This window comes from Streptomyces sichuanensis (assembly GCF_020328095.1).
Lineage (GTDB): Bacteria > Actinomycetota > Actinomycetes > Streptomycetales > Streptomycetaceae > Streptomyces > Streptomyces cinnamoneus.
In genome coordinates, this window is record NZ_JAIXMK010000069.1 from 1 (window position 1) to 57,671 (window position 57,671).

50 protein-coding genes (1 of these 50 running past the window's edge) are annotated in these 57,671 nt (G+C 72.4%); 24 read left to right on the forward strand and 26 right to left on the reverse strand.

The genetic code is table 11. The annotated features are described in order from the left end of the window. Nucleotides 1-261: 261 nt before the first annotated feature. Complete coding sequence (glgB, locus tag LE181_RS19995; protein ID WP_225662725.1) at nt 262-2,460, forward strand: 1,4-alpha-glucan branching enzyme; 2,199 nt, start codon at nt 262-264, stop codon at nt 2,458-2,460. Between the two features lie 52 nt (nt 2,461-2,512). On the opposite strand, the gene LE181_RS20000 is transcribed toward glgB, so the two are convergent. The 7 genes from LE181_RS20000 to LE181_RS20030 form a co-directional block, all read right to left on the reverse strand. Next, nucleotides 2,513-4,483, reverse strand: a complete 1,971-nt coding sequence (locus tag LE181_RS20000) for a hypothetical protein (protein WP_225662681.1) — start codon at nt 4,481-4,483, stop codon at nt 2,513-2,515. A gap of 6 nt (nt 4,484-4,489) precedes the next feature. Then, complete coding sequence (locus LE181_RS20005; protein ID WP_225662682.1) at nt 4,490-5,596, reverse strand: hypothetical protein; 1,107 nt, start codon at nt 5,594-5,596, stop codon at nt 4,490-4,492. After that, complete coding sequence (locus tag LE181_RS20010) at nt 5,593-6,678, reverse strand: protein kinase family protein (protein ID WP_225662683.1); 1,086 nt, start codon at nt 6,676-6,678, stop codon at nt 5,593-5,595. Before LE181_RS20010 ends, LE181_RS20005 begins: the two co-directional genes overlap by 4 nt. 58 nt (nt 6,679-6,736) lie before the next feature. Then, nucleotides 6,737-9,190, reverse strand: a complete 2,454-nt coding sequence (locus LE181_RS20015) for a hypothetical protein (protein WP_225662684.1) — start codon at nt 9,188-9,190, stop codon at nt 6,737-6,739. Next, nucleotides 9,187-12,687 carry a tubulin-like doman-containing protein gene (locus tag LE181_RS20020; protein ID WP_225662685.1) on the reverse strand — a complete coding sequence of 1,167 codons (3,501 nt, stop codon included), beginning with the start codon at nt 12,685-12,687 and terminating at the stop codon, nt 9,187-9,189. Before LE181_RS20020 ends, LE181_RS20015 begins: the two co-directional genes overlap by 4 nt. A 108-nt stretch (nt 12,688-12,795) precedes the next feature. Next, nucleotides 12,796-15,093, reverse strand: a complete 2,298-nt coding sequence (locus LE181_RS20025; protein ID WP_225662686.1) for a vWA domain-containing protein — start codon at nt 15,091-15,093, stop codon at nt 12,796-12,798. Between the two features lie 484 nt (nt 15,094-15,577). After that, nucleotides 15,578-16,960, reverse strand: a complete 1,383-nt coding sequence (locus tag LE181_RS20030) for a cation:dicarboxylate symporter family transporter (RefSeq protein WP_225662687.1) — start codon at nt 16,958-16,960, stop codon at nt 15,578-15,580. A gap of 165 nt (nt 16,961-17,125) precedes the next feature. Between LE181_RS20030 and LE181_RS20035 the strand changes: the two genes are divergently transcribed. From LE181_RS20035 to LE181_RS20050, 4 genes are all read left to right on the forward strand, one after another. Beyond that, nucleotides 17,126-18,802, forward strand: coding sequence for a sensor histidine kinase (locus LE181_RS20035; protein WP_225662688.1), 1,677 nt, complete (start codon nt 17,126-17,128; stop codon nt 18,800-18,802). Then, nucleotides 18,799-19,521, forward strand: a complete 723-nt coding sequence (locus LE181_RS20040; protein WP_225662689.1) for a response regulator — start codon at nt 18,799-18,801, stop codon at nt 19,519-19,521. Before LE181_RS20035 ends, LE181_RS20040 begins: the two co-directional genes overlap by 4 nt. A gap of 86 nt (nt 19,522-19,607) precedes the next feature. Further along, entirely contained in the window at nt 19,608-20,993 is a 1,386-nt protein-coding gene (locus LE181_RS20045) for an extracellular solute-binding protein (protein WP_225662690.1), read from the forward strand. Then, complete coding sequence (locus LE181_RS20050) at nt 20,990-21,943, forward strand: carbohydrate ABC transporter permease (protein WP_263869202.1); 954 nt, start codon at nt 20,990-20,992, stop codon at nt 21,941-21,943. Before LE181_RS20045 ends, LE181_RS20050 begins: the two co-directional genes overlap by 4 nt. 13 nt (nt 21,944-21,956) lie before the next feature. Here the strand turns inward: LE181_RS20050 and LE181_RS20055 are convergent, their stop codons facing one another. Next, on the reverse strand, nt 21,957-22,421 hold the full coding sequence (locus tag LE181_RS20055; protein ID WP_225662692.1) for an ATP-binding protein: 465 nt from the start codon (nt 22,419-22,421) through the stop codon (nt 21,957-21,959). 259 nt (nt 22,422-22,680) lie between these two features. Between LE181_RS20055 and LE181_RS20060 the strand changes: the two genes are divergently transcribed. Both LE181_RS20060 and LE181_RS20065 read left to right on the forward strand, forming a co-directional pair. Beyond that, nucleotides 22,681-23,532 (forward strand): helix-turn-helix domain-containing protein, encoded by an 852-nt coding sequence (locus tag LE181_RS20060; RefSeq protein WP_225662693.1) that lies wholly within the window; start codon nt 22,681-22,683, stop codon nt 23,530-23,532. A gap of 9 nt (nt 23,533-23,541) precedes the next feature. Then, the gene (locus tag LE181_RS20065; RefSeq protein ID WP_225662694.1) at nt 23,542-23,718 is read left to right on the forward strand and encodes a DUF397 domain-containing protein; all 177 of its coding nucleotides are present in this window, start codon (nt 23,542-23,544) and stop codon (nt 23,716-23,718) included. 30 nt (nt 23,719-23,748) lie between these two features. Here LE181_RS20065 and LE181_RS20070 read toward each other — a convergent pair whose 3' ends face one another. After that, complete coding sequence (locus tag LE181_RS20070) at nt 23,749-24,555, reverse strand: VOC family protein (protein WP_225662695.1); 807 nt, start codon at nt 24,553-24,555, stop codon at nt 23,749-23,751. Nucleotides 24,556-24,758: 203 nt separating this feature from the next. Between LE181_RS20070 and LE181_RS20075 the strand changes: the two genes are divergently transcribed. The 4 genes from LE181_RS20075 (at nt 24,759) to LE181_RS20090 (ending at nt 27,347) form a co-directional block, all read left to right on the forward strand. Next, a complete protein-coding gene (locus LE181_RS20075) occupies nt 24,759-25,178 on the forward strand; it encodes a CBS domain-containing protein (RefSeq protein ID WP_225662696.1) in 420 nt (139 codons plus the stop codon). 39 nt (nt 25,179-25,217) lie between these two features. Beyond that, complete coding sequence (locus LE181_RS20080) at nt 25,218-25,640, forward strand: CBS domain-containing protein (protein WP_225662697.1); 423 nt, start codon at nt 25,218-25,220, stop codon at nt 25,638-25,640. Nucleotides 25,641-25,853: 213 nt separating this feature from the next. Next, on the forward strand, nt 25,854-26,360 hold the full coding sequence (locus tag LE181_RS20085) for a hypothetical protein (protein ID WP_225662698.1): 507 nt from the start codon (nt 25,854-25,856) through the stop codon (nt 26,358-26,360). 150 nt (nt 26,361-26,510) lie between these two features. Next, the gene (locus LE181_RS20090) at nt 26,511-27,347 is read left to right on the forward strand and encodes a carbohydrate ABC transporter permease (RefSeq protein WP_225662699.1); all 837 of its coding nucleotides are present in this window, start codon (nt 26,511-26,513) and stop codon (nt 27,345-27,347) included. 9 nt (nt 27,348-27,356) lie between these two features. Here the strand turns inward: LE181_RS20090 and LE181_RS20095 are convergent, their stop codons facing one another. Further along, complete coding sequence (locus LE181_RS20095; RefSeq protein WP_225662700.1) at nt 27,357-27,755, reverse strand: PIN domain-containing protein; 399 nt, start codon at nt 27,753-27,755, stop codon at nt 27,357-27,359. Further along, nucleotides 27,752-28,054, reverse strand: a complete 303-nt coding sequence (locus tag LE181_RS20100; protein WP_225662701.1) for a hypothetical protein — start codon at nt 28,052-28,054, stop codon at nt 27,752-27,754. Before LE181_RS20100 ends, LE181_RS20095 begins: the two co-directional genes overlap by 4 nt. Before the next feature lie 264 nt (nt 28,055-28,318). On the opposite strand from LE181_RS20100, the gene LE181_RS20105 reads away from it, so the two are divergent. Both LE181_RS20105 and LE181_RS20110 read left to right on the forward strand, forming a co-directional pair. Next, nucleotides 28,319-29,101 carry an ABC transporter ATP-binding protein gene (locus tag LE181_RS20105; protein ID WP_225662726.1) on the forward strand — a complete coding sequence of 261 codons (783 nt, stop codon included), beginning with the start codon at nt 28,319-28,321 and terminating at the stop codon, nt 29,099-29,101. 39 nt (nt 29,102-29,140) lie between these two features. After that, nucleotides 29,141-31,684 (forward strand): ABC transporter permease, encoded by a 2,544-nt coding sequence (locus LE181_RS20110; protein ID WP_225662702.1) that lies wholly within the window; start codon nt 29,141-29,143, stop codon nt 31,682-31,684. Between the two features lie 101 nt (nt 31,685-31,785). Here the strand turns inward: LE181_RS20110 and LE181_RS20115 are convergent, their stop codons facing one another. Then, nucleotides 31,786-32,811: an ATP-dependent 6-phosphofructokinase gene (locus LE181_RS20115; protein ID WP_225662703.1), complete on the reverse strand. Its 1,026-nt coding sequence runs from the start codon at nt 32,809-32,811 to the stop codon at nt 31,786-31,788. A 221-nt stretch (nt 32,812-33,032) separates the two neighbouring features. Between LE181_RS20115 and pta the strand changes: the two genes are divergently transcribed. The 3 genes from pta (at nt 33,033) to pyk (ending at nt 38,000) form a co-directional block, all read left to right on the forward strand. Further along, nucleotides 33,033-35,129 (forward strand): phosphate acetyltransferase, encoded by a 2,097-nt coding sequence (gene pta / locus LE181_RS20120; RefSeq protein ID WP_225662704.1) that lies wholly within the window; start codon nt 33,033-33,035, stop codon nt 35,127-35,129. Between the two features lie 162 nt (nt 35,130-35,291). Then, nucleotides 35,292-36,503, forward strand: coding sequence for an acetate kinase (locus tag LE181_RS20125; protein WP_225662705.1), 1,212 nt, complete (start codon nt 35,292-35,294; stop codon nt 36,501-36,503). A 72-nt stretch (nt 36,504-36,575) separates the two neighbouring features. Continuing rightward, nucleotides 36,576-38,000, forward strand: coding sequence for a pyruvate kinase (gene pyk / locus LE181_RS20130; protein WP_225662706.1), 1,425 nt, complete (start codon nt 36,576-36,578; stop codon nt 37,998-38,000). A gap of 84 nt (nt 38,001-38,084) precedes the next feature. Here pyk and LE181_RS20135 read toward each other — a convergent pair whose 3' ends face one another. From LE181_RS20135 to LE181_RS20150, 4 genes are all read right to left on the reverse strand, one after another. After that, on the reverse strand, nt 38,085-39,449 hold the full coding sequence (locus tag LE181_RS20135; protein WP_225662707.1) for a hypothetical protein: 1,365 nt from the start codon (nt 39,447-39,449) through the stop codon (nt 38,085-38,087). Next, entirely contained in the window at nt 39,439-39,921 is a 483-nt protein-coding gene (locus LE181_RS20140) for a DUF6114 domain-containing protein (protein ID WP_225662708.1), read from the reverse strand. The genes LE181_RS20135 and LE181_RS20140 overlap by 11 nt, the downstream gene beginning before the upstream one ends. A 111-nt stretch (nt 39,922-40,032) precedes the next feature. Then, the gene (locus tag LE181_RS20145) at nt 40,033-40,653 is read right to left on the reverse strand and encodes a DUF6230 family protein (protein ID WP_225662709.1); all 621 of its coding nucleotides are present in this window, start codon (nt 40,651-40,653) and stop codon (nt 40,033-40,035) included. Nucleotides 40,654-41,225: 572 nt separating this feature from the next. Further along, a complete protein-coding gene (locus tag LE181_RS20150) occupies nt 41,226-42,191 on the reverse strand; it encodes a tetratricopeptide repeat protein (protein ID WP_225662710.1) in 966 nt (321 codons plus the stop codon). 196 nt (nt 42,192-42,387) lie between these two features. On the opposite strand from LE181_RS20150, the gene LE181_RS20155 reads away from it, so the two are divergent. Next, nucleotides 42,388-43,062 carry a TetR/AcrR family transcriptional regulator gene (locus LE181_RS20155; protein ID WP_225662711.1) on the forward strand — a complete coding sequence of 225 codons (675 nt, stop codon included), beginning with the start codon at nt 42,388-42,390 and terminating at the stop codon, nt 43,060-43,062. Here the strand turns inward: LE181_RS20155 and LE181_RS20160 are convergent. The 8 genes from LE181_RS20160 to LE181_RS20195 form a co-directional block, all read right to left on the reverse strand. After that, on the reverse strand, nt 43,044-43,229 hold the full coding sequence (locus tag LE181_RS20160; RefSeq protein ID WP_225662712.1) for a DUF397 domain-containing protein: 186 nt from the start codon (nt 43,227-43,229) through the stop codon (nt 43,044-43,046). The genes LE181_RS20155 and LE181_RS20160 overlap by 19 nt on opposite strands. Continuing rightward, complete coding sequence (locus tag LE181_RS20165) at nt 43,226-44,008, reverse strand: helix-turn-helix domain-containing protein (protein WP_225662727.1); 783 nt, start codon at nt 44,006-44,008, stop codon at nt 43,226-43,228. Before LE181_RS20165 ends, LE181_RS20160 begins: the two co-directional genes overlap by 4 nt. Nucleotides 44,009-44,269: 261 nt before the next feature. Continuing rightward, nucleotides 44,270-45,970, reverse strand: coding sequence for a coenzyme B12-dependent isobutyryl-CoA mutase large subunit (gene icmA / locus LE181_RS20170; protein WP_225662713.1), 1,701 nt, complete (start codon nt 45,968-45,970; stop codon nt 44,270-44,272). A gap of 131 nt (nt 45,971-46,101) precedes the next feature. Then, a complete protein-coding gene (locus LE181_RS20175) occupies nt 46,102-46,437 on the reverse strand; it encodes a DUF3817 domain-containing protein (protein ID WP_225662714.1) in 336 nt (111 codons plus the stop codon). Between the two features lie 55 nt (nt 46,438-46,492). Next, the gene (locus tag LE181_RS20180) at nt 46,493-47,014 is read right to left on the reverse strand and encodes a MarR family winged helix-turn-helix transcriptional regulator (RefSeq protein ID WP_225662715.1); all 522 of its coding nucleotides are present in this window, start codon (nt 47,012-47,014) and stop codon (nt 46,493-46,495) included. Nucleotides 47,015-47,090: 76 nt separating this feature from the next. Continuing rightward, nucleotides 47,091-47,441 (reverse strand): hypothetical protein, encoded by a 351-nt coding sequence (locus tag LE181_RS20185; RefSeq protein ID WP_225662716.1) that lies wholly within the window; start codon nt 47,439-47,441, stop codon nt 47,091-47,093. A gap of 151 nt (nt 47,442-47,592) precedes the next feature. Beyond that, the gene (locus LE181_RS20190) at nt 47,593-47,889 is read right to left on the reverse strand and encodes an MTH1187 family thiamine-binding protein (protein WP_190109839.1); all 297 of its coding nucleotides are present in this window, start codon (nt 47,887-47,889) and stop codon (nt 47,593-47,595) included. Beyond that, a complete protein-coding gene (locus LE181_RS20195; protein ID WP_225662717.1) occupies nt 47,886-48,230 on the reverse strand; it encodes a DUF3817 domain-containing protein in 345 nt (114 codons plus the stop codon). The genes LE181_RS20190 and LE181_RS20195 overlap by 4 nt, the downstream gene beginning before the upstream one ends. A 172-nt stretch (nt 48,231-48,402) precedes the next feature. On the opposite strand from LE181_RS20195, the gene LE181_RS20200 reads away from it, so the two are divergent. The 5 genes from LE181_RS20200 (at nt 48,403) to LE181_RS20220 (ending at nt 51,932) form a co-directional block, all read left to right on the forward strand. Further along, nucleotides 48,403-49,041, forward strand: a complete 639-nt coding sequence (locus LE181_RS20200) for an AIM24 family protein (protein WP_225662718.1) — start codon at nt 48,403-48,405, stop codon at nt 49,039-49,041. Further along, nucleotides 49,042-49,692 carry an AIM24 family protein gene (locus LE181_RS20205; RefSeq protein ID WP_225662719.1) on the forward strand — a complete coding sequence of 217 codons (651 nt, stop codon included), beginning with the start codon at nt 49,042-49,044 and terminating at the stop codon, nt 49,690-49,692. After that, nucleotides 49,689-50,456 carry an AIM24 family protein gene (locus tag LE181_RS20210; RefSeq protein WP_225662720.1) on the forward strand — a complete coding sequence of 256 codons (768 nt, stop codon included), beginning with the start codon at nt 49,689-49,691 and terminating at the stop codon, nt 50,454-50,456. Before LE181_RS20205 ends, LE181_RS20210 begins: the two co-directional genes overlap by 4 nt. Nucleotides 50,457-50,565: 109 nt before the next feature. Further along, a complete protein-coding gene (locus LE181_RS20215) occupies nt 50,566-51,042 on the forward strand; it encodes a MarR family winged helix-turn-helix transcriptional regulator (RefSeq protein ID WP_225662721.1) in 477 nt (158 codons plus the stop codon). Nucleotides 51,043-51,446: 404 nt separating this feature from the next. Continuing rightward, nucleotides 51,447-51,932, forward strand: a complete 486-nt coding sequence (locus LE181_RS20220) for an RICIN domain-containing protein (RefSeq protein WP_225662722.1) — start codon at nt 51,447-51,449, stop codon at nt 51,930-51,932. A gap of 51 nt (nt 51,933-51,983) precedes the next feature. Here the strand turns inward: LE181_RS20220 and meaB are convergent, their stop codons facing one another. Both meaB and LE181_RS20230 read right to left on the reverse strand, forming a co-directional pair. Beyond that, nucleotides 51,984-52,943, reverse strand: a complete 960-nt coding sequence (meaB, locus tag LE181_RS20225) for a methylmalonyl Co-A mutase-associated GTPase MeaB (protein ID WP_225662723.1) — start codon at nt 52,941-52,943, stop codon at nt 51,984-51,986. A gap of 52 nt (nt 52,944-52,995) precedes the next feature. After that, nucleotides 52,996-54,207, reverse strand: coding sequence for an acetyl-CoA C-acetyltransferase (locus tag LE181_RS20230; RefSeq protein WP_225662724.1), 1,212 nt, complete (start codon nt 54,205-54,207; stop codon nt 52,996-52,998). Between the two features lie 139 nt (nt 54,208-54,346). Between LE181_RS20230 and mce the strand changes: the two genes are divergently transcribed. Next, on the forward strand, nt 54,347-54,787 hold the full coding sequence (mce, locus tag LE181_RS20235; RefSeq protein ID WP_190109830.1) for a methylmalonyl-CoA epimerase: 441 nt from the start codon (nt 54,347-54,349) through the stop codon (nt 54,785-54,787). Between the two features lie 163 nt (nt 54,788-54,950). Next, on the forward strand, nt 54,951-57,671 hold part of the coding region annotated (scy, locus tag LE181_RS20240) for a polarized growth protein Scy (RefSeq protein WP_263869205.1) (this coding region is incomplete at its 3' end). The annotated region continues 1,131 nt past the right edge of the window; 2,721 of 3,852 annotated nt are visible.

The window sequence follows — 57,671 nt, forward strand, 5'->3', positions numbered from 1 at the left end:
CCGGCCGCAGCCGCCTGCACCACCCGCGGCCGCCGCCCCCGCACCGCCGCCCGGGCCGGCCCGGGCCGGCCCCGTGCCCACGCCGAACGGATCCACGCCGACCGGAACGACGCTCCCGGAGGACCACCCGTGACCGCACGACCGCCCTTCAGCCCGCCCCCGCCTCCCGAGCCACGAGGGATCCCGTCCACGTTCCTGCCCGCGCGGCCCGGCCGGCGGGCGGCCGCCCCCGCTCCCGCCCCCGCTCCGCCCGGCGCGGGCGTGCGGCGTGCGGAGCCCCTCGACGACGCCACGCGCGAGCGGCTGTTGCGGGGCGCGCACCACGACCCGCACGGCGTGCTGGGGGCGCACCCGGCGCCCGGCGGCGGCATCGTGCTGCGGGCCCTGCGCCCGTACGCCCGCTCGGTGGCGGTCACCGCCCCGGGCCTGCGCGCCGAGCTGTACGACGAGGGTGACGGGCTGTTCGCCGCGGTGCTGCCGCTGACCGGGGTCCCGGCCGGTTACCGGCTGGCGGTCGCCTACCCGGACGCCGAGCTGGAGATCGACGACCCCTACCGCTTCCTGCCCTCCCTCGGCGAGCTGGACCTGCACCTGATCGGCGAGGGCCGTCACGAGGAGCTGTGGCGCGCGCTGGGCGCCCGGCCGATGACGCACGCGGGCGTCACCGGCACCCGCTTCACGGTCTGGGCCCCGAACGCCCTGGGTGTGCGCGTGGTCGGCGACTTCAACTACTGGGACGGCACCGCCCATCCGCTGCGCTCGCTGGGCGGCTCGGGGGTGTGGGAACTGTTCCTGCCGGGCGTCGGCGAGGGAGCGCTGTACAAGTTCGAGATCACCCGCCCGGACGGCACGCACACGCTGCGGGCCGACCCGATGGCCCGCCGCACCGAGGTGCCCCCGGCCAACGCCTCGGTCGTGCACACCTCGCACCACCTGTGGCGCGACGGGGCGTGGATGGCGAAGCGGGGCGTACGGCCGGTGCACGAGGCGCCGTTCTCCGTCTACGAGCTGCACCTGCCGTCCTGGCGCCCGGGGCTGACCTACCGGCAGCTGGCCGAGCAGCTGCCCGCGTACGTCAAGGACCTGGGCTTCACGCACGTCGAGCTGATGCCGGTGGCCGAGCACCCCTTCGGGGGCTCGTGGGGCTACCAGGTCACGGGTTTCTACGCCCCCACGGCGCGGCTCGGCTCCCCGGACGACTTCAAGCACCTCGTGGACGCCCTGCACCGGGCCGGCATCGGGGTGCTCATGGACTGGGTGCCGGCGCACTTCCCGCGCGACGACTGGGCGCTGGCCGAGTTCGACGGCCGGCCGCTGTACGAGCACCAGGACCCGCTGCGGGCGGCGCACCCCGACTGGGGAACGCTGGAGTTCGACTACGGCCGCAAGGAGGTCCGCAACTTCCTCGTGGCGAACGCCGTGTACTGGTGCCAGGAGTTCCACATCGACGGGCTGCGCGTCGACGCCGTCGCCTCGATGCTCTACCTCGACTACTCCCGCGAGGCGGGCCAGTGGTCGCCGAACGAGCACGGTGGCCGGGAGAACCTCGATGCGGTGGCGTTCCTGCAGGAGATGAACGCCACGGTCTACCGCCGCTGCCCCGGCGTCGTGACGATCGCCGAGGAGTCCACCGCCTGGGACGGCGTCACCCGCGCCACCCACCACGTGGGCGCCTCGGGCTTCGGCGGTCTCGGCTTCGGCCTGAAGTGGAACATGGGCTGGATGCACGACTCGCTGGAGTACATGGTCAAGGAGCCGGTCCACCGCAAGTACCACCACGGCGACATGACCTTCGCGATGGTGTACGCGTACAGCGAGAACTACGTCCTGCCGATCTCGCACGACGAGGTCGTGCACGGCAAGCGGTCGCTGGTCTCCAAGATGCCCGGTGACTGGTGGCAGCAGCGCGCCAACCACCGGGCGTTCCTGGGCTTCATGTGGGCCCACCCGGGCAAGCAGTTGCTGTTCATGGGACAGGAGTTCGCCCAGGGCGCGGAGTGGGCGGAGGGGCACGGCCCCGACTGGTGGCTGCTGGACCCCTCGTACTCCGCCGAGGCCGACCACCGGGGCGTACGGGACCTGGTGCGCGACCTCAACGGGCGCTACCGCTCGGCTCCGGCCCTGTGGGAGCGCGACACCGTGCCGGGCGGCTTCGCGTGGGTGGCCGGCGACGCGGCGGAGGACAACGTCTTCGCGTTCCTGCGCTTCGCGGCGGACGACTCGCCCCTGCTGGCGGTCAGCAACTTCTCCCCCGTGGTCCGGCACGGCTACCGGCTGGGGGTGCCGGTGTGCGGGGAGGAGTGGGAGGAGGTCCTCAACACCGACGACCTGCGCTACGGCGGCAGCGGCGTCACCACCCCGGACCCCCTGAAGACGGAACCCACCCGCAGCCACGGCCACCCCCGCAGCCTGAACCTGACCCTCCCGCCCCTGGCCACGGTCTGGCTGCGGCCGGTGTGAGGCCCGGCGGGCACCGGTGACGGCCGGCCGGGCCGTCACCGGTGACGAGGGGTCAGTCCCGCGGGCTCCTTGCCGCAACGGCCCGGTCGTGCAGGCCCCTGATCACCGCCTGCCAGACCTCGCGGGGCAGTCCGGGCAGCCGGTCCGGCGGGCAGTCGACGAGCAGCTCGTTCAGCACCGCGCACTCCACGGTTCCTTCCGGAGCGGCCGCCAGTCCACGCAGCAACGCCCCCGCCTCGTCGGCGTGCCGCGCGGCGTACGGTTCCAGCAGCCAGCCCATGAGCCACGAGGCCACCTTGGCCTCCCTCCGCAGGTGTGCCTCCCGCCGCTCCCGGCCGGCCGGGGCCGGGGAGTGCAGCAGGAAGTTCCGTCGGTGCAGACCCACGGCCAGCTGGGCGGCCTCCTCCTCGGACCGGGGAATGTCGCGCAGCGTCTCCAGGACGATGTTCTGGGCCTCATAGGGCAGGTGCGCCGTGAGGATGTTCAGCAGATCGACGTCGCTCGCCCTGAGCAGGTCCTCCTGGGCCTGCTGCCGGTACTCGCCGATCGCCACGTCGTCGCGGACGATGTACTTCAGACGGTCGATCAGATGGTGGACCGCTCCGGCCGTCAGGCTCTGGCGGTGCGGCTTCCCCCATTTCCCGCGTTTCCTGTGCTGGGGGGACGGCGCACGGTCGAGGAAGGAGGGCAGCACCTGGCCCTGGTCGTACCACCCGGTGTCCGTGGGGGCGAACAGCGGGGGCCGGCCCGGCAGCGGGGGCACCTGCTCACGGACGTACGTCTCCCGCGAATCCCCCGCCCCCTCGGGGGCGTACGCTCCGGCAACCGGCTCCCGCTCGGGCTCGGGCTCGTACGTCCGCACGTGCACCGGCTCCGGTGGCCGCTCCGGTTCGCGCTCCGGCTCCGGCCCGGGCTCGGGGTCCGGCGGCAGCTCCGCTTCCGTGGGCCGCACGGCCGGCTCCGGTTCGGGCTCCGGTTCGGGCTCCGGTTCCGGTTGCGGCTCCGGTTGCGCAGGCGGGTCGTACGGCCACTCCGGCGGACGCCGGGCCGTCGTCGGCTCCGGCCGGCGGCCCTCCAGCGCGGCCGTGACCGCCTCGTACCGTGCCTCGTCGCCGAGGGCCCGCGGGTCGAGATCCCTGACCAGGTGCAGCGGATGGCGGTAGCTGCCGGAGCCGCCGGTGGCCGCGACGTGGGCCAGGTAGTGGCGTACGAGACGACGGGCGAGCCCGGCGGCGATGTCGGGGCCGGGGTCGGTGAGGTCGATGCGACGGAGCCGTACGTCCGACTCGTGCGAGAAGCGCCAGTGCGGGACGAAGACGACGCGGAGCCCGTGGGAGTCCACCGTGTCGTGCGTGGCGTAGGTCCAGCTGCCGCGCAGCCACCCGCCGAAGACGTCGCACAGGCCGAGCAGCACGGGCAGCGCCGCGTCCGGTGGCCCGGCGGACCCTGCCGGCACCGGCAGGGCGGGAAGTTCCGTCGTCCGTGCCGAGACGCGGTCGGCCGGGGTGCGCAGCAGCTGGGCCACCAGGCACTCCAGGGGACGGCCGACGAGCGCGACGGCCGGCGCCAGCCGCTGCTCCGCCGCGTCGGCCCAGGTGCCGAGCCGGCCGTACGGGATCGTGTCGAGGTCGCCCGTCACGCTGTCCGCCCAGCCGTCCTCGGCCCAGGGTGCTGCGCCGAGGGCGATGCAGAACTTGGGCTGCAGCAGCTTGGGCGGGGCGACCAGGGCGTGGCAGACGGTGCTGCCCCTGCCGTGGGCGTCCTCCCCCGGGGTCCGGCGCAGCAGCACCACCTTTCCGGCCCATCCCAGCCGGACGGTGCTGGGCCGCCGTTCCCCGCCCGTCACCCGCAGGATGACGCCGAGCCGGTCGGCCATCGCATGGGCTTGGTCCTCGTCGCAGGACTGGGCGACCGCCGCGATGCCCGCCCGCCCGGTACGGTTGCCCGCCCACCGGAAGACCACCTGGTCGACCCGCTCCCGAAGGGCCCGGTCCGGCGGTCGCGGTGGTCCGTGCGGCGACATCCGCGCTCACATCCCCACGGCGGCCGGGCCGTCGGTGCCACCGTCGCCGAGGACGCCGCACATGGCCAGCACCGACACCAGCGGTTCGAGCACCCGGCGCGGACTCGTCCCGTGCACGAACCTGCCGTGCCGGTCGTGGCTTCCCGTGGCCGACGCGAAGTGCAGGGTGCAGCGCAGCACGGTGTCGAACGGCCGGACCCACGCCGGTCCCGCGTGGTGGCGCAGGAAGGCGTACGCGTCGCGGCTCTCCTCGCGGAACCGGGCGGCGGAGACGCGGGCGGGCGGCGGTTCGGCGAGCCAGCGGTCGACGGGGGGCTCGAAGCGCAGCAGGTCGCACTTGTTGACGACGACGGACGCGGCGACGCCGTGGTACGGACCGGTGCGGGGCAACCTGTCGAGGACGGTCTGGAACGCCGGGTCGCCGCCCCGTGTGTGGCTGAGCTTGGTCTCGCCGCGCAGCGGGTCCAGGTGGGGCAGGGGCAGCGCGCGCAGCGGGTCCACGACGAAGATCAGCGCGTCGATACCGAGCAGGAAGCGCAACAGCTCGTCGGTGCGCCGCAGGTCCTCACCGCCGAGGTCGAAGAAGGCCACCGGGCGGGTGGCTCCGTCGGGGCCGGTGAGCAGCACGGCCTCGACGAAGGAGGCGAACGAGGTGGAGGCGGTGTGCTCCAGCATCTCCCCCGCCCGCAGTCGCTCCACCCGTTCCGTCATGAAGGCGCTGTGCTCCTGCGGATTGACGGACTGCCAGGTGATCCCGTACCGCTCCAGCCCGCTTTCCGCGATCTCGGCGATCATCTGGGTCAGCAGGTGCGTCTTGCCGGTGGCCGAGTCGCCGACCATGGCGACGGTCAGCGGGCTGCCGTGGGTCAGATAGGGCACGGGGATGAAGTGGGGCGGGACGCCGTCGGTGTTGCGGCAGCGCTGGTAGGCGGAGCGCAGGGTGTCGAAGCGGCGCAGGGCGCTGGTGTGACGGCTGAGGTCGACGGTCACGTACTGCTGCCGGTCGTCGCGGACGAACAGCTGCCGCTCGTCGAAGGAGATCGGCTCCAGGCAGAACGGGCAGAGCATCTCCTGCGGCTCGCCGGCACCGCCCGGCGGGGGAATCGTCGTCATCGGTGTCGGCCTCCTTCGGGGCCGGAGGTGCCGGACGGGCCGGCGCCGCCTCCGTAGAACCAGGTGCGGGGTCCCCTGCGCCGCGGGGGCTGTTCGAAGCCGGTCGCCGGCCCGCCGTCGGGGCCGTACGACGGCGGGGGCGGGGGCGCGGGCTCGCCCGGCGGCCGGGGCGGGCGGGGCAGGGAGGCGTGCTTGCGGCGCAGCGCCTCGTCGAACTCCCGGCGGTAGGGATCCAGGGGGTCCGGGACGCCCGTGGTGAGCAGGGCGGCGCCCGCGTCGGGCATGAGCCGGCCGAGGAGTTCGGCGGCCGTGGGGCGGTCGGCGGCCCGGGGGGCGAAGACCGGGGCGAGGGTGTGGGCGAGGGTGTGGTGCCGGGCGAGGTCGGGAGCCGGGCCGTCGGGGTTGCCCGGGCGGCCGGTGACCAGCTCGTGGAGCAGCTGCCCGACGCTCCACAGGGCGTCCCGGGGGTCGACGGCGCCCACCCCGGCCCGCTGTTCCGGCGGGGCGTACGGCGCCACTCCCCACGGGGTGCGGGGCCGGCCGGTCCTGGCCACGGAGCCGAGGTCCCACAGCTGCAGGCGGCGGCCGTCCCAGCGGACGGCGGGCGGCACGATGCCCCGGTGGACCAGCCCGGCGGCCGCCATGAGCCCCACCGCCAGCACCAGGTCGCGTTCGATGGCCCGCTGGTCGCTGGTGGACACGCCGTGGGTGAGCGTCGACAGCGGCCGGCCCCGGGGGGCGGCGTACAGGATGAACGGCTCGGCCGCGTTCATGTCGTGGCCGAGGGGCACCGGGAACAGGCCCCGGAAGCGGGTGCCCCCGTAGGCCCGGTGCAGGGCCAGCGCGGCCGACGTCTCCGCCTCCAGCAGGCCGTGGGCCACCCGGTTGCCCGCCTCGGCGGCGGGCAACCGGACCTGGAGGCCGCGCCGGTCGCCGTCGAGCCGGACCGGCCGGGCCACGGCGGGCGGGCGCACCAGGCGCAGCCTGTCCGGCCCGAGGCCGACGAGCAGCCGGCGCACGGTGCCCTGGGGGGAGACGAACGTCAGCTCGGTGTCGGCCTCCCCCGGTTCGTTCCGCTTCACTTCGTCCTCTCTCCCCGCCCCTGGTTCGTGCGCGGTCACGGGCCGGTCGTCCCAGCGGTCATGCACCATGCGGGCCCCCGCCGTCGTCGTCCGGATCGTCGTCGGCCCGGGTCCACACGGCCTCCACCGTCCCGGCGCGCAGCGGGGTGAGCCGCACGGCGCCGACGAAACGGCCCGAGGCCGTCCACACCACGCCGTCCGTCCCTTCGTGGAGGCCGCCGTCCGCCACGGGCGGGCGAACCGCCTCGGGGGCGAACCTGATCAGCCGCGTGGCGGCCGGATCCCGGCTGAGCAGTGCCAACTGCGCCGGGGAGCAGAGCGGTTGCAGCCGCCGGGCGAGCAGTTCGGGGGCCAGTGCCTCCCGCAGCCGCTGCGGCCCGACACCGAGCAGGGACACCGGATCGCCGCGCCGCCGCTCCCGGTGGGCGAACGGCGGCACCGACACCACGCCGTTGCGGCTCAGGTGCCGGTGGGCGGCGTCGACGGCCTGCCGTACGGCCTGCTCCGGCGTGGCCGCGTGGGCGTCGGCAGCGCCGGCGGGGCCGTGGGGTCCGTCCATGTCCCAGTGGCGGCGCAGCGCGTCCGCGGTCGCGTCCGCGAGATCGGCCACCAGCGTGTCCAGGAGCTCCGGGCCCCCTTCGCCGGTGCCCGGGTCGAGCCAGCCCGGGGCGGACTCCGCCGGGTACCCGCCGGTTTCGCCGGCCGGGCCCGGGGCGGGGGCGAAGGCGGGGGCGGACGTGGTCCAGCCGGTTTCGTCCAGCCAGTCGCCCTCTGCTTCGTCCCCGTCCCAGTCGTCCGTCTCCCACTGCCCGTCCTGGCCGTCGGGCCCTGCGGGGCTGCCGGCGGCCGTGCGCAGGGCGCCGGCGAGGGACCGGGCGCCGTCGGCGCACCGGGTGCGTTCCTCGGCGGCCCACCACTGCTGCCGGATCGCGTCGGCGAGCAGGGCGTCGATGCCGTCGAGCCCGGCGGCGATGCGGTCGGCACCGGTGGCGGCCCACCAGGCGTCCACCGCCCGCGCCCAGCGCCGGGAGAGCAGCACGAGCGTGCCGGGCACGCTGAGCAGCAGCCCGGCGAGCGCTGCCCAGGGCGGTACGTCCACCGCCCCGCCCAGTGCCAGGCCACCGGTGGCGCCGAGGACGGCGGCCGCCGTCTGGGCGGGCCAGGCCGACGACATCGGGCCGCCGGCCGCCCGGTTGGGGCGGGCGCGGGCGGCCAGCACATGGCCGGTCAGCAGCAGCGTGAGCGGAAGCAGGCACAGGAGGGTGCCGGGCCAGGGCCACAGGGCGGCGGCGAAGGCGAGGACGGCCACGGGCACGAGCGGGCCGGGCCCGGGGCCGGCGAACCGGAAGGCGTGGCCGGTGGACACCGAACGGGCCGGGCCGGGCGGGCAGCGCTCCGCCAGCTCCGGCAGCCTGCCGCCGGCCGGCAGCGGGGCGAGCCGTTCCGACAGTGCGGTCAGCCGCCCGGCGACGGTGTGCAGGTCGAGGCCCTCCTCCAGCATGCCCAGGGTGTACCGGCCGAGGTCGTCCTCGGCGGACCCCGGCCGCTCCCGGCCCTCGGGCGGGAGCGTGATCCCGGCTTCGGCCAGCACCTGCCCCGCCTGGCCGGCGGGGATGCCGAGCCCGCCGCTGTCCCGCAGCAGCCCGGCGACCAGGTCCCGGTAGTGCCCGAGCGCCCGGGCGGCCTCCTCGACGGCGCGGGCCAGCCGGCCCGCCGCCGGGCGCCCGTCGTACAGGCCGCTCGGCCGGGCCAGTTCGGAGCGGGCCCGGTCGGCGTCCCGCAGCGCCTGCCCGCAGGCGTCGTGCGCCGCGTCGGCCGCGCCGCCGGGCACGCGGAACCGGTCCGCCGTCGACCGGGGCCCGCCGTCGGCGAGTTCGGCGAGGCGCCCGGGAAGGTTCGCCGGCCGGGGGTCCGGGGCGTCGGCGGCGACCGCCTCCCCGGTGAACCTGGCCAGTGCGGCGTCCCAGGCGCGGGCGCGGGCCGCCGGGGACAGGTCGTGTTCCAGGACACGGACGGCCGGGGCGGCCGTCGAGGCCGGGCAGCGCCGCAGTCCCGCGAACACCTGGTCGAACACCTCGGGGGTGCGCAGCAGGTCGGTCAGGACGCGGAGGGCGGCGCCCTCGCGGCCGCCGCCGGGCGCCCCGCCCGTGCCGTCGCCGCCGCACGGGTCGGCGGCCCAGAGCACCCCGGCGCCGGCCGAGCGCAGCACCGAGGCGAGCCGCAGTCTGCGGTCCTCCCGGCCGTGCGGGAGGTCTCCGACGGCCAGGCACACCACGCGGACGGAGCCGAGGGTCGGGTAGCCCATGACGCGTTCGTACGCCGTGGCGTGGCCGGTCAGTCCGGCGGGCGTGTCGACGACGAGGAAGCGCAGGTGTTCCGGCTCCTCGTCCCGCTCCCGGCGCAGTTGGCCGGCGACCGTCTCGCGCAGCCGGGCGTGGTCGGCGGGCCGTTCGTCCGCCGAGCGGAAGTCGACCACCACGACGGCTCCCGCCTCGGGGTCCGGGTCGTTCACCGGGTCTCCTCCTCCCGGGTGCCACGGCTTCCGCCGTCCGCCGGCTTGCCGGCCCCGTCGTCGTCCCAGTCGGCCTCGCCGTCGCCGCCCGAGACCTCCCAGGGGACGGACGACTCCTCACCGGCCCACGCGCCGTCGTCCGGCGGCTCGTCCGTGAAGGCGGGGTACTGCAGGCGCCCGGCCCCCGGCGCCGGCGGAGCGGAGGCGGCCCGGCCGGCGGTCGGCCCGGCCGGATGCTCGGTGGCGCGGTCCGGCGCCGGTTCGGGGGCGCGCTCGCGCGAGGCGCCGTGCGGGGCTCCCGTGCCCTTCGGACCGGCGTGCGGGCCACCCGGAGCGGTGTCGCGGGTGACCCACTTCTCCAGCTCCCGCAGGTTCGGCCGCACGGCGCGCCGGCCGTCGGGGAAGGGCAGGTCGAGGGCGCGGGGGAGCGTGCCGGCCCAGAACTCGCGCAGGGGGCGCACCCATGCGGTGACGCTCTCGCCGAAGTAGCGCTCGCGCTCGGCCAGCAGGTCGACCTGCCGGGGAGCGATCTCGTTGACGAACCTGAGATACAGGGGCGAGGGCCGGCTGCCGGAGGACGCCAGCCCCTCCGGAAGCACCGTCATCAGCTCGCGGCTGTAGTCCTCGACGGTCCTGTCGCCCGCACCGGCCTCGTCGAGCAGGGCCCATCGTTCGTAGGCGCGCAGCAGACCGGCCCAGCTGGACACCTGGTCGCCGTCGCCGTCGTCGTCACCGCGGTCGTCCAGGCGCAGCACGATGGCGGGGGCGTCCAGGCCGGTCTCGTCGTGCAGCCGGACGCGGACCCTGACGGGGGAGGCGGGGTTGCCCTGGTAGTCGATCTGGCCGTTCCACATGGCGCACAGCAGCCGGTGCAGGACGTGCTCGCGGTCCTCCTCGGTGCTGGCCAGCCAGTCGTCGCGGTAGCCGAGCCGCTGCCGCCAGGGCAGCATGTCGTCCGGTCGTGGCCCGTCCTGGGCGCGGGCCCACTGGCGCAGCACGTTGCGGGCCTCGGGCACCTCGGCGACGCTCATCTCGCTGCGGAAGAGCACGACCGTGATGGAGTCGGTCTCCACGCCCCGGCACTCGATGGTGCGCCGGCCGTCGCGCGGCAGGTTGAGCGTCCGCTTCAGGTAGTCCTCGGCCGCTTCCCTGCCGGTCGTCAGGGGGTAGGTGATGAGCACCTTGAGGGGGCCGTTGCCTTCGGGGGTGAACGCGGCCGGGAGCAGCCCCACCAACTTGATCCGGAACTGCTCCAGGGCACTCTGGCTGACCTGTTCCGCCGCCTCCGCGTCCCCGGCGGCCGCCGCCAGCAGGGTGCCCAGACCGGGCATCAGCGGCCGGGAGCGGTGCAGCCGGCCGCCCTCCGCGAACAGCCGCTGCACCCTCGCTCCGAGCACGCCCTTGACCGTGGCGACCGCGGCGGCCGGCTTGCGGCGGCCACGGCCGAAGGCGGACTGCCAATGGTCGGCATCGAGGAGCCGCAGCAGCAGCGTGCCCTCGTCGTCACCGTCCCGCAGGCCCTCGCTCTCGACGAGCCGTTCCATCAGGTCCTCGTAGAACTCACCCAGGCTGGCCTGGGGCGGCAGCAGGTACGACACCCCGGTGCGCTCGTCGTACAACTCCTTGACCTGCGCGTTGTAGGAACCGCGCTCCTCGTCGAGGGAGCTGCGGAACGCCTCCACGAGCTGGCCGAAGTCGGCCCGCAGTTCGTTGGCGGCGGGCCGCCAGTGCTGCTCCTGGGCGTTCCAGGCGCGGTGCCAGACGGCCCGGACCCGCCAGTGGTACCAGCGGTTCTGCTGTTCCAGGACGGCCACCACGGCCTCGTCCCCCCAGCGGGGCCGGGACAGGCCGCCGAGCCGCCCGCGCACGCGCGGCACGGGCGGCGGCTGGACGGTCACGTCCGGCGGCCGGGCGGGCTCCTGGCGGCGGTTCTCCAGCACGCCGAGGAAGCCGAGCCGGGCCACCGGGTCGGGGTCGTCGGGTATGCCCCGGACGACCCCCTCCAGCTGGAACAGGTCGATCCGGCGCAGCATCCGTTCGGCGGCCGACCGGGGGGCGAAGCCGTCGGCGAGGACGGCCAGTCTCCTGGTGACCCGGCGTTCGAGGTCGTCGAGGAGGCGCAGCATGTCCTCGACGCGGTTGCGCAGGGCCTGCTCGATCTCCGGGCCGCCGCGGGGCACGGTGACGGGCTCCGGAACCATGATGGCCTCCCGGCGCCACAGCTCGCTCAGCCCGCACTCGTCGAACATGTCGCGCACCAGGGGGGCGGTCTCGGTGGTGCGGGGCCGGGTGCGGTCCAGCAGCCGGGGGACGGCCCGGGCGAGCACGCGGGCGGAGACCAGTTCGGCGAGTTCGTCGAGCGGGGCGGTCATGGAGGCGACGAGGCTGGTGGAGACGCCCCGGTGGCCGATGCCGGTGGCCGACCGGGTGCGCCGGGTGACGCCCCGGTTGATGAAGTTGGCCGCGAAGGTCTGGTAGTCGTCGTCGCCGTGGCCCGGGCCCTCGCCGAGCTCGGTGCCGACGAGCGACATCACCAGGGAGACGATGGAGCGGCGCAGGTCGTCGGGGCGGATGCCGGCGGTGCGGCTGAACAGGAAGGCGGTGGGCACCATGCCGGCGCCCAGCCGGATCGGGTACGTCTCGGGGTAGCGGATCCGCAGGGCGTCCGGGTGCTCCGTCTCGCCCAAGTCCGCCTCGGCGTCCGGCACGTTCTGCTCGTCGACGAGCCGGAAGAGGTCGACCACGGCACGGGCGGCGTTGAGCTCGGCCGCCCGCCCGCCGCCGCTCTCGGGGAGGAAGGCGGAGGGCATGACGACCAGCGGGTAGATGCGGGCGCCGGTGAGGTTCTTCTCCTTGAACGCCTGGCCGATCAGGTGCAGGTAGTCCAGGAAGATCCCGGCCCCGGTGCCGCCGGCCACGGAGAAGGCGACGAAGACGTCGCAGCCGTTCAACGGCCCGCCGCCGAGCTCCTCCAGTTCGCCGCCGGAGCGGCTGAGGGCGTCGATCGCCTGGCGCAGCGGCTCGACCACCGGCCCGGTCCCGTTGCGCAGGGTGCCGAACAGCGCGGCGCGGCCGACGGTGGGCAGCTGGCCGGCGCCGTGCCGCAGCGGGGTGACCTTGGGCTCGCCCTCCCGGGGCGGCAGCCAGCCGGCCGTCTCCCTGCGGAGCGACGAGCGCAGCATCCGGGTCACCTTCGGGGAGCTGTCGTACTCGGCGGGCAGCAGGTCGTGGGTGGCCCGGGCGGTGCGGGCGTACGCCTGGCGCAGGGTGCGGTCGGCGCTCAGGTGCGGCAGCCGGGCAAGTTCGTTCTCGCTGTAGTCGGCGTACACGAACTGCAGGCAGTCGGGCAGCTGGTGGCGCAGCCGGCGGCCGCCGGCGACGAGCCGGGTGCCGTCGGGGCCGCAGAGTTCGGCGCGCAGGCGGCGTTCGAGTTCGGCGCCGACCAGGCCGCCGGTGCCGCCCAGGCCGACGAAGAGCATCGGCTGGAAGAGTCTCATCGTTCTCGTCCCCCTTTGCCGGGGCGCCGTCCTGGGTGCCCCCGCCGTTCGTGGGTCTGTCGTCGAGTGGGTGGGCGCGCCGGGGCGCCCCGTGGCCCCGGCGTCCCGTCAGAGGTCGGGGTGGGGTTCGCCGGGAGCGGGCCCCGTCCCGGGGGGCCGGCCGGGACCTGCGTCCGTGCCGGGCGGCGGGGTCCGGCGGTGCCCGCCGAGGAGGCGGCCGAGGCCGCCCAGGGCCCCGCGGACGGAGTGGGCGCGGCCGGACGTGCCGCGTTCGATGCGCAGCAGGGCCCCGCTCTCCAGCAGTGGTACGGCCGAGCCGATGCGGACCGCCTCCTCGGCCCGGCCGGGTGCCCGCAGCAGCACGCCGCCGTCCCGGCGGCTGCGCCGGAGGTGGAAGCGCCCGGTGTCGGGCCGGGGTTCGAGCCGGGGATCGTCGCCGGTCTCGTCGGCCACGTCGAAGCGGTACGGCACGGTCCCGCCCGAGTTGACGGTCAGCGAGCCGCCCTCGCGGTGCCCCGAGCCCTCCGGCACCAGGACCCGGAGCACCAGGCCGGTCGGGTCGGCGCGGCGTTCGCGGTCGCGCAGGGCCCAGACCGCGTACGCCAGCAGGCAGGCGAGCACGATCACGCCGGGGACGATGGCTGCCCACCAGTCGTGCCAGATCCGCGCCGGAAGGCTCGGGACGGGCACCACCTTCACGGTGACGGGTTTCGCGTCCAGCACCCGGACGTCCCCGGTCGTGTCGGTCACCTGGACGCTCGCGGTGAGCGTGCGCGGTCGTGCGCCGCCACCGACGCGCAGCGTGCCGTGCTGTTCGACGGTCTGCTGCGGAGCGAGGGTGAGCCGTGGCATCGAGAGGGTCAGGTCGCCGGGGGCGGCGTCGGCGAGGTCCGGGACAAGGGTCCGGGTGGTGGCCGAGGTGTTGACGGCCGTGACCGTGACGGGGAGGGTCCCCCCGGGGTGCACGGTGGCGACGCCGTTCGGGAGCTCGACGTCGGCACGCACCTGCGCGACGGCCCCGCCGATCCAGGAGTGGAGGACCCGGTGGTCGGCGGTGAGGCCGACCGCGCTGAGCACGCCGACCAGGTGGAGCGCGCCGCGGGCCGTGGCGGGGAGGGTCACGCTGCCGGTGAACCGTCCGTCGCCCGCCTTGGCGTCGCCGTCCCGCCCGTTGTCGGCGAGGGTGACCGGCTGTGCGTCGAAGCCGTCCCCGGTCAGCCTGGCCGACACGCGCAGCTGTTCCAGGTCGCGCGGGTCGGTGATCGCCTCGTGGTCACGGGTCTGGAGCTGCAGTTGGGCGGTGGCGCGCTGACCGGGACGCGGCGCGGTGGGGCTCATGGTGATGAAGGAGCGCAGGGCGCCGCGCCACTGGACGCCGACGCTGGCCAGCTTGTCCCGGTGCCCCTCGGGCGCGGCCAGGTGCACCTTCCAGTCGCCCGGGCGGGGGTCGGTGATGCGCAGCGACTCCACTTCCTGCCCGCTGCCGGTGCGCTCGAAGACCGAACCGTCGCGCTTCTCGCCGGACGTGACCTCCTTGCCGAGCGGGTCGACGTAGGTGACGCCGACGGCGGGGTCCCCCTTGGAGACGACGATGCTGGCGAGCGTGGCGAGGGGGGAGATCCGTACGGTGAGATCGGCGGGCGGGGTGCCGTACTTCTCGTCGTCGGAGACGAGGCAGCGGGCGGCCGCGAAGTCCTTTCGCAGGGCGCCGGCCAGGGTGGTGGCGTCCGGTACGACCCTGGCCTGCGGGCGGGCCTGCGGCAGGTCGGTGCACGCTTCCTGGTAGCCGGCGGCGGCCATGGCCTTCAGCGCGGCCTCGTCGATCCGGCCGCCGAAGCCCAGCGGCCAGATCTGCACCTTGGCCGCCCGGGCCTTGGCCAGTACCTCGGTCAGCAGCCGCTCGCCGTTCTTCTGCCGGTGCTCCCTGGCCCCGTAGCTGTCGCTGTCGCCGACGTCGAGCTTGCCGTCGGTCAGCAGGAACAGGACCCTCGGCGTGCCGTCCGGCCCTTCGCTCAGCCGGTCGACGGCCTGCTGGACGACGGCCGGGAAGTCGGTGCCCGTGCCCTGGCCCGCCGTGCGCCGTGCGAGCTTGCGGACGCAGTCGCCGAGCCGGTTGCGGGCGACGGGGTCGAGCGTGGTGGTGGGGCAGACCTCGTCCACCGGGTGCTGGGTCGCGTCGTCGGCGCTGGCGAAGCCGAGGACGGTGACCCGGGAGCGGTCGGATATCTCGCCGGCGGCTATGCGCTGGGCGGCGTCCCGCTCCCGTTCCACGTCGGCGTCGCCGAGGCTGTTCGACTCGTCGACGGCGACCACCATCTCGATCGGCCTGACGTCGGCGGCCCCTTCGCCGGCTGCCCTGCCCGGGGCCGCCCCACCGGCCGCCGGCAGGGCTGCCACCAGCAGCATCGCGGCCAGCGCGGTTCCGGTGCCCCGCAGGGCTCCTCTCCTCCGCGCGGCCCCGCCGAATGATGACCGGCACATCGCCTCACGCCCCCGTTCGGTCTCGCCATGACCGTTCCGCCGGCGGGAGTCGACGCCGCCGGCTCCCCCTGCCGTTTCACGGATGCCCGCCAGCATCCCTGTTCTCGTCGCTCCTGCATGCGGTCGTGTGGGCATCGGGCCGGGAAAGCGGATGCACGACAAGGGGGTACGCGCTTCTTGTGTGCTGCGACGCGTGCTACCGCGCGCCCCGACCGACGTATTGACACCATGTGTCGAGGTCTCGACAAAGCGTCGTGGCGTGTACCCCCGGAAGTCAACACCGCCGCGGGCGGGGCACCCCCTCCGCCGTGACAGGAAGAAGCCCCCACGGCGGGGCCCGGCGGTGCCGTACCGGGCACGGGCCGTCGTGGGGGACGGCCCGCCGTGGGGGCGGTCTGTGAGGGGGACGTCAGGCCGTCGCGGCCTCCTTCTCCCCGTCCCGTGGGCCGGGCACCGGCCCGTGCCCGTCATCGGTCAGCGTGAGCTCGTCGAACGGCAGGCGCCCGCTCAGCACCTCCGTCACCCGCTCCCGGTCGATCTCCTTCGTCCACGTGCCCACCAGCACCGTGGCCACCGCGTTGCCGGCGAAGTTGGTGAGGGCCCGCGCCTCGCTCATGAAGCGGTCGATGCCCACGATCAGTCCGACGCCGTCGACCAGTTCGGGGCGGTGCGACTGCAGGCCGCCGGCCAGCGTGGCGAGCCCCGCGCCCGTCACCCCGGCCGCGCCCTTCGACGCCACGATCATGAACAGCAGCAGGGAGACCTGCTGGCCCAGCGACAGCGGCTGCCCCATGGCCTCCGCCACGAACAGCGAGGACATCGTGAGGTAGATGGCCGTGCCGTCGAGGTTGAAGGAGTAGCCCGTCGGCACCGTGATGCCCACGACGGGCTTGCTGACGCCCAGGTGCTCCATCTTGGCGATCAGGCGCGGCAGCGCCGACTCCGACGAGGACGTCGACAGGATCAGCAGGAACTCCCGGCCGAGGTACGACAGCAGCGCGAAGATGCTGACCCCGGCCACCAGGCGCAGCAGCGCACCGAGCACCACGATCACGAAGATCAGACAGGTGACGTAGAAGCCGATCATGATGACGGCCAGCGACTTCAGCGCGTCCGTGCCGGTGGCTCCGACCACGGCCGCGATCGCGCCGAACGCACCCACCGGCGCGGCCCACATGACCATGGCGAGGATCCGGAAGACCAGCTTCTGGATGTGTCCGATGCCGCGCAGGACCGGCTCGCCGGCCGCGCCCATCGCCTGCAGGGCGAAGCCCGCCAGGAGCGCCACCAGCAGGGTCTGCAGCACCTCGCCGCCGGTGAAGGCGGAGACCATGGTGGTGGGGATGATGCCGAGCACGAAGGCGGCCGTCGACTCGTGCGCCGCGCCCTTGGCCTGGGCCTCGCCCGCGTGCCGCAGGGAGTCGGTCAGGTGCAGCCCGCTGCCGGGTTCCAGAAGGTTGCCGACCACGAGCCCGATGGCGAGGGCCACGGTCGACATGACCAGGAAGTAGCCGAGTGCCAGGCCGCCGACGGCGCCCACCTTGGCGGCCTTCCGCACGGATCCGATGCCCAGCACGATCGTGCAGAAGATGACCGGCGAGATCATCATCTTGATCAGGTTCACGAAGCCCGTGCCCAGCGGCTTGAGCTCCACCGCGACACCCGGGGCGACGAACCCGACCGCGATGCCGGCGATCACCGCCGCGATCACCGCGAGGTAGAGGTAGTGCGTGCGGTCGCGCCCGCTCCCCGCCTGCCGCCGCTCCTGCGGCGGTGATGACTGCACTCCCACGGTTGTCTCCTCGTCGTCTCTCGACTCTCGCCCCGCTTTCGGACCCCGCCCTCGGACCCCGCCCAGACAACAGCGGGGACAGCGGAGACTATGCACTGCGCTGTGACGGCGGTCACGCTTACGTGCATTACGTTCACGAACGCGCCAGAAGGCACACTGTCGGCCATGCCCACACCCCGCATACGCCGTCCCCGCAGCCTGGCCGGCCAGCTCTTCGCGATGCAGATCGTGCTGGTCGCGCTCGTGGTGGCCGGCTGCGCGGTGTTCACGTACCTCACCGACCGCCGGCAGGCGGAGGAGGCCGCCCGCCGCCAGGTGACCACCGCGACCACCGCCGTCGCCGCGTCACCGGCCGTACGGGCGGCCGTACGGTCGGCGGACCCGGCCGCCGCGCTGCAGCCGTACGCCGAACAGGTCCGGCGCGACACCGGCGTGGACTTCGTGACGATCATGAGCCCGGGCGGCATCCGCTGGACCCACCCCGACCCCGCCCGCATCGGCGAACGCTTCATCGGCCACACCGCCCCCGCCCTGGACGGCCGGACGTTCTCGGAGACGTACACCGGCACGCTGGGCCCCTCCGTGCGGGCCGTCGCGCCCGTGCAGGAGCACGACACCGTCATCGGGCTGGTCAGCGCCGGCATCACGGTCGACGTGATCAGCGCCCGGCTCAGCCACCAGGTCGCCGCGCTGTTCGGCATGGCCGCGGGCGCCCTCGCCCTCGGCGGCGTGGGCACCTACCTCCTCAACCTGCGACTGCGCCGCCACACCCACGGCATGAACGCCAAGGAACTCAGCCGGATGCACGACTACCACGAAGCCGCGCTGCACGCGGTGCGCGAGGGGCTGCTGATGCTCGACGGCCGGCGGTGCGTGGCGCTCGTCAACGACGGCGGCCGCGAACTCCTCGGCCTGCACGGCGAGGTCGTCGGCCGCCACGTCACCCAGCTGGGGCTTCCCGCCTCGCTCACCGATGCGCTGATGGCCCCCGGGCCGCGCGTCGACGAGGTGCACCTGACGGCCGAGCGCATCGTCGTCGTCAACTCCTCGCCCGTCTCCAGCGGGGAGCGGCGCGGCACGATCGTCACCCTGCGCGACCACACCGAGCTGCTGTCGCTCTCCGGGGAGCTGGACTCCGTGCGCGGCTTCGCCGAGGCGCTGCGCTCGCAGGCGCACGAGGCGGCCAACCGTCTGCACGCCGTGGTCTCCCTCATCGAGCTCGGCCGGGCCGAGGAGGCGGTGGAGTTCGCCACCGCCGAACTCGAACTCGCCCAGGCCCTCACCGACCGCGTCGTCGCGGCCGTCGGCGAGCCCGTCCTGGCCGCGCTCCTGCTGGGCAAGGCCGCGCAGGCCAACGAGCACGGGGTGGAGCTCGTCCTGACCGACGACACGCGCCTGGACGACGGTCTGCTGCCGGCCGGGCTGCCGGCCCGGGACCTCGTCACCATCCTCGGCAACCTCATCGACAACGCGGTCGAGGCGGCCACCGGCTCCCGCAGCACCGCCCGCGTCACCGTGACCGTCCGGACCGGTGGTGGCGACGACCCCGGCGGGGACGCTCCCGGGAGTGCGGGCGACGGCCGTGGTGAACTGCTGCTGCGGGTCGGCGACTCGGGTCCGGGGGTGGCCCCCGAGGCCGTGGACGAGGTGTTCCGGCGCGGCTGGTCCACCAAGTCACCGGCCGCCACCCCGCACGGCCGCGGCCTGGGCCTGGCGCTCGTGCAGCAGGCCGCCCGGCGCAACGGCGGCACGGTCACCCTGGGTCGTTCCCCCGCCGGCGGGGCCGAGTTCACCGTCCGGCTGCCCCTGTGCACGCGTATCTCCGAAGGAGTCCCCGCATGAGCACCAGACCGAGCACGCCCCCGGTGGCGGCCGCGTCCCCGCCGCCCGTCCGCGTCCTGGTCGTCGAGGACGACCCCGTCGCCGCCGACGCGCACGCGCTGTACGTGGGGCGGGTGCCGGGGTTCTCGGTCGCCGGCACGGCGCACAGCCGGGGCGACGCGTCGCAGATCCTGAAGCGGACGCAGGTCGATCTGCTCCTCCTGGACCTCTACCTCCCCGACGGCCACGGCCTGCAGCTCGTACGCTCGCTGCGCGCCGCCGGGCACACCGCGGACGTCATCGCCGTGACCTCGGCCCGCGACCTGGCCGTGGTCCGCGAAGGGGTCTCGCTCGGGGTGGTGCAGTACGTCCTCAAGCCCTTCACCTTCGCCACCCTGCGAGACCGCCTCGTGCGGTACGCGGAGTTCCGCGCCGCCGCGGGCGAGGCGAGCGGCCAGGAGGAGGTCGACCGGGCGCTGGCGGCGCTGCGGGCGCCGCAGCCCGCGGCGCTGCCGAAGGGGCTGGCCCCCGACACCCTGCAGTCGATCACCGAGACCCTGCGGGCAGCCGGGGCCGACGGCGTCTCCTCGGGCGCGGCCGCGACCGCCGTGGGCATCTCCCGGATCACCGCCCGGCGCTATCTGGAGCACCTGGTCGACACCGGCCGGGCCGCCCGGGCCCCGCAGTACGGCCAGGTCGGCCGCCCCGAACTGCGCTACAGCTGGCTCAGCGGGCGCTGACGGCGGCGGACGGCGGGCGGTACGCGTGCGGCGGGGCCGCCGAGGGAACGTACGACTCGACGTCACAAGGTGCAGGAGGTCGTGCCATGCGCCCCACCACCCCCGTACACACCGGTCGCGCGTTCACCGCGCTCGCCCTCGGGTCCGCGGCCCTGCTCGTGGCCGCTTCTCTGACGGCCTGCGGCGGCTCCGGCGGCGATCCGGACACCGTGAAGATCGCCTATAAGCGCAGCACGGACAACAACGTGCGGATCATGGACGACCATCTGGCCCTGATCAAGAAGCAGTTCGAGCGGGAGCATCGAGGGAAGAAGCTCCAACTCGTCCCGATCCAGGCGTCCGACGGCGATTACGCGGCCAAGATCCAGCAGATGATGCGGTCGCCGAAGACGGCACCGGACGTGGTCCGTGAGGATACGTTTCTCATCAACTCCGACATCAAGAGCGGCTACTTGAGACCGCTGGACGACAAGCTGGCGCGGTGGAAGGCGTGGGACCACTTCGAGTCCACGGCGAAGGCGTCGGCGAAGGCGGAGGACGGCAGGACGTACGGCGTGCCGGACGGCACCGACACGCGCGGGCTGTGGTTCAACACGTCGCTCCTGTCCAAGGCCGGGCTGCCCAAGGACTGGTGGCCGCACAGCTGGAAGGACGTGCTCGACGCCGCCCGGGTCATCAAGCGCAAGCTCCCCGGCGTGATTCCCCTCAACGTCTACACCGGCAAGGGCGCGGGCGAGGCGGCGGCCATGCAGGGCTTCGAGATGCTGCTCTACGGGACAGGGGCCGACCCTCTGTACGACCCCGCGGCGAAGAAGTGGGTGGCGGGCGGCCAGGGCTTCAAGGACGCCCTGGACTTCGTCCGGACCGTCTACGCCGAGAAGCTCGGCCCCGAGCCCTCCGAGGCGCTCGACCCGAACGTCACCACCGTCGTCGCCACCGACTGGCTTCCGCGCGGCAAGCTGGCCATCGCGCTCGACGGCTCGTGGCTCGCCAAGAACTGGCTGGCCGACGGCCCCTCCCCGTGGCCGGAGTGGCCCCACGTCATGGGCCGGGCCGCCTTCCCGACGAAGGACGGCACGGCACCGGGCCGGGTGAGCCTGTCCGGCGGCTGGACGTGGGCCATCAGCGCCAAGTCGGCCAAGGCCGACCTCGCCTGGCAGGTCATCGAGACGCTGCAGACGCTGCCCAACGCGACCGAGTGGACGGTGCGCGACGCGCAGATCGCCGTGCGGGACGACGTGGCGTCGACCACCCGCTACCGGGAGTCGATGCCGGGCATCGAGTTCTTCACGAGCCTGGTCGAGAACACCCACTACCGCCCGGCGCTGCCCGTGTATCCGCAGGTGTCGAACGCGATCCAGGAGGCGATGGAGTCGGTCACGACGGGCGACGCGGACGCGGCGCAGGCGGCGCGGCGCTACGACGAGCGGCTGCGGTCGATCGCGGGCGCGTCGGGTGTGACGACGCGATGAGGGAACGCGCGAGGACCGCCGCGTGCGGGTCCGGCGGCGCGAAGGGGAAGGGTGTGGCGCGGACGGCGCACGGCACCCGCCGCGGTGCCGGGGGAACCCGCAACGCCGCCCGCTGGCTCCCGCTGGCGCCGGCGACGCTCCTGCTGCTCCTCCTCCTGGCCGGCCCGATCGCGTACTGCGTCTACCTGGCCTTCACCGACACCCAGCTCACCGGCCAGTCCTCGGCCTCCTTCGTGGGCCTGGCCAACTTCCGCCGCGCCCTCGCGGACCCGGACTTCCGCAACGCGGTGCTGCTCACGCTGCTCTTCACGGTCCTGTCGTCGATCGTCGGCCAGAACACGCTGGGCTTCGCCCTGGCCGCGCTCATGCGGCGCGCGTCCCGTGGCGTCCGCACCCTGACGGGCACGGTGGTGGTCGCCGCCTGGGTCCTGCCCGAGATCGTGGCGGGCTTCCTGCTCTACACCTTCTTCAACCGGCGCGGCACGCTCAACGCCATTCTGGAGTGGCTGCACCTGCCGCAGCAGAACTGGCTGTTCACCCTGCCCATCCTCGCCGTCTCGTTCGCCAACGTCTGGCGCGGCACGGCCTTCTCGATGCTGGTCTACGCGGCCGCCCTGTCGGACATCCCCCGCGACATCACCGAGGCGGCGGAGGTCGACGGTGCGAGCGGCCTGCGCCGCTTCGTCCACATCACCCTGCCCCTGCTGCGCCGGTCGATCGGCACCAACCTCATGCTCAACACCCTGCAGACGCTGTCGGTCTTCGGCCTCATCTGGGCCATGACCCGCGGCGGCCCGGGCAACCGCAGCCAGACCCTGCCGGTGTTCATGTACGACCAGGCGTTCCTCAAGGCACTGATCGGCTACGGAACGGCCGTGGCCCTGCTGCTGTTGCTCGTGGGAGCCGTCTTCGCGGCGGTGTACGTGCGGCTGCTGAGGGAGGAGGTGTAGGAGCAGCTGCGGGCTATGCCGGTACCGGGCACGACTCCTGCTCGCACAGAACGAACCAGACACGCTTACCGGTCAGGTCGAGCCCGTCCCAGACCAAGGTCACCCCCGACTCGCAGGAAATGGTGCGTACGAGCATCAGCCCCCTGCCGCTTTCCTCGTCGGGACCGGCCTGACGGTGGTACGGCCGCCGGGCCGGGTCGTCGTCCCGTACGGCCACGACGACCCGGTCCCCGTGGACGGTCATCTCGACGGCCAGCACGGACACGCGGGCGTGCAGGACGACGTTGGTGACGACGTCGGAGACGCAGAGCCGCGCGTCGTCGACGAGCGCGTGCCGGTCCGCTGCGCGGAGCACGGCCGTCACGAATTCCCTTGCGACCCGGGCCGTCGGCCCGACGGCCGGCGCGGCCATCTCGTAGTAGGCGACGGGCTCGTCGCCGATGACGTTCCGGGGACCACCGAGCGTTGTTCCACCCACGACTTCGTCTCCTCACGGGTTCTGCGGCCAGTCCGCGCAGCGCCGTAGCCCGCCGTGGCCCGGCCGCGCAGCAGCGCCAACTGGCTGCTGCTCGGCTGCACTTCGGCTTCGCCTCGCACCCGGTGCTCCGCTCTGCGACGACCATAGAGCAGGGAGGCAAACGGGTTCTACTAATTCCGGCAAACCCGTTGGAGTGACACGTCGATCAGGTGGCCAACGTGGCAGCATGAGGGCACCACCAGGGGAGGGACGACCTGTAGTGCCACCGAGACCAGCACCGACAGCGCGGCAGCAGCGACTCGGCGCGGAGCTGCGCCGGATGCGTGAACATGCCGGGTTGAGCGCTCCGCAAGCCGCGGAGCAACTGGGAACAAACCGCACAGGCATCAGCAATATCGAGGCAGGCCGCTTCGGAGTGAGCGCCGAACGCGTCCGAGCACTCGCGCGCATCTATGCCTGCACGGATCGCCCGTACGTCGAGGCCCTGGCCGAGATGGCCGAGGAGCGCGGCAAGCAATGGTGGGAGGAGTATCGCGGCTCGGTCATCAAAGGGGCCATCGACGTGGCCGAGTTGGAACACCATGCCCGCGCACTGCGCACCGTACAGATCATGCATATGCCCGGCCCGCTGCAGACGGAGGACTACGCAAAGGCGGTCTTCGCCACGGCGGCCCCCAGGCTGACACCCGCGGAACTCCGACGCAGGCTTTCCTTCCGCATGAGGCGCAGAGATGTCCTGGACAAGGACACCCCGCCCACCTGCACCTTTCTGATCCACGAGTCGGCGATGCGGATGCAATTCGGCGGCCCGAAGGTGATTCTCCGGCAACTGGAGCACGTACTGGAGGCGTCCGAGCGGGACAACGTCACCATCCGCGCGATTCCGTTCACTGCCGGCGGCTTCCCGAATGCCGGAACGTCCACGTTCTACGCCGTCGGCGCAGTTCCTCAACTGGACACGGTCCACCTGGATGTGGCCCAGGGAAGCGCCCTGCTCGATGCGCCCGCCCACTTGTCCAACTACCGGACTATCCTTGACCGCACCGAAGAGCTTTCTCTCAGCCCGAGCGACACGCGCAACCTCGTCTGCAGCATCGTCGCAGAACTGTGAAGGCATGACATGTCGGAAATCCGCTGGCAAAAGTCGTCGTTTTCGACGGATGCCGTCGAGTGCGTAGAACTTGCCGATTGCGTGGGGCACGTCCTCATACGCGAGAGCGACACCCCCGGCACCGTCATCCGGACCACCCCGCACCGGCTGCGCGCCCTGCTGGCGAGCGTCAAGGCCGACGCGTAGCCCCCCGGGGGGCAGAGGCACCCGCGGGCGTCAGCCCGACGACGGTGCCGGCTCCGCCGGAGGCGTCACGCTCTTGATGACTGCGAAGGCCGCGCCGTACGGGTCCGCCAGCCAGGCCATGCGCCCGATGTCGGGGGCGTCGGCGGCCGGCATGACGACGGAGCCGCCGTTGCCCTCCGTCCGGGCGACGACCTGGTCGACGTCGGGAACCTCGAAGTAGGGCAGCCAGTGCGGCTTGTCGGCGGGCTCGCGGACGGGGACGACGCCGCCGAAGGAGGCCCGCTGCTGGTCCTCGCCGGCCGCGGTGGACAGGACCGTGTACGTCATGCCGGGGACCTTGACGTCCTCCGAGCGCCAGCCGAAGATGCCGCGGTAGAACGCCTTGGCCGCCGTGGGGTCGGAGGTGTGCAGCTCCGTCCAGCACAGCGAGCCGGGCTCGGTGACCGTCTCCAGGCCCTTGACGGTGCCCGACTGCCAGACGGCGAAGTCCGCGCCGCACGGATCGGTGAGGCAGGCCATCCGCCCGGCGTCCGTCGCGTCGAACGGCGCCACCCGCACCGTGGCGCCGCCCTGCTCGGCGGCCTTGGCCGTGGCGTCCGCGTCGAGGGTCCGGAAGTAGACGGTCCAGGCCGAGCTCGCGCCCTCCTCGGTGAGCGGGCCGAGGGCCGCGACGTCCTTGCCGTCCTTGCGGAAGATCCCGTAACCGCCCGCCTCCGGGCCCGCGGACCGGTGGTCCCAGCCGAAGACGTCACGGTAGAAGTCGACGGCGCCCTCGACGTTCGGGCTGCCGAGGTCGAGCCAACAAGGAGAACCGGCGACAAAGTCTGTAGTGAGCATGGCGATGTGCCCCTTCGACGGATCCGGCCGGGTTTCCCCGGCGACACTCAGTCTGGCACCGGCCACTGACACCCGCCCGGCACGAACCGCACCCGTGAACGGAGTATGCCTCCGATAGCCGCGGGCCCGGGTGAGGGGAGACGATGAGAGTGCCATCAGAGAGGCACGGCACACCCCCGCACTCGGAAGGCAGGAGACGGACCATGACGACGGCCAAGGAGATCATGCACCCCGGCGCCCAGTGGATATCCAAGACGGAGACCCTGGACACTGCGGCCCAGCTGATGCGCGACCTGAACGTCGGGGCACTGCCCGTCGCCGACGAGAACGAGCGGTTGTGCGGCATCGTCACCGACCGCGACATCGTCGTGAAGTGCATTGCCGAGGGGATCGACCCGTCGCGGTGCACGGCCGCCGATCTGTGCGAGGGAACGCCCCGCTGGATCGACGCGAACGCCGATGTCGAGGACGTCCTGCACGAGATGGAGAACCACCGGATCAAGCGACTCCCGGTGATCGAGAACAAGCGTCTCGTGGGGATGATCAGCGAGGCCGATCTGGCCCAGCACCTCACGGACGACCAGATCGCCGAATTCGCGGAAATGGTCTACGCCCGCCGCTGAGCCGGCGGACCCGACCCGCACTGCCCCCGGAGGCAGACCATGACCAAGGCAAAGGACATCATGCACCCGGGCGCCCAATGGATAACCCGCGACGAGACACTGCCCCGCGCGGCCCAGGTGATGCAGATGCTGAATGTGGGCGCCCTGCCGGTCAGCGACGACACCGGCCGCCTGTGCGGCATCATCACCGACCGCGACATCGTCGTGAAGTGCCTCGCGAAGGGCCACGACCCGTCCCGGTGCACGGCCGGTGACCTGTGCGAGGGCACCCCGCGCTGGATCGACGCGAACGCGGACGTCGAGGACGTCCTGCACGAAATGGAGAGCCACCGCATCCGCCGACTGCCGGTGATCGAGAACAAGCGCCTGGTGGGCATGATCAGCGAGGCGGACCTGGCCCGCCACCTCCCCGACGCCCAGGTCGCCGAATTCGCCGGACACATCTACTCCCCGGCCCGCTGAACGCGGGGCCCCGTAGCCCGGGCCGGACCGGACGCACGGCCCGGGGGCCGACACCACCGGCACGCGCCCGCCGGCCACTGGCACGGGCGTGCGGCCGGTCGGCACCGAACGGCTGCTGCGCACACACCGGCCTCGGCGTGCTCGCCGTACGCCGCCGCCGTCTCACGGTGTGTGCAAGAGGATCGCGCCGTCATCCCGCCACGCTCCCCCCTTGTGGCGGAGCGTACGCATGCGCAGGATGAGGCGATCATGTCCACCGGTCAGGGGAGAACCACCGTGAACCGCCGCACCACTGCCTTACTCGCCGTCGTCCTCGCTACCGCTGGCCTCACCGCATGCGGCAGCGACAAGGATGGCAGCACCAACTCGAAGAACACGCCGCCACCAGCCCCGACGACCGCCACCACAGCGCCCCCTGCGCCGACGGCACCCACGAACGCCGCTACCCCCGCCGGCATCCCGCCCAAGCCGGACGCCGCCACTCAGGCCGCCTACATCCGCGCCCTGAGTGCGATCTCACCCGCACTCGTCGGCGGCAAGGAAGACAGAGCGGTAAGCCGTGGCCGCGACACTTGCGGCACGATCCACTCGTTCCCCAACGACCACGCCAAGGTCGTATCTCTCACGCAGAAACGATTCTCCGGAGCAACGCAGGTCACCACCGAGCAAACCGAGCAGATCCTCATCGCGGTGCGGGCCAACCTCTGCCCGAAAAACTGACCAGAGCCCCGGAACGGTCCGGTAGCGAAGCGCTGCCGGGCCCTCGGCGAGGCACTCCATGAACCCTCCGCGAGCCGGCCCCATGCTCCTCGCACCCGCCACGCGCTACCCTCGCCATGGCTGTCCGCGCACGTCGCGCCCGGAGGTGCCATGCGCCCGCTCCTCGTCCGCCGCACCCGTCATCGGCTGGCCGCCGACGCCGCACTGCTCGTAGTGGTCGCTGCCTTCGCCACACCACTCTTGTGGCTGCTGTTCGCGTCCGTGGACTCGAAGGCCGGCCTGCGGATGAGTGCCCCGGAAAGCCCGACGTTCCAAAACTTCTCGGCAGTGCTGACGGACGACATCACCTTCACGCCGATGGTCAACAGCTTGGTGCTGTGCGGTAGCGCAACGATCCTTACCGTCACATGCGCCTCGCTCGCGGCCTACCCCTTGTCGCGCTTCCGGACCCGTTTCAACCGCCCGTACCTGCTGACACTTCTCTTCACAGCCTGCCTGCCGATCACCGCCGTGATGGTGCCGGTCTATGGGCTGTTCGTACAGATCAACCTGATCGACACGACGTACGGCACCGCGATCTTCATGTCCGCGACCCAACTCCCCTTCGCCGTATGGCTGATGAAGAACTTCATGGACGGCGTCCCGAAGTCCTTGGAGGAGGCCGCCTGGACGGACGGTGCTGGATGGCTCCAGACACTTACTCGCATCGTGCTGCCCCTCATGGGGCCCGGTGTCGCCGTCGTGTCGACCTACTCCTTCGCGTTGCTCTGGGGGAATTTCTTCGTGCCGTTCATGCTGTTGCTCTCCCCCGACCAGCTGCCCGCATCGGTCACGGTCTTCACGTTCTTCGGGAACTACGGGCAGGTGGCCTACGGCCAGCTCGCTGCCTTCTCGATCCTCTACTCCACACCCGTGGTCTTGTTGTACGCGCTCATCTCACGCCGCCTCGCCGGAGGCTTCACGCTCGGCGGTGCGGTCAAGGGGTGAAGGAATGGATCAGCCGAAGCCCAGCATGCCGGGCGAGTCGATGTTCACGGTGACCACGCCGGGCGGGTAGGAGCCCTCGTTGCCGGTCAGCAGGATCGACATGCCGGTGAATTCGGCTCGCGGCAGGGCGCAGTACAGGGCATGGCAGGTATCCGGGCCGCCGTAACCGTCGCGGATCATCTTGCCGACGCTGACGGCGGCGACGGTGTCGAGGGGATCCACGACGACAGAGGAGTACGAGAGAGCAGGGCGGGAGGCGTTCTCCTCGTCCGCTTCAGCCTGCATGAGACACAGCGCAGGAATGATCAGGCGATCGCCGGGTGTGCGGGCCATGTTGCCGGCGAGCATGTTCAGTGTCTTGTGACCACGGAAGACCGCCTTGACCGCGCTGGTGTCAAGGATGATCACGCAGCGGCTCCCCGGTTCTCCGCGGCGTTCCGGGCAACCCGGGCCTTCTCGGCGGCGATCTTGTAGATGTTGCCGAGGATGTCGGGTGCCCGGTCGAACTCCTCGTCGCTGATGTCAATGCCGATCACCCTGCGCGCGTGTTCCCGGTCGGCGGCAAGCCGCTCGGCACGCTGGGCGGCGGTCGGCTGCTCCGCGGCCAGGGCTTCGACCAGCTGGCCGAGGGTCAAGCCGCGTTCCTTGGCGAGTTCGGCGAGGTGATCGCGGGTCTCCCGTGTGACCTGAATCGTCGTGATGGCCATGCTTGCACCATAGAACATCCACATCGACAAGCGCTGCCCGTTCCCCTAAGGATTACCGCTGCATCCCCGGGATGACGCCGTCCGTCTCAAGGACTACGCGGCCGTAGCCCCGCAGCCCCACAGTCCGACGCCGCTTTCCGGCCCTCCGGCTGACGTTTCGCGGGTCGCCCGCCACAAGGATGGGAACCGTTGATTCCGCCCTCCCCCCGTTCCCCTCCCGGAGGAGACCCCGTGTCGTACCCGGCTCCCCACGCCGTTCCCCACATCCCCCGCTCCGGCGTCGTCGCCGCCCGCGCCACCGCGTTGAGCAAGGTCTACGGGCAGGGCGAGACGCGCGTGGCCGCGCTGGACTCGGTCTCCGTGGAGTTCCGCCGGGCCGAGTTCACCGCGATCATGGGGCCCTCCGGCTCCGGCAAGTCGACGCTGATGCACTGCATGGCCGGACTCGACACCATCTCCTCCGGCTCCACCCGGATCGGCGACGTCGAACTGGGCTCGCTCGGCGACCGGCAGCTCACCGAGCTGCGCCGGGACCGGATCGGCTTCGTCTTCCAGGCGTTCAACCTGCTGCCGACCCTCAGCGCCCTGGAGAACATCACGCTCCCCATGGACATCGCGGGCCGCAAGCCCGACCCGCAGTGGCTGCAGCAGGTCGTCACCACGCTCGGCCTCTCCGGCCGCCTCGCCCACCGGCCGAGCCAGCTCTCCGGCGGCCAGCAGCAACGCGTGGCCGTGGCCCGTGCGCTCACCGCCCAGCCGGAGATCATCTTCGCGGACGAGCCGACCGGAAACCTCGACTCCCGCTCGGGCGCCGAGCTGCTGGGCTTCCTCCACGAGTCCGTACGGGCGCTCCAGCAGACCGTCGTCATGGTCACCCACGACGCGGTCGCCGCCTCGTACGCCGACCGCGTCGTCTTCCTCGCCGACGGCCGCATCGTCGACGAGATGCGCGAGCCCACCGCCGACGCCGTCCTCGACCGCATGCGGCGATTTCCCGGGGGGAACCACCGGACCCCCGCTTCCGACGCCAAGGGCCGTACGAGCTGATCCCCGCCGGACTCGAACCTCAGGACTGACCCAGCCACCATGTTCCGTACCGCCCTGCGCAACCTCCTCGCGCACAAGACCCGGCTGATGATGACCGCCCTCGCGGTCCTCCTCGGCACCGCCTTCGTCTCCGGCACCCTCGTCTTCAGCGACTCCGTCGGCAGCGCCTACCGCGACCGGATGGCCAAGAGCCTCGACGACGTCGCCGTCTCCGTCACCGGGGGCGGCCGCCCCGGCCTCGGCGCCGACGCCGAGGACCGGAGCGTCCTCGACTCCGGGATGGTCCGGCGGATCGGCGCCCTGCCGGGCGTCGCCTCCGTACGCCCGTCCGTCACGGGCACCCCCGTGATCGCGGACCGGCACGGCGACCCCGTCGGCGGCGATTGGGGCAGCGACGGCGCCAACTACGTACCCGGCAAGGACGGCAAGGACAGCCGCTACCCGCTGGTCAAGGGCCGTGGCCCCGCGAGCGAGGGCGAGATCGCCCTGGACGTGAGGACCGCCGGGAAGCTCGGCGTCACGGTCGGCGGCACCGTCCGCATGGCCGTCGACGGCCCGGTCATGACCAAGAAGGTCGTCGGCACCGTCCGGTCCGACGACCCCCGGGTGAGCGCGGGCGCCGGCCTGGCGCTGTTCGACACCACGACCGCGCAGAAGCTCTTCGGCAGGCCCGGCGAGTTCACCGAGCTCGTCGTCTCCGCGACCCCCGGCACCGACCAGCAGAAGCTGACCGCCGACGTCCGCCGGATGCTGCCGCCGTCCTTCGAGGCCCGCAGCGGGAAGCAGCTCGCGGCCACGGAGTCCAGGATGATCGACGAGCAGACGAGCTCGATCCGCAAGACGCTCCTGGTCTTCGCCGGCATCTCCCTCTTCGTCGGCGTCTTCATCATCGCCAACACCTTCACCATGCTCATCGCCCAGCGCAGCCGCGAGATCGCCCTGCTGCGGGCCGTGGGCGCCTCCCGCCGCCAGGTGGTGCGCTCGGTGCTGATCGAGGCCGGGCTGCTGGGCCTGATCGCCTCCGCCGTGGGCTTCGCCCTGGGGCTCGGCATCGCCACCGGTCTGCGCTCGGTGCTCAACTCCACCGGCGCCGGCCTGCCGGACGGCCCGCTGGTCGTCGAACCGGCCTCCGTGCTGTCCGCGCTCGGCGTCGGCGTCGTGGTGACCGTGCTCGCGGCGTGGCTGCCGTCCCGCAAGGCCGCGCGGATCGCGCCGGTCGAGGCCCTGGCCGCCGTCGACCAGGCACCGGCCGTGCGCAGCCTGGTGCTGCGCAACGCCATCGGCGCGGTCCTCACCGGTGCCGGCGTGGCGCTCATGCTGTACGTCACCACGTTCAAGGACAGCAAGGGCCTGACGTACGCCATGGCCGGCTCGGCGCTCACCCTCGCGGGCGTCATCGTCCTGGCCCCGCTGCTCTCCCGCCCGTTCGTGAAGCTCTTCGGCAGGCTCGCCGTCCGCCTCTCCGGCATCAGCGGCAAGCTCGCCCGGGAGAACGCGCTGCGCAACCCGCGTCGTACCGCCGCCACCGCGTCCGCCCTGATGATCGGCCTGACGCTGCTCACCGGCCTGACCGTGGCCGCCGTCTCGGCCGACCGGGGCATGGCCACGATGGGCATGAAGGACCTGACGGCCGACTACAAGGTGAGCTCCTCCAGCCACCTCGGCCTCTCCCCCGAGATCGCCGGAACGCTCGCCGGCCGGCCCGGGGTCGCCGCGGCCGTTCCGCTGCGCTCGGCCGGCTTCCGGTCGGGCGACCGCCCGGCCACGGCCCTCGCCACGGACGTCGCGGCCGTCGCCGAGGTGACGGACGTCCGCATGGCCGGCGGCTCCCTCTCCGACGTGCGCGGCACCGCCGCCGTCGCGGTCTCCGAGACGTTCGCGAAGGACCACGGCCTGAGGCCCGGTGCCACGCTGCCGATGGAGTTCGCCGACGGGAAGAAGGCCGCCCCGCGCGTCGCGGCCGTCTACCGGGACAACGACGTGCTGTCCTCCGTCCTCACCGCACCCGCCCTCCTGGATCCGCACCTGGAGAAGGTGCGCGACGACCAGGTGCTGGTGAAGGCCGCCCCCGGCCGGGCCGGGGGCCTCCCCCGCACGATCAAGGAGGCGCTCGGCGGCAACCCGGTCGTCAAGGTCCAGAGCCAGGACGACCTGCGCCGCGCCGAGGCCGGGGACATCGACGACGTCCTCTACCTCGTGTACGGGCTGCTGGGCATGGCCGTCGTCATCGCGGTCGTCGGCGTGGTCAACACCCTGGCCATGTCGGTCTTCGAGCGGACGCGGGAGATAGGGATGCTGCGGGCGATCGGCCTGGCGCGCCGCGAGGTCAAGCAGATGGTCCGGCTGGAGGCCGTGGTGATCGCGCTGTTCGGCGCGGTGCTCGGCGTCGCGGTCGGCGTGTTCCTCGCCTGGTCCGGCGGCCACCTGCTGCGCTCGTCCTTCCCGCAGTACGCGATGGTCGTGCCGTGGGGCCGGATCGGGGTGTTCCTCCTGCTGGCGCTCGCGGTGGGCGTCCTGGCCGCGGTCTGGCCGGCCCGCCGGGCGGCGAAGCTCGACGCGCTGGAGGCGATCGGGGCGCAGTGAGCCCCGCCCCGGGGAGCGCGGACGCGGAAGGGCGGTGGGTCCAGGGGACCCACCGCCCTTCCGTCACACTCTCGCGGAGAAGGCCCGCGGAGAAGTACGGACTAGAAGACCGACTCCGCCTCGTTCATCCGGTTCTCCGGGACGCGCTTGAGCTCGGTCACCGCGTCCGCCAGCGGCACCATCTCGATGTGCGTGCCCTTCAGCGCGGTCATCTTGCCGAAGTCGCCGCGGTGGGCGGCCTCGACGGCGTGCCAGCCGAAGCGGGTGGCGAGGACGCGGTCGTACGCGGTCGGCGTGCCGCCGCGCTGCACGTGGCCGAGGATGACCGGGCGGGCCTCCTTGCCCAGGCGGCGCTCCAGCTCGCCGGCGAGCTTGGTGCCGATGCCGGCGAAGCGCTCGTGGCCGAACTGGTCTATGGCGCCCTTGGCGTAGTCCATGGTCCCCTCGGCGGGGTGGGCACCCTCGGCGACGCAGATGACGGCGAACTTCTTGCCGCGGGCGAAGCGCTCCTCCACCATCTTCACCAGGTCGGCCGGGTCGAAGGCGCGCTCGGGCAGGCAGATGCCGTGGGCGCCGCCGGCCATGCCGGACTCCAGGGCGATCCAGCCGGCGTGGCGGCCCATGACCTCGACGACCATCACCCGCTGGTGGGACTCGGCAGTGGTCTTGAGGCGGTCGATGGCCTCCGTGGCGACGCCCACGGCGGTGTCGAAACCGAAGGTGCGGTCCGTGGAGGAGATGTCGTTGTCGATGGTCTTGGGGACGCCGACGACGGGCAGGCCCGCGTCGGAGAGCATCTTGGACGCGGTGAGCGTCCCCTCGCCGCCGATCGGGATCAGCACGTCGATGCCGAGGTCGCGGGCGAGCTCCTTGGAGCTCTCGCACGCCTCGCGCAGCCGGGCGCGCTCCAGGCGGGACGAGCCGAGGATGGTGCCGCCACGGGCCAGGATGCCGCTGACGGCGTCCAGGTCGAGCTTGCGGTGGCGGCCTTCGAGCAGCCCCTTGAAGCCGTCCTCGAAGCCGATGACCTCGTCGCCGTGGCCGACAAGCGCCCGGTGTACCACCGAACGGATGACAGCGTTCAGGCCAGGGCAGTCTCCGCCCGCGGTGAGGACTCCGATGCGCATCGTGCTGTGTCTCCTGCTCGCTACTGGTACCTGTGAGCCGGACCGATTCTTTCACGGGCCGGGCGGTAGTGCGGTACTCCGCCATCACCCCCTTGACGCGCGCCTTATCCACGGTCGCAGGTATTGTCAAGAGGGCAAGGCCACCTTAACGGGTCTAATTTCTTCCGAATAACAGTCCGAAGAACACTCGGCGAAGCACTAGGGCATCAAGGAGAGCACGCGTGACGCGCAGCGTGTACGTGACCGGCACCGACCGGGGCGACGGGCGTCAGGTCATCGAGCTGGGAGTCATGGAGCTCCTGACCCGGCACGTGGAGAAGGTGGGCGTGTTCCGCCCCCTCTTCCACGGCGACGGACCCGACCGCCTCTTCGACCTGCTGCGCTCCCGCTACCGGCTGGCGCAGACCGCGGAGAGCGTCGTCGGCCTGACCTACAACGAGGCGGCCGCCCTGCAGGCCGAGCGCGGCACGGACGAACTGGTCTCCCGCCTCGTCGAGCGCTTCCACGCGGTGGCCCGCCACTACGAGTACGTGCTCGTCCTCGGCACCGACTTCGCCGGCACGACCCTCCCCGACGAGCTCGCCCTGAACGCCCGCCTGGCCAACGAGTTCGCCGCATCCGTGATCACGGTCGTCGGCGGCCAGGAGCAGTCGGCCGAGTCCGTGCGGGCCGAGGCCGTCAACGCCTACCGCGCCTACGAGTCGCTGGGCTGCGACGTGGTCTCCCTCGTCGTCAACCGCGTCGCACCGGCCGACCGCGAGGCCATCGCCGAGCGCCTGTCCGCGACGCTGCCGGTGCCCTGCTACGCGCTGCCCGAGGACGGCTCGCTCTCCGCGCCGACCGTGCGGCAGATCGTGCAGAAGCTGGGCGCCGAGGTGCTCCTGGGCGACGACGCGGGCCTCTCGCGCGACGCGAAGGACTTCGTCTTCGGCGGCGCCATGCTGCCGGTCTTCCTGCCCGCGCTGACCGAGGGCTGCCTCGTGGTCACCCCCGGGGACCGCGTCGACCTGATCGTCGGCGCGCTCGCCGCGCACAGCGCCGGCGCCCCGCCCATCGCGGGCGTGCTGCTGACCCTGGACGAGCGGCCGGGCCCGGACATCCTGGCGCTGGCCGGCCGGCTGGCGCCGGGCACGCCGGTCGTCTCGGTGCCGGGCGGCTCCTTCCCGACCGCGGCCGAGCTCTTCGCGGTCGAGGGCAAGCTGGAGACGGCCTCGCCGCGCAAGGCGGAGACCGCCCTCGGCCTGTTCGAGCGGCACGTGGACACCGCGGCGCTGACGAACCGCATCTCGGTGGCCCGTTCCGGCCGCGTCACGCCGATGATGTTCGAGCACGAGCTGATCGAGCGCTCCCGCTCGGCCCGCCGCCGCGTCGTCCTGCCCGAGGGCACCGAGGAGCGCGTGCTGCGCGCCGCGGACGTACTGCTGCGCCGTGACGTGTGCGACCTCATCCTGCTGGGCGAGGAGGACGCGATCCGCAAGCGCGCCGCCGAGCTGAGCATCGACCTGGGCGGCGCCCAGCTCATCGACCCGCAGACCTCGCCGCTGCGCGAGCGCTTCGCCGAGCTCTACGCGAAGGTGCGCGCCCACAAGGGCATGACCGTCGAGCTGGCCCACGACGTCGTCGCCGACGTCTCCTACTTCGGCACCCTGATGGTCCAGGAGGGCCTGGCCGACGGCATGGTCTCCGGCGCGGTGCACTCCACCGCCGCCACCATCCGCCCTGCCTTCGAGATCATCAAGACGGCGCCGGGCGCCCAGATCGTCTCCTCCGTCTTCTTCATGTGCCTGGCCGACCGGGTCCTGGTCTACGGCGACTGCGCGGTCAACCCCGACCCGAACGCCGAGCAGCTCGCGGACATCGCCATCCAGTCCGCGGCGACCGCCACCCAGTTCGGCGTGGAACCGCGGATCGCGATGCTGTCGTACTCCACCGGCACCTCCGGCTCCGGCGCGGACGTGGACAAGGTCCGCAAGGCCACCGAGCTGGTGCGCGAGCGCCGCCCGGACCTGAAGGTCGAGGGCCCGATCCAGTACGACGCCGCCGTGGATGCGGCGGTGGCGAAGACCAAGCTGCCCGGCTCCGAGGTGGCCGGCAAGGCCACCGTGCTGGTCTTCCCGGACCTCAACACGGGTAACAACACCTACAAGGCCGTGCAGCGGTCGGCCGGCGCCGTCGCGGTCGGCCCGGTCCTGCAGGGCCTGCGCAAGCCGGTCAACGACCTCTCGCGCGGTGCGCTGGTGCAGGACATCGTCAACACCGTCGCCATCACCGCCATCCAGGCGCAGGGCGAGCAGCGCAGCGAGCGCACGGAACCCTGACCGTCCGGTCCGGCGTCCGTACGGCCGTACGGGCATCCGGCGGGCAACGCGCCCGCCGGGCCCCTGCGGCCGGCCGGGGGCCGGACGCCGGGCCCGCGGTCCCCGCGCCGCACCCGGCACGCCCCACACACCCCCACACGCTCCACAACCCGGAAAGTCCTGATGACTGCCAACGCCACCCGAGTCCTCGTCCTCAACTCCGGCTCGTCCTCGCTGAAGTACCAGCTCCTCGACATGGCCGACGGTGCCCGGCTGGCCGTCGGGCTGGTCGAGCGCATCGGCGAGGAGACCTCGCGGCTGGCGCACACCCCGCTCGCGACGGACGGCGCCAAGCGCGAGCGCGAGGAGGCCATCGCCGACCACGACGCCGCGCTGCAGGCCGTCGCGCAGGAACTGGCCGCCGACGGGCTGGGCCTGGACTCGCCGGAGCTGGCCGCGATCGGCCACCGCGTGGTGCACGGCGGCCAGAAGTTCACCGAGCCGACCGTGATCACCGACGAGGTGCTGGCGGAGATCGAGCGGCTGATCCCGGTGGCCCCGCTGCACAACCCGGCCAACATCACCGGCATCCGCACCGCGCAGGCCCTGCGCCCCGACCTGCCGCAGGTCGCGGTCTTCGACACCGCCTTCCACACGACGATGCCGGAGTCCGCCGCCCGCTACGCGATCGACGCCGACACCGCCGACGCCCACAGGATCCGCCGCTACGGCTTCCACGGCACCTCGCACGCCTACGTCTCCCGCGAGACGGCCCGGCTGCTGGACAAGGACCCGTCCGAGGTCAACGTCATCGTCCTGCACCTGGGCAACGGCGCCTCCGCCTCCGCCGTCCGCGGCGGCCGCTGCGTCGACACCTCCATGGGCCTGACCCCGCTGGAGGGCCTGGTCATGGGCACCCGTTCCGGTGACATCGACCCGGCGGTCATCCTCCACCTCTCCCGCAACGCCGGGATGTCCGTCGACGAGATCGACTCGCTCCTGAACAAGAAGAGCGGTCTGATCGGACTGTGCGGCGACAACGACATGCGCGAGATCCGCCGGCGCATCGACGAGGGCGACGAGCAGGCTGCGCTCGCCTTCGACATCTACGTGCACCGGCTGAAGAAGTACATCGGCGCCTACTACGCGGTCCTCGGCCGGGTCGACGCCGTGGCCTTCACGGCGGGCGTCGGCGAGAACGCCGCTCCGGTGCGCGAGGCGGCCGTGGCCGGCCTGGAGGAGCTGGGCCTGGTCGTGGACGCCGGCCTCAACGGCATCCGCTCCGGCGAGGCGCGCCTGATCTCCCCCGAGTACGCCCGGGTCGCGGTGGCCGTGGTGCCCACCGACGAGGAGCTGGAGATCGCCACTCAGACGTACGCGCTGGTCAGCTCTTGATCCACGATCATTCCTTGGTCGTTCCCACAGCTCGAATATTCCGCTCCGAAACAAACCGATAGGATCTGCCCCATGCGCCGTTCCAAAATCGTCTGCACCCTGGGCCCCGCCGTCGACTCCTTCGATCAGCTGAAGACGCTGATCGAGGCCGGCATGAACGTGGCCCGTTTCAACATGAGCCACGGGACCCACGCGGAGCACGAGGAGCGGTACATCCGCCTCCGCAAGGCCGCGGAGGAGACCGGCCGCGCGGTCGGCGTCCTCGCCGACCTGCAGGGCCCGAAGATCCGCCTGGAGACCTTCGCGGACGGCCCCGTCGAGCTGGTGCGCGGCGACGAGTTCACCATCACCACCGAGGACGTCCCCGGCGACCGCACCATCTGCGGCACGACCTACAAGGGCCTGCCCGGTGACGTCACCAAGGGCGACCAGGTCCTGATCAACGACGGCAACGTCGAGCTGCGCGTCACCGAGGTCGACGGCCCCCGCGTGAAGACGATCGTCATCGAAGGCGGCGTCATCTCCGACCACAAGGGCATCAACCTGCCCGGCGCGGCCGTGAACGTCCCGGCGCTGTCCGAGAAGGACATCGAGGACCTGAAGTTCGCGCTCGCGATGGGCTGCGACATGGTCGCGCTGTCCTTCGTCCGCGACGCCAAGGACGTCAACGACGTCCACCGCGTCATGGACGAGGTCGGCCGCCGGGTGCCGGTGATCGCCAAGGTCGAGAAGCCCCAGGCCGTCGAGAACATGGCCGAGGTCGTCATGGCCTTCGACGGTGTGATGGTGGCCCGTGGCGACCTGGCGGTGGAGTACCCGCTGGAGCGCGTCCCGATGGTGCAGAAGCGCCTCATCGAGATGTGCCGCCGCAACGCCAAGCCGGTGATCGTCGCGACCCAGATGATGGAGTCGATGATCACCAACTCGCGCCCCACCCGCGCCGAGGCGTCCGACGTCGCCAACGCGATCCTGGACGGCGCGGACGCGGTCATGCTCTCCGCCGAGTCCTCGGTCGGCGCCTACCCGATCGAGACGGTCAAGACGATGTCCCGCATCGTCGAGGCCGCCGAGCAGGAACTGCTCTCCAAGGGCCTGCAGCCGCTGGTCCCGGGCAAGAAGCCGCGCACGCAGGGCGGCTCGGTCGCCCGCGCGGCCTGCGAGATCGCGGACTTCCTGGGCGCCAAGTCGCTGGTCGCCTTCACCAAGTCCGGTGACACGGCCCGCCGCCTGTCCCGCTACCGCACGGCCCAGCCGATCCTGGCCTTCACCACGGACGCCTCGACCCGCAACCAGCTGGCGCTGAGCTGGGGCGTGGAGACCTTCGTCGTGCCGCACGTCGACAACACCGACGCCATGGTCGACCTCGTGGACGCCGAGCTGCTGAAGCTCAAGCGCTACAACGAGGGCGACACCATGATCATCACGGCCGGCTCCCCGCCCGGCATCCCCGGCACCACCAACATGGTCCGGGTGCACCACCTGGGCGAGAACCGCTAGGTTCGCGCAGCACGACGGCCGCCACCCCCTGCGGGGTGGCGGCCGTTGTCCTTTTCCCGCCCGGGAAGCCGGGCGAGCTCCTGATCAGGGGTACGTGCCGTCCGTCAGGTACTGGTGCAGGTTGGGGATGTGCAGCGTCCCGCCGTACTGGCCGGACTGGCGGATCTTCACGTCCGTGAAGAAGATCGGTATCGGCAGCTTCACACCCGGGATCAGCGGGGGAAGGCTGGAGGGCGACTGCGTCGAGGGCAGGATGCCCAGGAGCTTGCCCTTCAGCTCCTCCGTGTACATGGTGATCTTCCCGGCCGAAACGGTGGACGTCGTTCCCACGCCCGTGACGTGGTACTGCTTCCCCTGGTTGTTGACGATCTGGTGCAGGTCCCTGATCTCCAGGGCGTCCGCGGTGAACTTCAGCACCGGCTTCTGCTGGCCGTTCACCATCGTGATCCGCTTGACGCCCTCGTAGGTCAGGCCCTTGAGGGTGAGCCTGCTCGCCTCCAGGTACCAGGGCTGGTTGGGGAAGGCGCGCTTCTCGTTCTCGTCCACGACGCGCGAGGGCGGGCACGGCGGCGGCGTGCCGGGGGTCGCGCCCGGGCTCGCGGTGGCGCCCGGCGACGGAGTGCCCGACGGCCCGGCCGAGGGCGTTGCGCCGGGCGCGCCGGGCTCCTTGGCGGACGCTCCGGGGGACGGCGTGGACGGGGCCCCCGGGGACGGCGTGGCCGCGGGTGCCTTGCCCTTGGCCGCACCCGACGACGGACCACCGGCCGACGAGCCACCGGCCGACGGCGACGCGGCCGGGGACGGCCCGGCGGGCGGCGTGGGCGGCGACGGTGACGTCGACGGGGAAGGAGAAACCTTCCGCCCGCCGTTCAGGAGATCGCTCAGCTTGTCCCCGAGGCCCAGGGGATCCAGCGGGTTCTTCGCCCGCGTGGCCGACGGCGAGGGGGAGGCCGACGGCGCGGCGGGCGGGACGACGGGCGCGGACCCGGTCGTCGTGCCGGTCGTGCCGGTCGTCGTCCCGGTCTTCGGCAGCGGAACGGGCAGGGGCACCGCGGCCGGCGAGCCGGAGGGCTCGCGACCCCGGCTCGCAGCACTGTCCTTGCCCTCGCCCGCCGTGCCCGGCGCGGCCGGCGAGGATCCGTCCTGCGGTGCGGGCTCGGCGCCGGGGCTCGCGTCGTCCGCCTTGGGCACCGGCTTCCCCGCGGCGTCGGTGTCAGCGGCCGCGTCCGGCGCGGTCGCGCACTGCGCGTCGCCGAACGGGCCCGGCGGCACCACCGGCTTGGCCTCGGCCAGCGTCGGGGTGAAGCCCATGCCCATGAGGACCGCGGTCGGCATCGCCGCGAGGGCTATCGCCTTGCCCGCGGGCACCCGGGAGAGCAGGGGCTTGCGGGGCGCCGCGTGGCGCGGGCCGCATCTCGCACGGGTGGTGGGCTCTTCCTCAGTCGGCACGGCGGCCCCCGTCGATGTCCTCGACCGGGCTCGGCCCGGTGGCGGTGGCGGCGGACGGCACGGCGGCGACGGCCGGCCGGCCCGGCGCCCAGGAGACGCCGAGGGCCCCGCCGATGAGGGCGAGGAGGAAGCCGATGAGGAAGGCGCCGAAGTTCGAGACGACCAGGGAGACCAGGGCGAGCAGGATCGCGGCGACCCCGGCGAAGACCCTCGACTGCGGCTGGAACCACAGGGTCAGGCCGAGCACGACGAGCAGCACGCCGATGATCAGCGAGCCGGCGCCGGCCGTGGTGGCCATGCGGATGTGCAGGTCGCCCAGGGTCATGGTCTGGTACGGGATGTACATGATCGGGACGCCGGCCAGGATGCAGAGCAGCCCGCCCCAGAACGGACGTCGGCCCCGCCAGTCCCAGAACGAACGGCGGGTGCGGCCGAAGTTGACGATCAGCCGTGGTCGCGTGTCGGCGCTCATGGTGTACAGCTCCTCGGGACTGGCGAATCGGTGGTACGTGTGCGACGAACGGTACGGGCACGGGGACGCCAAGTGCCGCCCCGCGCCCGGCCGTTCAGTGCATCGAGGGGGTCAGCACTTGGCGGCGCCCATGCTGACGCCCATGTGCAGACCGGGGAGCGTGAACGTTCCGGCCGAGGTCGCCCAGGCTCGCTGGTCGACGTCGGTGAACTCCACCTCGTCCGCCTGCTGGGCGAAGGAGCCGGGCACGTACGCGCCCCGGTTGTCCTCGCCCGGCTTGGCGGGGCCGGGACCCTTGGACGTGTCGCTGACGGAGACGCCGATGTCCACGTTGGTGAACTTGGCGTTGGCCTTGAGGTCGTCGGCGTCGATGTAGAGCTTGGTCGCCTCGACCTGCTTGTCGTTGCCGGCCTCCAGCTTCATCCCCACCTCGCCGAACGGGGTGGGGACGGTCACGGCCTGACAGAGCTTGGTGATCTTGGCCGTGTTGATGCCGACCACCGCGACGGGCTTGTCGCCCTTCTTGGTCTTGTCGACCGCGCCGTACTGGACGAATCCCCAGCCATGCAGGCTCTCGGCCTTCACCTGGAACTGCTGGCCCGAAACGCTGAACGACGCCGCGAGGGCGCCCTGGGCGATGGCCACGCCGATCGCGGCCGTCGCCGCGACGCTGGGCACCATGACCACGGCGAACCGCCGCCATCTGGTCCCACCACGAGTCTGGGACTTCACGACTTTCCTCCTTCTCGGACGTACACCTCCGGGAGGGGCCGGGGCCCGCTCCCGGGATGGGAGAAGCGCTACGTCCTCGGGAAGGAGAGCGCCGTCGTGTGCGACGGCGCCGATCGCGCCCGATGCATCACCGGCGTTCACCCCCGAGCGACAACCACTGGCCACGCCTTCGCGCAACCGCCGGAACAGGCCCCGCCGTTGGCGGCGGGGACCCCCCTGTCCCACAAGCCGGCGCAGGCGCGCCGGCCGACCCGGTGGGGACCCGTCACGACATGCCGGCCGGATGGCCGGAACGCGGAACGGACCGGGCTGGGCCGATCGTGATGCATTCACGGCCGGGGCACAAGAGGTTGATTACTGGCGAGTAACGGGCCGATAACCATGGGGTGGCCGGTCCGCATCGACCCTCCGGGAGGCGGTGCCGCAGCGTGCCCGGAAAGAAGCGAAGAAAACGAGAAGAACCCGGGCGAACGCCCGGGCTCTTCTTACTTGCAGTAACAGGGGCCGCGATTGCCAAGATTTGGTAAAGCGCGGCGGTTGTTCCGCCTGGGACCCAGGTGGAACGGGGTCCCTCAGAACAACGCGCGCGACAGCGCCGTGCGCGCCGCCGCCACCCGCGGGTCGTCGGGGCCGATCACCTCGAACAGCTCCAGCAGCCGCACGCGGGCCGCGTCGCGGTCCTCGCCGGCCGACTTCTTCACGACGTCGATCAGCCGCCCGAAGGCGTCCGCGACGTGCCCGCCGACCAGGTCGAGATCGGCTGCCGCGATCTGCGCCGGCACGTCGCCGGGCGCGTCCGCGGCGGCCTTGCGCACCTGCGCCGCGTCCATGTCCTGCACGCGGCGCAGCAGCTGGGCCTGCGCCAGGCCCAGCTTGGCCTCGGCGTTGGCCGGGTCGTCGGACAGGACGTTCTCGTAGGCGCGCACGGCGCCGCCCAGGTCACCGGCGTCCAGCGCCTCGTGCGCGGCGCTCAGGGCCGAGTCGTACGGGCCGGCCGGGGCCTGCGGCGCGGCCTCCGCCGCCTCGCCGCCAGCGACGGGCGCGCCGACGATGCCGAAGCGCTGCTCCGCCACCGCGACGAGCTGGTCCAGCACCTCGCGGATCTGCGCCTCGGGGGCCGCGCCCTGGAAGAGCGGCAGCGCCTGGCCGGCGACCACCGCGAAGACGGCGGGGATGGACTGCACGCCGAACTGCTGGAAGAGCAGCTGGTTGGCCTCGACGTCGACCTTGGCGAGCACGAACCGGCCCGCGTACTCCTGCGCCAGCCGCTCCAGCAGCGGGCCGAGCTGCTTGCACGGCTCGCACCAGTCGGCCCAGAAGTCGATGACGACCGGCACCTCGGCGGAGCGCTGCAGGACTTCCTGGTCGAAACCCGCTTCGTCGACGTCGAAGACGAGACGGCCCGCACCGGCGGCCGGCACGCCGCCGTGGCGCGCCGCTTCCGCGCGCGCCTGCTCCGCCTTCTGCTTCGCTTCGCCGGCCGCCTTCACCGCGGCGAGGTCGACCACTCCACTCATGGACATGTTCCGTGGCTGCATGGGCCCATCCTCCCCCCTCGCCCGGGCGAACCGGAAAAATGCAGCGTGGGCAATGACGCCGGGTCCCCACCTGGCGTCCGTGGTTGTCGCTCTTACGCTACGGGTCGTAGCGTAACTGGAAGCCCCCCTCCCGGGGCAAGCCTTCCCGGTGATCTGGCTCATACCCGTATCGCTACCCGGCGGTAAGGTCCAGTCCATGACCGCAGCCCCCTCCCCCGCGCCCGGTCCGCGCGGCGACCGCCCGGCCCGCACGGGCCGCCCGCGCAGCGCCGCGGCCGACCGGGCGATCCTCAGCGCGACGCGCGAGGCGCTGGTCGAGCTGGGCTGGGGAAAGCTGACCCTGGGCGACGTGGCGGCGCGCGCCGGCGTCGCCAAGACCACCCTCTACCGCCGCTGGGCGGGCAAGAGCGAACTGGTCGTGGACGCGGTCGCGGCTCTCTTCGACGAACACCTGGAACTCCCGGACCGCGGCAGCCTGCAGGCCGACATCGAGGGCGTGGTCCTGCAGTTCGCAGCGCTCCTGGAGCGGCCGGAGACGAAGACGGCCCTGATGGCCGTGGTGGCGGAGTCGACCCGGGACGACGCCCTGCGCGAACGCATCCGCTCGGCGATCGTCGACCGCCAGAAGTCCCTCGTCCTCCTGGGCCGCACCCGCGCCCAGCTCCGGGGCGAACTCCCCCACGAGGACGACCCCACAGCGGCCGCCCGCACCGCGGACCTCATCTTCGACGTGATCGCCGGCGCGGTCGTCCACCGCACCCTGGTCAGCGCGGAGCCGGTGGACCCGGAGTGGGCGAGGGGCTTCGCGGGGCTGCTGGTGGGCGGCCTGGCGGCGGTGGCGACGGCGGGGGATCAGGCGCGCGACGCGTAGTCGAGGAAGCCGGCCCAGGCGGGGGCGGGTATGGACAGGTGGGGGCCGTCCCGGCGTTTGGAGTCACGTATGTGGACGGTGTGGGGGGTGAGGGCGACCTCGACGCACGCGGTGCCCTCGCTACCGCTATGACTGGACTTGAACCACGTCTGCTCAGGGAGCATCATTCCTCGGCCAACTTCCTGATGAACTCTGCCGATTCTTCAGCGCTGAGAGCCTGCATACGGATCATGGCATGGCGCTTCGTGAGGTTGCTGATCCTCTCGGGGTCCGTGTGCAGGACGCCGGTCTCTTGCCCTTCCTCAAAGGCGTGGCGCTCAAGCTCGGCGTTCTCCAGCAGCACGAAGGGTCCTCCGAGCCCGGCGTACACGCCCTGGCGGGCAGGGAGAACCTGAAGCGACACGTTCCGGGCGTTCCCCACCTCCAGCAGGTGATCGAGTTGCCTGCGCATCGCCTCGCGGCCACCGACCAGCGTGTGCAGGGCGGCTTCGTAGAGCACGAAGCTGAACAGGACCGTCGCCTTCGTCAGGAGCCCCTGCCGCTCCAGCCGGGCAGCGACGCGTTCCTCGACCGTTTCATCGTCGACCGGCGGACAGTGCTGAGCCATCAGCACTCGTGCATACTCCTCGGTCTGCAACAGTCCCGGGATGAGCACCGTTTCGTACCAGTGCACTGCGATGGCTTCCGCTTCGGCAGCCATGTAGTCCCGTACACGCGGTACGAACCGCTCCGGCTGCAGGTAATTGCGCGCAGCCAGCAACTTCCCGTTCGCCCCGCACATCTCGTCCGCAACCTCAAGCAACCGCTGGCTGGGCCGACGCCGCCCCTGCTCCATCGACTTGACGGTCTCGTACCCGTACCCGGCCTCCTGGCCGAGGGCCTCCCGGCTGACGCCGGCGTCCATCCGCCACAGCTTGACCTGGTTCCCGCACAGCCGCCACGCCATCGGCGGCTGGGAGGTCTCGTTCGTCACGACGCCCGCCCCTCTCCGTACCTCTGTCGGTACCAAGGGAGGCTAGGGCGGGCAAGCTGCGTACGAGCCGGGTTCGAAAGTCCGGTCGCACATGTGAGTGAGGTCCGAGTCGGAAAATGACAGCACGACACCGACCTTCGAACAAATTCACGCTCCGGACGCCGCAGGCGCACGACCCGGAGGAGGTGGTCAAGCTCGTACCACTCCCCTGACGCGAGGTGGTGACAGCGGGCGTCAGAACCCCGCCGGCTCCGTGTACACGCCCCACTCGTCCCTCAGGGCGTCGCAGATCTCGCCCAGGGTGGCCTCGGCGCGGACCGCTTCCAGCATGGGGGCGATCATGTTGGAGCCGTCGCGGGCGGCGGTCAGCATGGCGTTCAGGGCGGCCCGGACCGCCGCGTCGTCGCGGGTGGCCTTGCGGGCGGCCAGGACGCGGACCTGTTCGCGCTCCACCTCGTGGCTGACGCGGAGGATCTCCAGGTCGCCCGTCACCGAGCCCTCGTGGCAGTTGACGCCGACGACGCGCTTGGCGCCCTTCTCCAGGGACTGCTGGTAGCGGAAGGCGCTCTCGGCGATCTCGCCGGTGAACCAGCCGTCCTCGATGCCGCGCAGGATGCCGGAGGTGACGGGGCCGATGGGGTGCTTGCCGTCGGGGTGGGCCCGCAGGCCGCGTTCCTTGATCTGCTCGAAGATCTTCTCGGCGTCGGCCTCGATCCGGTCGGTGAGCTGCTCGACGTACCAGGAGCCGCCCAGCGGGTCGGCGACGTTGGCGACGCCCGTCTCCTCCATCAGCACCTGCTGCGTACGCAGGGCGATCTCCGCGGCCTGCTCGCTGGGGAGAGCGAGGGTCTCGTCGAGGGCGTTGGTGTGGAGCGAGTTGGTGCCGCCCAGGACGGCCGCCAGGGCCTCCACGGCCGTGCGGACCACGTTGTTGTAGGGCTGCTGGGCGGTGAGCGAGACGCCGGCGGTCTGGGTGTGGAAGCGCAGCCACTGGGCCTTGTCGGTCTTCGCCCCGTAGACCTCCTTCATCCAGCGGGCCCAGATGCGACGGGCCGCGCGGAACTTGGCGATCTCCTCGAAGAAGTCGACGTGCGCGTCGAAGAAGAAGGACAGGCCGGGGGCGAAGACGTCGACGTCCAGCCCGCGCGAGAGGCCCAGCTCGACGTAGCCGAAGCCGTCGGCGAGCGTGTAGGCGAGCTCCTGCGCGGCCGTCGCCCCGGCCTCGCGGATGTGGTAGCCGGAGACGGACAGCGGCTTGTAGGCGGGGATGGAACGGGCGCAGTGCTCCATCAGGTCGCCGATCAGGCGCAGGTGGGGCTCGGGCGGGAAGAGCCACTCCTTCTGGGCGATGTACTCCTTGAAGATGTCGGTCTGCAGCGTGCCGTTGAGGACCGACGGGTCCACGCCCTGGCGTTCGGCCGCCACCAGGTACATGCAGAAGACGGGGACGGCCGGGCCGCTGATCGTCATCGAGGTCGTGACGTCGCCGAGCGGGATGTCCTTGAAGAGGACCTCCATGTCGGCGGCGGAGTCGATGGCCACGCCGCAGTGGCCGACCTCGCCGAGGGAGCGGCCGTCGTCGGAGTCGCGGCCCATGAGGGTGGGCATGTCGAAGGCCACGCTGAGACCGCCGCCGCCGTTGGCGAGGATCATCTTGTAGCGCTCGTTGGTCTGCTCGGCGTTGCCGAAGCCGGCGAACTGGCGGATGGTCCAGGTGCGGCCGCGGTAGCCGGTCGCGTACAGGCCGCGGGTGAAGGGGTACTCGCCGGGCCAGCCGATGCGCTCGAAGCCCTCGTAGGTGTCGCCGGGGCGGGGGCCGTAGAGCGGCGCGACCTCGTCGCCGGAGAGGGTGGTGAAGTCGGCGTCGCGCTTGCGGGCCTTGTCGTACCGGGCCTGCCAGCGGTTGCGCCCCGCCTCGATGGATGCTGCGTCCATGGTGGTCTCGTCTGCCTCTCCGTGCCCCGTTGCGCCGAGAAAATTTAGTAGGACGTCCTAGTAAATTTTCGCGCAAGAACGCCCCGGACACAAGGGGTGTCCGGGGCGGTGTCGCGGGGAGGTGCTGGGCGTCAGGCGCGCACCGGCTCGGCCTCGTCCACGAGCAGCGGCTCCATCTCGCGGGTGACCTTGCGCTCGACGAAGAAGGCGGCCGTCGGGATCGTGCCCGCGATCAGCACCCACACCAGCTTGCCGAACGGCCACTTGGCCTTGGAGCCCAGGTCGAAGGCCAGGACGAGGTAGACGACATACAGCCAGCCGTGGGCGATGCTGACGACCTTGGTGAAGTCGGCAGCGCCGTCGACGTCCAGCAGATACTTGGCGACCATGCCGAGGGTCAGCAGGACCAGCAGCACGCCCGTGACGTATGCGAGGACGCGGTAGCGGGTCAGCACGCTCTTCTTCATGGAGCGAGCGTAACCGCACGTTCCGGGGCGATCTTCGCCGCCCCCGGCGTGGCGTTCACGCGTCGGCGGACTCGTCCGCGAAGTCGGCGGCGGCCACCCGCAGCGGCCGCAGCATCCGGAAGATCTCTCCGCACTCCTCCGCGTCGTACGCGCTCAGTCCGAAGTCCATCGCCATCAGGTCGCGCGTGGCCGACTCGACGACCTCACGGCCCTTCTCCGTGATCGAGGCGAGCGTGCCCCGCCCGTCGTTGGGATTGGGCCGCTTGGCGACCAGGCCCGAGGCGACCAGCCGGTCCACCGTGTTGGTGACCGACGTGGGGTGCACCATCAGCCGCTCGCCGATCTTCGACATCGGCAGCTCGCCCGCCTTGGAGAACGTCAGCAGCACCAGCGCCTCGTACCGCGCGAACGTCAGCCCGTACGGCTTGACCACCGCGTCCACCTGTCCGAGCAGGATCTGGTGGGCGCGCATGATCGAGGTGATCGCGGCCATGGACGGCACGGATCCCCAGCGCTGCTTCCAGAGTTCGTCGGCACGGGCGATGGGGTCGAAGGAGAGGCTGAGCGGCTTGGGCACGTCACGAGCCTACCCGTCGGCCACATCGCGGCCGGGGCCATCTCGGATATCGGACCGGGGCCGGGAACCCCGGGGACTAGCGCCCCACGGGCCCCTCAGCGGACCCCTCCGCGGCCTCCCGGACGAGCAGCACCGCCGCCTTGAGGCTCAGCCCCGGCTCGGCCTTGCGCAGGGCGCGGATGGCGTGCAGCTCCTGCGTGCGGGGGTCGAAGCCCGAGGCCGCGAGGACGCCGCGCGTCCACTCGGCGCGCACCTCGCGCTCGGGCCGGGCCGCATGCAGGGCGACCAGCTCGGCGGCGCGCACCAGCCCCGGCCGCTCCTCCGCGCTCGCGCCGGCGAGCGCCTCGCGGATGGCGTCGGCCACCGCCTGCGAGTCGCGCAGCACGATCAGTCCGTGGTCCGCGTGCTTCCTGCCCGTGCCGAACATTTCCCGGCCCTCCCTGGTCCGTTGATCATCGCGATCGTACGGCCTCGCGGGCGACGGCCCGCACGGCGAGCGTCCGACGGGCCCTGGCCCTGTGCCCGGCCTGCCCCGGCGGTGGCCGGAGCAGGCCGGGCCCTTGGGGGAAGGAGAGGCCCTACCCCTGCGCGAGGTGGCGTTCGACCGTCTCGACCTTGGAGGTCAGACCGTCCGTGACGCCCGCGCGGATGTCGGCCTTCAGCACGAGGGAGACACGGCCGCAGCGGGCCTCGACGGCGGCGACGGCTCGCTTGACGACGTCCATGACCTCGTCCCACTCGCCCTCGACCGAGGTGAACATCGCGTCCGTGCGGTTCGGCAGGCCGGACTCGCGGACGACCCGCACGGCGTCGGCGACGTACTCGCCGACGTCCTCACCGACGCCGACCGGGGAGACCGAGAAGGCGACGATCATGCGTTGACCACGCTCTCCTTGCGGGCGCGGGCGGCGATGACGTGGGCCTCGGCCTCGCGGCGCAGCATGCGGTCGGCGAAGAAACCGCCGGTGGGCAGGACGGAGAGGACGAAGTAGAGGGCGGCGGTCTTGAAGGCCCACTTCGTCTGGTTCCACGCGTCGATCCAGAAGATCACGTAGATGATGAAGAGGATGCCGTGGATCGCGCCCATCGCGGGCACCGCGTTGAAGTCGGTGGTCCGCTTGAGCACGGAGCAGATCATCAGCAGCAGGAAGGAAACGGCCTCCGGGGCGGAGACCAGGCGGAGCCGGCGCAGGGCGGAGGCGGTCTTGAGGTCCACGGTGGGGCACACCTTCGGTCGAGTGGCGGGACGGTCACAGCTTGTGATGGCATTCACAAGCTTCCCCATTGTCGCAGCCCCGCCCCCGAGGCCCTGCTCCGGGTCTGTCCCGGAATGTTTCCGGGGCCACGGGGCCTGTCGGAGGCGTGGGCCCGCCCGCTAGCGTCGGGGCGTGGCTCAGTTTCGGCTCCACGGGAGCAAAGTCCTCGCCGTCGACATGACGGGCGACGCGGTCAAGGCCAAGAACGGGTCGATGGTCGCGTACGAGGGCGAGATGGCATTCAAGAAGATGACCGGCGGCGGTGACGGGCTGCGGGGCATGGTCACGCGCCGGCTCACCGGCGAACAGATGGAGATGATGGAGGTGAAGGGGCACGGCACCTGCTACTTCGCCGACCGGGCGAGCGAGATCAACCTGGTCACGCTGCGCGGCGAGACGCTGTACGTGGAGGCCAGCAACCTGCTGTGCACGGACTCGGCGCTGCGCACCGGCACCACCTTCACGGGGCTGCGCGGCGCCTCCCAGGGGAACGGCCTGTTCACCACCACCGTCGAGGGCTCCGGCCAGGCCGCGATCCTCTCGGACGGCACGGCGATCGTGCTGCGGGTGACCCCGCAGATGCCGCTGCAGGTGGACCCGGGTGCGTACATCGCGCACACCGGGCGGCTCAAGCAGCACTTCCAGTCGGGGGTGAACTTCCGGACCTTCATCGGCGAGGGCTCGGGCGAGGCGTTCCAGATCCGCTTCGAGGGCGAGGGGCTCGTGTACGTGCAGCCCAGTGAGCGCAACACCGTCGGGGGTGAGATCTAGATGCCGTTCCGGCTTCTCAATTCGCGCATGGTCGAGGCCCAGGTGGTTCCGGGGCAGCGGCTGTTCAGTCAGCGCGGGGCGATGCTCGCCTACAAGGGCGACGTCTCCTTCACGCCCAGCATCACGGGCGGGCAGGGCGGCGTCATGGGGATGATCGGCAGGCGGATCGCCAACGAGGCCACGCCGCTGATGACCGTGGAGGGCAGCGGCACGGTGATGTTCGGCCACGGCGGCCATCACGTCCACGTGATCGAGCTGTCGGGCGACACGCTGTACGTGGAGGCCGACCGGCTGCTGGCGTTCGACGGAACACTGCAGCAGGGGACGATGTTCATGGGCTCCCAGGGGGGCGTGATGGGCATGGTGCGCGGCCAGGTCACCGGCCAGGGCCTGTTCACCACGACCCTCAAGGGGCACGGCGCGGTGGCCGTGATGGCGCACGGCGGCTTCATCGAGCTGCCGATCACCCCGCAGCGGCCCGTCACCGTCGATCCGCAGGCGTACGTCGCCCACCGGGGCGACGTCCGCAACAAGCTGACGGCCGCCCTCGGCTGGCGCGAGGTCGTCGGCCGCGGCAGTGGCGAGGCGTTCCGTCTCGAACTCTCGGGCACCGGCACGGTGTACGTACAGGCGTCGGAGGAGAAGCTGTGAACGGCCCGGTCACCCATGACGCGACCACGCTCCCGAGCAACGACAACGTCAACCCGTACGCGTTCAGCGTGGACCTCAAGGGCCAGTGGTTCCTGCAGAAGGGGAAGATGATCGCCTACTACGGGCGGATCGACTTCCACGGCATCGGCCACGGGCCGCTCGACCGGCTGATCTCCGGCAGCTTCCACTCCCCGCTGCACGCCGCGGACTGGGTGGTGGCCGAGGGGCAGGGCAAGATGCTGCTCGCGGACCGCTCGTTCGACGTCAACTCCTACGACCTGGAGGACGGCAACCTGACGGTGCGCTCGGGCAACCTGCTGGCCTTCGAGCCGTCGCTCTCGCTCAAGCAGTCGATCGTTCCGGGCTTCCTCACCCTCATCGGCACGGGCAAGTTCGTGGCCGCCTCGAACGGGCCGGTCGTCTTCGTCGAGCCGCCCATCCGGGTGGACCCGCAGGCGCTGGTGGGCTGGGCGGACTGCCCGTCGCCCTGCCATCACTACGACCACCAGTACCTGCGCGGCGTCATGGGCGGCGTGCGGAGGCTGACGGGGCTGGGCGGCGTGTCGGGCGAGGAGCACCAGTTCGAGTTCGTCGGGGCCGGGACGGTGCTGCTGCAGTCCACCGAGCAGCTGATGGCGGAGATCGCCACGGGCGAGGGCCCGCCCCAGGAGGCGGGGGTTCCGCAGGGTAGCGCCGGAAATCAGCCAATGACGCCCCGTCTGCCCGGCCAGCTCGGCGACCTCCAGCGCCGCTTCGGGCTGTGAGCGGTACCCTGCAGAGTGTGACGTCGAACGCATGACCTTTCTTTCCGACCGGTCCGACCAGCCCGTCCGCCATTAGTTAACATTTCAACTTCTTAGGTAGAATCCATTCATGGACACCGAGAACGGCACTCGCTGGCTCAGCGACGAGGAACAGGCCACCTGGCGCGCCCACCTGGACGTGAGCCGGCTGCTGATGCACCAGCTCGAACGGGACCTCCAGCCGTTCGGCCTCACCAACAACGACTACGAGATCCTCGTCAACCTCTCGGAGTCGGACGGCCACCGCATGCGGATGAGCGACCTCGCCACCGCCACCCTGCAGTCCAAGAGCCGCCTGTCGCACCAGATCACGCGCATGGAGAACGCCGGGCTCGTCCGCCGGGAGAACTGCGAGTCCGACCGCCGCGGCCTCTTCGCGGTCCTGACCGAGCAGGGGTGGGAGACCATGCGCAAGGTCGCCCCGCACCATGTGGCCTCGGTGCGCGAGCACTTCATCGACCTGCTGTCCGCGGAGGACCTCAAGGCCCTCCACGAGTCCCTGGCCCCCGTGGCCAAGCACCTGCGCACGATGCGGGGCCGCGCCTGACCCCGCCCGCCCCGTCCCCGCACCGGGAGGTTCGCGCTGCCACGGCGCGAACCTCCCGTTTTCCATCCCGGCTCCCCTCGCGGCATCCGGCCACCCCCACCCCGGCACGATCGGGCCGCACGGCCCACCACAGTTCGCAGCCGCAATGTCCGTAACCCATGGGTCCCGCACGGCGCGGCGGCCTCCCGTCCGGCAACACCCCAGGCCGCACCGCCGCATTGCCGCCAGTCGGCAGGCGGCCGTTTCGACGGCTTGCGAAGGGGCCGCGTCTGCGCGAATGGCAGACGGGTTGAATTCCCTACCTTTTACTCGGCATATGACCCGAACACCCCTGGTTCCCCGCCCCGGCCAGCACATAGCTTTCCGATCGTCGAAAAGCCCGACGATCGGAAAGGGAAAACACCATGGCGAGAACGAGAAAGCTCGCGCTCGGCCTCGTGGCCGCCGGCGCCCTGGCGGGCATCGCCGCCGCGCCCGCGTCGGCCGACGCGGCGGTGCAGGCACCGATCACCACGTCGATCCAGGTGTACAGCGACGACACCAACCTCGACGAGTACAACGGCTACGACGTGCTGACCCGCGACGCCCGGCACTCCTGGCAGACCTTCCAGCTGACCCAGCTGGAGGACGGCTCCTACACGATCCGCGGCACCCACTTCGGCAGGTGCCTGGCCGCCACCGGCCGCGGCCAGAAGATCACGCAGAGCCCCTGCAACAGCGGGAACCTCGCACAGCGCTGGCTGCTGGACACGCGCTCGGACAACACCGTCATCGAGAGCCGGAAGTTCCGGGGCGAGGTGCTCCAGGCGCACGGCCTCGACCGGCCCGTGACGATCGAGGCCAAGGGCTCGGGCAGGGCCGCCCAGACCTGGGGTCTCTACATCAAGTAACCCGTAGGACATGAGCCCGGCGACCGTCATTCGCCGGGCTCATCGCTTTTCTCATGCCCGTTCCGTCAAGCCCGCAACCAATTCGTCCGCCGCGGCGTACGGATCCAGCGAACCGCCCACGACCCGCTCCGCCAGTGCGGCGAGCCGCCGGTCGCCCCGCAGATCGCCGATGCGCTCCCGCAAAGCCGTGACGGCGATGGTCTCCACCTCGCGGGCCGCGCGGCTGCGGCGCCGCTCCGCCAGGACGCCCCGCTCCTCCATCCACGCCCGGTGCTTCTCCAGCGCCTCGACGACCTCGTCCGTGCCCTCGCCGCGCGCCGCCACCGTCTTCACGATCGGGGGCCGCCAGTCGCCGGGGCCGCGGGCCTCGCCCAGGCCCAGCATGTGGTTGAGCTCGCGGGCCGTGGCGTCGGCGCCGTCGCGGTCGGCCTTGTTCACGACGTAGACGTCGCCGATCTCCAGGATCCCGGCCTTGGCGGCCTGGATGCCGTCGCCCATTCCGGGGGCGAGCAGCACCACGCTCGTGTCGGCCTGGGAGGCGATCTCGACCTCCGACTGCCCGACGCCGACCGTCTCCACCAGCACCACGTCGCAGCCCGCCGCGTCCAGCACCCGGATCGCCTGCGGGGCCGCCCACGCCAGGCCGCCCAGGTGGCCGCGGGTGGCCATGGAACGGATGTAGACGCCCGGGTCCGACGCGTGCTCGGACATCCGCACCCGGTCACCGAGCAGCGCGCCCCCGGAGAACGGCGAGGACGGGTCGACGGCGAGCACCCCCACCCGCTTGCCCGCGCGGCGGTACGCGCTCACCAGCTGCGAGGTCGACGTGGACTTGCCGACGCCCGGCGAGCCGGTGAGCCCTACGACGTACGCATTGCCCGTCAGCGGGGCGAGTGCGGCCATCACCTCGCGCAGCTGCGGGGACGCCCCCTCCACCAGTGAGATCAGCCGGGCCACGGCACGCGGCCGGCCCGCCCGCGCCTGCTCGACCAGAGAGGGGACGTCCGTCATGGCTGCTCCGATCCGATGCGATCCGATGCGTTCCGAAAGGGCCCGTCCGGCGTCAGTTGCCCGGTACGCGGATGATCAGGGCGTCGCCCTGGCCGCCGCCACCGCACAGGGCGGCCGCGCCGACGCCGCCGCCGCGCCGCTTCAGCTCCAGGGCCAGGTGCAGCACGATGCGGGCGCCGGACATGCCGATGGGGTGACCGAGCGCGATGGCACCGCCGTTGACGTTCACCTTTTCCGGCGATACGCCCAGATCCTTCATTGACTGCACCGAAACGGCGGCGAATGCCTCGTTGATCTCGATCAGGTCGAGGTCCTCGACGCCCAGCCCCTCCTTGCCCAGCGCGTGCCGTATGGCGTTGGACGGCTGGGACTGCAGGGAGTTGTCGGGGCCGGCCACGTTGCCGTGGGCGCCGATCTCGGCGATCCAGGCGAGGCCCAGCTCCTCGGCCTTGGCCTTGCTCATCACGACCACCGCGGCGGCGCCGTCGGAAATCTGCGAGGACGTGCCCGCCGTGATCGTGCCGTCCTTGGCGAACGCGGGCCGCAGCTTGCCCAGGCTCTCCACCGTGGTCTCGGCGCGGATGCCCTCGTCCTTGCTGAAGACGACCGGCTCGCCCTTGCGCTGCGGGATCTCCACGGGGGTGATCTCGGCCTCGAACAGGCCGTTCTTCTGGGCGGCGGCGGCCCGCTGGTGGGAGAGGGCGGCGATCTCGTCCTGCTCGGGGCGGCGGATGCCCAGGCGGGTGTTGTGCTTCTCGGTGGACTCGCCCATCGCGATGTTCTCGAAGGAGTCCGTCAGGCCGTCGTGCGCCATGGAGTCGAGCATCCCGATCGCGCCGTACTTGAAGCCCTCGCGGGACTTGGGCAGCAGGTGCGGGGCGTTGGTCATCGACTCCTGGCCGCCGGCCACGACCACGTCGAACTCACCCGCGCGGATGAGCTGGTCGGCCAGGGCGATGGCGTCGAGGCCGGACAGGCAGACCTTGTTGACGGTCAGCGCCGGGACGTTCATGGGGATGCCGGCCTTGACGGCGGCCTGGCGGGCGGGGATCTGCCCGGCGCCGGCCTGCAGGACCTGACCCATGATCACGTACTGCACCTGGTCGCCGCCGATGCCGGCCCGGTCCAGCGCCGCCTTGATGGCCACGCCGCCCAGGTCGGCGCCGGAGAAGCTGCGCAGCGAGCCCAGCAGGCGGCCCATGGGCGTACGGGCGCCCGCGACGATGACGGAAGTGCGGCGGTTGTTCCCGTTCGTACCAGACATGGGCGCGGCCCCTTCGAGCGGAGGGATGTTAACGACGGTTCCCGTCAATGTACTGAGCGGTACGGCACCCGGTCACCGGGCCGACGGTGTGATCGCGCGCACGTTGCGTAACCACCCCTGGCGGCGGTGCACTGGAGCCATGCTGACGCGCATCGACCACATCGGGATCGCCTGCTTCGACCTCGACCGCACTGTCGAGTTCTACCGTGCCACGTACGGATTCGAGGTGTTCCACACCGAGGTCAACGAGGAGCAGGGCGTCCGCGAGGCCATGCTGAGGATCAACGGGACCTCCGACGGCGGGGCGTCCTACCTGCAGCTGCTGGAGCCCACCCGCGAGGACTCCGCGGTGGGCAAGTGGCTGGCGAAGAACGGCGAGGGCGTTCACCACATCGCGTTCGGTACGGCCGACGTCGACGGTGACGCCGAGGCCGTCCGGGAGAAGGGCGTGCGGGTGCTCTACGACGAGCCGCGGCGCGGTTCCATGGGCTCGCGCATCACCTTCCTGCACCCGAAGGACTGTCACGGCGTACTGACGGAACTGGTCACCTCCGCGCCCGATGGGACGGCGGAGCACTGACCCACCCCTCCCCCGGCCGGTAGAGTGCAGGTTCGGCCGGGGTACCGGGTGGCCCCCGGACCGGGCTGTACCGATGATCTGACACCATTTCTTCGGAAGGGCGGGCTCCGGGTTCCACCACCGACGCAGTACGGGGCCGGCCGCCGACGCGACCAGGGGACGGATGGACCGCGCTGTGCGGGGCTACGAGCGCCAGGAGAGTCAGCTGGAGGAAGCCGACCACCTCTCGAAGTTCGAGGCCGAGATGAAGCGGCTGAAGACCGAGCGGGAAAAGGCTGTCCAGCACGCCGACGACCTCGGCTACCAGGTCGAGGTGTTGCGCGCCAAGCTCCACGAGGCGCGCCGCACCCTCGCCCACCGTCCCGCCTATGACTCGGCGGACATCGGGTACCAGGCGGAACAACTCCTCCGCAATGCCCAGATCCAGGCAGAACAGCTGCGCAGCGACGCCGAGCGCGAGGTGCGCGAGGCGCGCGCCCAGACGCAGCGGCTGCTGCAGGAGCAGGCGGAGCAGCAGGCCCGCATGGAGGCGGAGCTGCACGCCGAGGCGGTGGCCCGCCGGCAGCGGCTGGACGAGGAGCTCAACGAGCGCCGCCGCACCGTCGAGTCGCACGTCAACGAGAACGTCGCCTGGGCCGAGCAGCTGCGGGCGCGCACGGAGTCCCAGGCCCGCCGGCTGCTGGAGGAGTCGCGGGCCGAGGCCGAGCAGGCCCTAGCCGCCGCGCGTGCGGAGGCCCAGCGGCTGACCGAGCAGGCCAGCGGCCGGCTCGGGGCCGCCGCCGAGGAGGCCCGTGCGGAAGCCGAAGCGATCCTGCGCCGGGCGCGCACGGACGCCGAGCGGCTGCTGACCGCCGCCTCCACGCAGGCGCAGGAGGCCACCGACCACGCCGAGCAGCTGCGCTCGGCCACCAGTGCCGAGTCCGACCAGGCCCGTACGGCCGCCGCCGAGATGACGCGCACGGCCGAGGCGCGCGTGCAGGAGGCCGACGCGGCCCTGCGCGAGGCGCGGGCCGAGGCGGAGAAGCTGGTCGCCGAGGCGAAGGAGGCCGCCACGCGGCGGCTGACCGCCGCCGAGTCGGACAACGAGCAGCGCACCCGTACGGCCAGGGCGGAGATCGCCCGGCTGGTGAGCGAGGCCACCAAGGAGGCCGAGGCGCTGCGCGCCGAGGCCGAGCAGCTGCGGGCCGACGCCGTCGCCGAGGCCGAGCGGCTGCGGGCCGAGGCGGCCGCGGAGGCGCGCAGCGCCGTCGCCGAGGACTCCGCCGCCGCCCTCGCCAAGGCCGCCCGTACGGCCGAGGAGGTGCTGGCCAAGGCGTCGGAGGACGCCCAGGCCACCACCAAGGCCGCCGCGGCCGAGGCGGAGCGCATCCGCCGGGAGGCCGAGGCGGAGGCCGAGCGGCTGCGGGCGCAGGCGGCGGACACCGCCGAGCAGCTCAAGGGCGAGGCCAAGGACGACACCGCGGAGTACCGCGCGAAGACCGTCGAGCTCCAGGAGGAGGCGCGCCGGCTGCGCGGCGAGGCCGAGCAGCTGCGGGCGGAGGCCGTCGCCGAGGGCGAGCGGATCCGTGGCGAGGCCCGCCGGGAGGCGGTCCAGCAGATCGAGGAGGCGGCCAGCACCGCCGAGGAGCTCCTGGCCAAGGCGAAGGCCGACGCCGAGGAGACCCGCAGCGGCGCGAGCGCGGAGAGCGAGCGCCTGCGGACGGAGGCCGCCGAGCGCGCGGCGACGCTGCGCAAGCAGGCCGAGGAGGCCCTGGAGCGGGCCCGCACCGAGGCCGAGGAGATGGCCGAGGAGGCCGAGGACCACGCGGAGCGGGTCCGTTCGGAGGCCGCCGAGGCGGCCCGTGCGCTGCGCGAGGAGGCCGAGCGGGCCGCCGAGGCGCGTACGCAGGAGGCCGCGGCGGAGCTGGAGCGGCTGCGCGACGAGGCCGGGCAGCGCGTGGAGGCCGCCGAGACGGCGCTGCGCGAGGCCCGCGCGGAGGCCGAGCGGCTGCGCCGCGAGGCGGCCGAGGAGAGCGAGCGGCAGCGCACGGAGTCCGCCGAGCGGATCCGCACGCTGCAGGCCGCGGCCGAGGAGGAGGCCGAGCGGCTGCGCACCGAGGCGGCCGCGGAGGCGTCGGAGGCGCGTGCCGAGGGCGAGGCCACGCTCGCGCGGCTGCTGGGCGAGGCCGAGGAGGAGGCCGAGCGACTGCGCACGGAGGCGCAGGAGAGCGCCGACCGGGTGCGGGCGGAGGCGAACGCCGCCGCCGAGCGGACGGCCGTCGAGGCCGCCGAGGCGCTGGCCGCCGCGCAGGAGGAGGCCGCGCGGCGCCGCCGTGAGGCCGAGGAGCTGCTCGGTGACGCCCGTACGGAGGCGCAGGCCGAGCGCGAGGCGGCGCGCGAGCAGAGCGAGGAGCTGCTGGCGTCGGCGCGCAAGCGGGTCGCGGAGGCGCAGGAGGAGGGCCGGCGCCTGGTCGAGGAGGCGGAGCAGCGGGCGAGTGAGCTCGTGGCCGCCGCCGAGCAGACCGCGCAGCAGGTGCGGGACGCCGTCGCGGGCCTGCACGAGCAGGCCGAGGAGGAGATCGCGGGGCTGCGTTCGGCCGCCGAGCACAACGCCGAGCGCACGGTCACCGACGCCCAGATCGAGGCGGACCGCGTCCGTGCCGACGCCTATGCCGAGCGCGAGCGGGCCGAGGAGGACGCCGCCCGGCTCCGGTCGGAGGCCAAGGCCGCGACGGACGCCGCCCAGGAGCTGGCGGAGCGTACGGTCGCGGAGGCGATCTCCGAGGCGGAGGGCGTGGAGGCCGAGGCGGCCCGCGTGCTGGACGAGGCCCGTGAGGCGGCCAACGCCCGCCGTGCGGAGGCGGCCGCGCAGGCCGACGAGCTGATCGCCGAGGGCACCAAGGAG

Bases quoted from the DNA above. Each gene is read 5' to 3' on its own strand.
- LE181_RS20220 (WP_225662722.1), top strand. From the start codon at position 51,447: ATGGCGAGAACGAGAAAGCTCGCGCTCGGCCTCGTGGCCGCCGGCGCC.
- LE181_RS20035 (WP_225662688.1), top strand. From the start codon at position 17,126: ATGCCCACACCCCGCATACGCCGTCCCCGCAGCCTGGCCGGCCAGCTC.
- LE181_RS20075 (WP_225662696.1), top strand. From the start codon at position 24,759: ATGACGACGGCCAAGGAGATCATGCACCCCGGCGCCCAGTGGATATCC.
- pyk (WP_225662706.1), top strand. From the start codon at position 36,576: ATGCGCCGTTCCAAAATCGTCTGCACCCTGGGCCCCGCCGTCGACTCC.
- LE181_RS20190 (WP_190109839.1), bottom strand. From the start codon at position 47,889: ATGATCGTCGCCTTCTCGGTCTCCCCGGTCGGCGTCGGTGAGGACGTC.
- LE181_RS20125 (WP_225662705.1), top strand. From the start codon at position 35,292: ATGACTGCCAACGCCACCCGAGTCCTCGTCCTCAACTCCGGCTCGTCC.
- LE181_RS20070 (WP_225662695.1), bottom strand. From the start codon at position 24,555: ATGCTCACTACAGACTTTGTCGCCGGTTCTCCTTGTTGGCTCGACCTC.
- LE181_RS20045 (WP_225662690.1), top strand. From the start codon at position 19,608: ATGCGCCCCACCACCCCCGTACACACCGGTCGCGCGTTCACCGCGCTC.
- LE181_RS20020 (WP_225662685.1), bottom strand. From the start codon at position 12,687: ATGAGACTCTTCCAGCCGATGCTCTTCGTCGGCCTGGGCGGCACCGGC.
- LE181_RS20185 (WP_225662716.1), bottom strand. From the start codon at position 47,441: ATGTTCGGCACGGGCAGGAAGCACGCGGACCACGGACTGATCGTGCTG.
- LE181_RS20150 (WP_225662710.1), bottom strand. From the start codon at position 42,191: ATGCAGCCACGGAACATGTCCATGAGTGGAGTGGTCGACCTCGCCGCG.
- LE181_RS20100 (WP_225662701.1), bottom strand. From the start codon at position 28,054: ATGGCCATCACGACGATTCAGGTCACACGGGAGACCCGCGATCACCTC.
- LE181_RS20175 (WP_225662714.1), bottom strand. From the start codon at position 46,437: ATGAAGAAGAGCGTGCTGACCCGCTACCGCGTCCTCGCATACGTCACG.
- LE181_RS20080 (WP_225662697.1), top strand. From the start codon at position 25,218: ATGACCAAGGCAAAGGACATCATGCACCCGGGCGCCCAATGGATAACC.
- meaB (WP_225662723.1), bottom strand. From the start codon at position 52,943: ATGACGGACGTCCCCTCTCTGGTCGAGCAGGCGCGGGCGGGCCGGCCG.
- LE181_RS20025 (WP_225662686.1), bottom strand. From the start codon at position 15,093: ATGCTGCTGGTGGCAGCCCTGCCGGCGGCCGGTGGGGCGGCCCCGGGC.
- LE181_RS20000 (WP_225662681.1), bottom strand. From the start codon at position 4,483: ATGTCGCCGCACGGACCACCGCGACCGCCGGACCGGGCCCTTCGGGAG.
- LE181_RS20005 (WP_225662682.1), bottom strand. From the start codon at position 5,596: ATGACGACGATTCCCCCGCCGGGCGGTGCCGGCGAGCCGCAGGAGATG.
- LE181_RS20050 (WP_263869202.1), top strand. From the start codon at position 20,990: ATGAGGGAACGCGCGAGGACCGCCGCGTGCGGGTCCGGCGGCGCGAAG.
- icmA (WP_225662713.1), bottom strand. From the start codon at position 45,970: ATGGACGCAGCATCCATCGAGGCGGGGCGCAACCGCTGGCAGGCCCGG.
- LE181_RS20230 (WP_225662724.1), bottom strand. From the start codon at position 54,207: ATGTCTGGTACGAACGGGAACAACCGCCGCACTTCCGTCATCGTCGCG.
- LE181_RS20215 (WP_225662721.1), top strand. From the start codon at position 50,566: ATGGACACCGAGAACGGCACTCGCTGGCTCAGCGACGAGGAACAGGCC.
- mce (WP_190109830.1), top strand. From the start codon at position 54,347: ATGCTGACGCGCATCGACCACATCGGGATCGCCTGCTTCGACCTCGAC.
- LE181_RS20065 (WP_225662694.1), top strand. From the start codon at position 23,542: ATGTCGGAAATCCGCTGGCAAAAGTCGTCGTTTTCGACGGATGCCGTC.
- LE181_RS20090 (WP_225662699.1), top strand. From the start codon at position 26,511: ATGCGCCCGCTCCTCGTCCGCCGCACCCGTCATCGGCTGGCCGCCGAC.
- LE181_RS20160 (WP_225662712.1), bottom strand. From the start codon at position 43,229: ATGATGCTCCCTGAGCAGACGTGGTTCAAGTCCAGTCATAGCGGTAGC.
- LE181_RS20140 (WP_225662708.1), bottom strand. From the start codon at position 39,921: ATGAGCGCCGACACGCGACCACGGCTGATCGTCAACTTCGGCCGCACC.
- LE181_RS20040 (WP_225662689.1), top strand. From the start codon at position 18,799: ATGAGCACCAGACCGAGCACGCCCCCGGTGGCGGCCGCGTCCCCGCCG.
- LE181_RS20110 (WP_225662702.1), top strand. From the start codon at position 29,141: ATGTTCCGTACCGCCCTGCGCAACCTCCTCGCGCACAAGACCCGGCTG.
- LE181_RS20205 (WP_225662719.1), top strand. From the start codon at position 49,042: ATGCCGTTCCGGCTTCTCAATTCGCGCATGGTCGAGGCCCAGGTGGTT.
- LE181_RS20155 (WP_225662711.1), top strand. From the start codon at position 42,388: ATGACCGCAGCCCCCTCCCCCGCGCCCGGTCCGCGCGGCGACCGCCCG.
- LE181_RS20115 (WP_225662703.1), bottom strand. From the start codon at position 32,811: ATGCGCATCGGAGTCCTCACCGCGGGCGGAGACTGCCCTGGCCTGAAC.
- LE181_RS20165 (WP_225662727.1), bottom strand. From the start codon at position 44,008: ATGGCGTGGCGGCTGTGCGGGAACCAGGTCAAGCTGTGGCGGATGGAC.